This is a genomic window from Rhodovulum sp. BSW8, assembly GCF_003314725.1.
GTDB lineage: Bacteria > Pseudomonadota > Alphaproteobacteria > Rhodobacterales > Rhodobacteraceae > Rhodovulum > Rhodovulum visakhapatnamense.
The window spans coordinates 1-52911 of sequence record NZ_QNVX01000008.1; the positions used below are offsets into that span (position 1 = coordinate 1).

Consider the following 52911-nt stretch of genomic DNA (forward strand, 5'->3'; position numbering starts at 1 on the left):
CGTCTTCCCGTGGTCAACGTGGCCGATCGTGCCGATGTTAACGTGCGGTTTCGTCCGTTCGAACTTTGCCTTACCCATCTTGGGCGCCTCATGGATTAGGGGGCCGCCTCCGGGCCCGATTCAACATCGCGGGCTCTCTAGTCTCTGGCCCGCCGGAAATCAAGCGTCAGTTCGCCGGGGACGGGGCCGCCGCCGGGCCGGACGAGAGCGGTTCCGCGGCCGTATCCAGCGGACGCGTCACGATTTCGCCTGCCGATGCGGGCGCCGCGGCGGCCAGCGGGTCGGCTGCCGATCCGGCCGCGACTCCGGCCAGCGCAACGTCGGTCACGGCAGCATCGGGATCGTAGTTCAGCCAGTCCTCGCGGTGCTCGACCAGCCAGCGCTCGATCCGCTTTGCCGCGTTCCGGGCCAGCGCGCGCATCTGCTCGTCCTTGGTCCGCGTCAGCCCGGTGCCGATCAGGGTAGCCCCGTTCAGGCCTTCGCCAACCGACAGCTGCTCGGATTCGGCGTTCAGCTTCTTGCCCGCCGCGTCGTCCCAGAGATTGGCCGACAGCACCAGCATCGATTTCGGTGCCAGCACCACCGGAACGCCCGGCACCGCCAGAGCATAGCCGTCGACCGCGATGCCCAGATGGTAGATCTTGTCGCCGTCATAACGGCCGAAGCGGCGTTCAAGCTCTTCCTTCAGCACCGTCTCCCATTCCTCCGCCGTCGCCTGGCGCGAGGGCGGAATGTCCTTGGCGTTCTTGGCCACGACGATGGCATAGCCCAGCCTGAAATCGCCCAGCGGCACCGGCGGCTCGTCGAGATCGTCCTTGGCGCCGCAGGCCGCTAACAGCGCCAGCGCCGCGACAAGCAGAACGGACCTCAGGGTCGTGAACGGACGGCTCATGGGATCCCCGCAAGATGTTGTATCGCCGACCCGGAATAGCCCAAGGGTCACGGTCACGCAACGCTCGCGCTCAGGTGAAGCGGTTGTCCCTTGGGAAGCCGCGCGGTGCCATCCGCCCGCTGCCCGCGCGCTTGCCCAGCCATTCGGACAGGTCGGCCTCGGTGCGCGTGCGCCCGGCCGGATCGCGCCAGCTGAGCCCGTCGGCCAGGGTGAAGGTGGTGGCATCGACCAGACCGCCATCCTTGTACTTCTGCAACCGGACGCCCTTGCCGCGCGTCATCTCGGGCAGTTCCTCCAGCGGGAAGACCAGCACCTTGCGGTTCTGCCCGACGCAGGCGACGTGATCGCCCGAGACCGCCACGCAGACCCTGGCCACGACCGGCGCCTTGACGTTCAGCGCCTGCTTGCCCGCGCGGGTCTGGGCCAGCACCTCGTCGGCGCCGACAACAAAGCCGTCGCCTGCACTGGAGGCCACCAAGAGCTTTTCGCCGGGGCGATGGATGAACAGCGCGACGATCTCGCTTTCATTGGGCAGATCGACCATCAGCCGCACCGGCTCGCCCATGCCGCGCCCGCCCGGAAGCTGGGCCACCGGCAGGGTGTAGAACCGCCCGTTCGCGCCGAACAGGATCAGCTTGTCGGTGGTCTCGGCCGGGATCACGAAACGGCCCTCGTCGCCATCCTTGAACTTCAGCGCGGACCCGTCGGCCAGATGGCCCTTCATCGCCCGGATCCAGCCCATCTTCGAACAGACCACGGTCACCGGCTCGCGCTCGATCATCGCCTCGATCGGCACCTCGGCCACCTCGGCGGCTTCGGCAAACCGGGTCCGGCGCGCGCCCCCCGGCGCCTTGGCGCCGAAATTCTTGCGGACCTCGCGCAGTTCGTCGGCGATCCGCTTCCATTGCAGATCTTCGTGGTCCAGAAGATCGCGCAGGCCCGCGCGTTCCTCGGTCAGCCGGTCGCGCTCGGCGGTCAGTTCCATCTCTTCGAGCCGCCGCAGCGAGCGCAGCCGCATGTTGAGGATCGCCTCGGCCTGAACCTCGGTCAGCGTGCCCGGACCGTCGGCGGGCAGCGGCGAGACATAGTCGCGGTCGGACATCGCCTTGGCGCGCGGCCGCGCCCAGTCCTCGGCCATCAGCGCGGCCTTGGGCTCGTCGTCATAGCGGATGATGTCGATCACCCGGTCGAGATTGAGGAAGGCGATCAGCAGCCCCTCCAGCACCTCGAGCCGGTGGTCGATCTTGTCCAGACGGTGCTCGGACCGGCGGATCAGCACCGCGCGGCGGTGATCGAGGAAGGCGCGCAGCACCTCCTTCAGCGAACAGACCTTCGGCGTGCGCCCGTCGATCAGCACGTTCATGTTGAGGCTGAACCGGATCTCGAGATCCGAGTTGCGGAACAGCGTGCCCATCAGCACTTCGGGGTCGATATTGCGCGAGCGGGGCTCGAGCACCAGCCGCACATCCTCGGCGCTTTCGTCCCGGACATCCGCCAGGATCGGGATCTTCTTGGTCTGGATCAGGTCGGCGATGCGTTCGATCAGCTTCGATTTCTGCACCTGATAGGGGATCTCGGTGACCACGATCTGCCACTGGCCGCGCCCCAGATCCTCGACCGCCCATTGGGCGCGCAGCCGGAAACTGCCCCGCCCGGTGCGATAAGCCTGGGCGATGCTGTCGCGCGGCTCGACGATGACGCCGCCGGTCGGGAAATCGGGGCCCGGCACGAATTGCAGCAGCGTGTCGTCATGGGCTTCGGGCGACTTGATCAGATGCAGGCAGGCGCCGACCAGATCGTCGATGTTATGCGGCGGGATGTTTGTCGCCATCCCCACGGCGATGCCGCTCGACCCGTTGGCCAGCAGGTTCGGAAAGGCCGCGGGCAGCACGACGGGTTCTTCCAGCGTGCCGTCGTAATTGGGGCGGAAATCGACCGCGTTTTCCGACAGCCCCTCCATCAGGGCCTCGGCCGCGGCGGTCAGGCGGGCTTCGGTATAGCGGCTGGCGGCGGGGTTGTCGCCGTCGATATTGCCGAAGTTCCCCTGCCCGTCCACCAGCGGGTAGCGGACGTTGAAATCCTGGGCCAGGCGCGCCATCGCATCATAGATCGCGGCATCGCCATGGGGGTGATAGTTGCCCATCACATCGCCCGAGATCTTGGCCGACTTGCGGAACCCCCCGGTCGCGGACAGCTTGAGTTCGCGCATCGCGAACAGGATCCGCCTGTGCACGGGCTTCATCCCGTCCCGCGCGTCGGGCAGCGCCCGGTCCATGATCGTGGACAGCGCATAGGTCAGATAGCGGTCGCCGATCGCACGGCGAAGCGGTTCGGACACGGCGTCCATCTTGGGGGGGTCGGTGGCGTCTGACATGCGTGTCGTCTAGATAAGGCAGGCAGACAAGTCCAGAGGCGGAACCCGCATGCCGACCCCGACCCGGCCGCCGCCCCGCGCGTAGCAATTTTGGCGCGAAAAGGGTATACTGCCCTTCTTTTTAGGGAGAACCCCAATGAAACTTTTCGCACCAATCGCCTTGGGCACCGCTCTTGTCCTTGCCGCCCTTCCCGATCCCGCCCTCGCACAGAACCAGTCCATGTCGGCAGGCACGCAGGCCGGCAGCCATGGCACGCTCAGGGCCACTCCCGGCAGCGGGCCCCGCGTTTCGGTCGGGACCGGTTTCGCCATTATCGACATGGGGACCGAGTCGCGGTCCTTCTGCTGCGACGGCTGCAGCAGCGACCCGGGCGGACCGGGGGGCGTGTCCTGTTCGGGCTGCACCGAGGTCGGACCGGTCAGCTGTTCCGGCACGCTGGTGACCTGCGCCGACGATCTTTCGGGCTGCCCGGTGGAATAGCAGGACAGCTCGGGGCTGGACAGGGCGCGCGCCGGATGCCAACAGCGCGTCATGGCACGCAGCGTCCTGATCACCGGCTGTTCTTCTGGCATCGGCCATGATGCCGCCCACGCGCTCGCCGCGCGGGGCTGGCGGGTGTTCGCCACCTGCCGCAAGGACGCCGATTGCGCGCGCCTGCGCGGCGAGGGGCTGGAAAGCTTCCCGCTCGACTATGCCAGCGAAGAAAGCCTCGCCGCCGCGGTCGACGAGGCCTTGTCGCGCACCGGCGGCACACTCGATGCACTTTACAACAATGGCGCCTTCGGCTGTCCCGGCGCGGTCGAGGACCTGCCGCGGGACGCGCTGCGCGAGATTTTCGAGACCAACCTCTTCGGGGTGCACGACCTCACCCGGCGGGTGATCCCCGCGATGCGCGCGCAGGGCCATGGCCGGATCGTCAACTGTTCCTCGGTACTGGGGCTCGTGCCGCTGAAATGGCGCGGCGCCTATTCGGCCACGAAATACGCGCTGGAGGGGCTGACCGACACGCTGCGGCTTGAGATGCGCGACACGCCGATCCGGGTGATCCTGATCGAGCCCGGCCCGGTGACCTCGAAGATCCGGGTGAACTCGATCCCGCATTTCGAACGCTGGATCGACTGGACGGCCAGCGCCCGGGCGGACCAGTACCGCACCTCGCTTCTGCAACGGCTTTACGAGGATCGCGGCCGCGACAGGTTCGAACTGCCGCCCTCCGCGGTCAGCCGCAAACTGGTCCATGCGCTGGAAGCGCGACACCCGCGCCCGCGCTATTTCGTGACGACGCCCACCTACCTGATGAACATCGCGCGGCGGGTCCTGCCGACACCCGCGCTCGACTGGCTGATCGACAAGGGATAGGCGGGACGCAGCGCCCGGGGCATGCGCCCGAAGACACGGCGCGCAACAAACGGCCGCAGAAACCTTCCCTGACGAAATATATTTTCCCGACGCTTTTGGTCTGTTCCCTCGGTTTGAGACTCGCTAACACTCTCCGGAACCATTGACTTGCCCCCGGAGGGGGGCGCGACTGCAAGGGAGACACACGCCGATGAAGGTCCTTGTGCCTGTTAAGCGGGTGATCGACTACAACGTGAAGGTCCGCGTGAAGGCGGACGGAACGGGGGTCGATCTCGCCAACGTCAAGATGTCGATGAACCCGTTCGACGAAATCGCCGTCGAAGAGGCGATCCGCCTGAAGGAAAAGGGTCAGGCCACCGAGATCGTTGCGGTCTCGATCGGGGTCAAGCAGGCCCAGGAAACCCTGCGCACCGCGCTGGCCATGGGCGCGGACCGGGCGATCCTGATCGTCGCCGCCGAGGACATCCATCACGACATCGAGCCGCTGGCCGTCGCCAAGATCCTCAAGGCCGTGGTCGACGAGGAACAGCCGGGTCTGGTGCTTTGCGGCAAGCAGGCCATCGACAACGACATGAACGCGACCGGCCAGATGCTGGCGGCGCTTCTGGGCTGGAGCCAGGGCACCTTCGCCTCGGGGCTCGAGATCGACGGCGACGCGGCCGAGGTCACCCGCGAGGTCGATGGCGGCCTGCAGACCATCAAGGTCAAGCTGCCGGCTATCGTTTCGGTCGACCTGCGCCTCAACGAGCCGCGCTATGCCTCGCTGCCGAATATCATGAAGGCCAAGAAAAAGCAGCTCGACGAGAAGACGCCCGCCGATTACGGCGTCGACACCGCGCCGCGCCTGACCGTGCTGAAGACCGCCGAACCGCGCGAGCGCAAGGCCGGCGTCAAGGTGGGCTCGGTCGACGAGCTGATCGCGAAACTGAAAGACGAAGCGGGGGTGCTCTGATGGCCGTTTTGCTGCTTGCCGAAGTCACCGGGGGCGAACTGCAACTCGACGCGACCGCCAAGGCGGTGACCGCCGCCAGGGCGCTGGGCGAGGTGACCGCGCTTTGCGTCGGCGCCCATGCCAAGGCCGCGGGCGAGGCCGCCGCAAAGATCGACGGCGTGGCCAAGGTGCTGGTCGCCGAGGACGCGATCTACGGCCACCGCCTGGCCGAGCCGACCGCCGATCTGATCGTGTCGCTGGCGGGCGACTATGACCATATCGCAGCGCCCGCGACGACCGATGCCAAGAACATCATGCCGCGCGTCGCCGCGCTCTTGGACGTCATGATCATCACCGATGTCGTGGGCGTGGTCGATGCCGACACGTTCGACCGGCCCATCTATGCCGGCAACGCGATCCAGACCGTCACGTCCTCGGACGCCAAAAAGGTCCTGACGATCCGCACCTCGACCTTCGAGGCGGCAGGCGAAGGCGCGGGCGCCCCGGTTTCGGACGTGGCGGCTGCGGGCAACCCGGCGCTGTCGGAATGGGTCTCGGATACCGCCGCGAAAAGCGACCGGCCCGAACTGACCTCGGCCGGGGTGATCGTCTCGGGCGGCCGCGGGGTCGGGTCGGAAGAGAACTTCAAGCTGATCGAGGACTTGGCCGACAAGCTGGGTGCGGCGGTCGGCGCGTCGCGCGCGGCGGTCGACAGCGGCTTTGCCCCGAACGACTGGCAGGTCGGCCAGACCGGCAAGGTCGTGGCGCCCGAGCTTTACATCGCGGTGGGCATTTCCGGCGCAATCCAGCACCTGGCCGGGATGAAGGATTCGAAGGTCATCGTCGCGATCAACAAGGACGAAGAGGCGCCGATCTTCCAGGTTGCCGATTACGGTCTTGTCGCAGATCTGTTCGACGCGGTGCCCGAGCTGGTCTCCAAGCTCTGAGGGCGCCGCCACGGAACGACAGGCCCGCCGGATCGCACCGGCGGGCCTTTCCATGTCGGCAAGCGGGGTGGGTCGGGGTCAAAGCGCGCGCAGTTCGTGCAGCGCCACGGTCAGCACCTCGGCCAGTTCTTCATGCACCGCAGGTCCGGGCAGCGACGCGGCCGCGGCCTGGTCCATCTCGCCATGCACCATGCCCTCGGTGCCCGGGGCAAGCGCTTCGGGGCTGGGCTCGAACTCGATCACCCGGGTGAAATAGGACCGCACCGTGTCCAGCATGTGCTGGGTTACGAATAACGGATCCAGTCCCAGCCCGTCGGATGGCTGATCGCCCTCCGGCGCGCGGCTTGGCAGCCAGAGCAGGATCTTGTCGCCCGGGATGCGCCCCGCAAGCTTGCGCATCCGCGCCTGCCAGGCCATCTGCAATTCGGCCACCACAATCTCGAAGGCCGAGGGCGATTTCTGCTTCAGTACGCTCAGCATGTGGCGGGTGAAGTGGAATTCGGTGAAATCGACGCCGGGATACAGCGCCTTCAGCATCGCCGAGGCACGCAGGAAGCGGTCGTTCCGGCGCGGATGCACCACGTAGAACCGGTTCGACATGTTATGCGCACCGAGCGCCTGAAAGATCGAGACCTTGGCCCCGGCCACCACGTCCATCAGCGAGACATCGTTCAGGAAGACGTCGATCCCGGCATTGACGCAGCCCAGATTGACCATCTGCAGCCCGGTCGCCTCTTCGATCAGCGCCGGAAACGGCTTCGGCACGAATTTTCCATAGGTCTCGGTGCCACCCACCACGGCACAATAGGGTTGGTCCAGCGATCTCTTTGGCCCCCTGAACAGCAATCTCGAATTGCCGTAACGGCAAGGGAAGTAGGCCAGCGATCCGCTGCCCATGTTATCGAAGCTCATCTTGCACCCACTCGCGTCTTGCGACTCACCGCTCTTCAGGTTGGGCATGCGGCGTTTCGAAGTCGCTAAAGTTCACATTCTATGGATAACGTCGCCCTTGTGCGGCAGCGCCGCATCGGCCAATGTGCCGCCAGCAAGGCGGGGGATGCAGATGGACGTCAAGACGGTCGGGGTAGTCGGTGCGGGCCAGATGGGCAACGGCATCGCCCATGTCTTTGCTCTGGCCGGGTACGAGGTCACGCTGAACGACATCTCTGCCGACGCACTGGACCGGGCCCTTGGCATCATCGGCAAGAACCTCGACCGCCAGGTCAGCCGCGAAAAGATCTCCGAGGCCGAAAAGCAGGCCGCGCTGGGCCGGATCTCGACCACCACGGTGCTGACCGATCTGGGATCTTCCGACCTGATCATCGAGGCCGCGACCGAACGCGAGACGGTCAAGACGGCGATCTTCGAGGATCTGCAGCCGCATCTGAAACCGACCACGATCCTGACCTCGAACACCTCGTCGATCTCGATCACGCGGCTGGCCAGCCGCACCGACCGGCCCGAGAAATTCATGGGGTTCCATTTCATGAACCCGGTGCCGGTGATGCAGCTGGTCGAGCTGATCCGCGGTATCGCCACCGACGAAGAGACCTATCACTCGCTGCTGAAAGTGGTCGAGTCGTTGGGCAAGACCGCCGCCTCGGCCGAAGACTTCCCGGCCTTCATCGTCAACCGCATCCTGATGCCGATGATCAACGAGGCAGTCTATACGCTGTACGAAGGCGTCGGATCGGTCCGGTCGATCGACGAGTCGATGAAGCTTGGGGCGAACCATCCGATGGGGCCGCTGGAGCTTGCGGATTTCATCGGGCTCGATACCTGCCTCGCGATCATGAACGTTCTGCACGAAGGGCTGGCCGATACCAAGTACCGCCCCTGCCCGCTGCTGACCAAATATGTCGAGGCGGGATGGCTGGGCCGCAAGACCAATCGCGGGTTCTACGACTACCGGGGCGAGACGCCGGTTCCCACGCGCTGACCACCCGCCGCGGGCGGAGGACGCCCGTCAGGAAGTGGGTATTGTGCCAAGAAGAACAGGGGCCTGGGTCAGGCCAGGGCCAGCGTGCGTTCGCGCAGCCAGGCGACGAAGCCACGCGGATCGCCCACCCAGCGCTCGATCACGTCGCGGTCTATGGGTTCGCCCACGGCGGGGCACTGGGGCCGGTTCAGGGCGTGAACGACCTCGTGCAGCAAAAGCCCCTGGCGCAGCGTCGGCGATAACCGGTTGGCGATCTGATACCAGCGCGAATTGGCGCCGGGAAACCGGACCGGCAGGACCCGGGCGCCCGAGCGCTGGATCAGCTTGGCGGTGAAGGGGTTCCAGCCAGCCTCGATTGCGGGGCCGAAGAAGGTCGGCGACGCGGCGACGACCCCGGCCGGGAACAGCACCACCGCGCCCCCCTCGCCAAGATGCGCCATCGCGGCGCGCCGCATCTCGAGATTCTGTTCGCGAGCATCTTCGGCATGGGGAAAGGGCACCGGGATCATGAATTCGGCGACCTCGGCCACGCCGGTCAGCAGCGAGCGCGTCAGGATCTTGTAATCGGTCCGCACCCGGCCGACGAGATCGGCCAGCACCATGCCGTCGACCAGCCCATGTGGATGGTTCGCGACGATCACCAGCGGGCCCTCGCGCGGGATCCGCGCCACCTGGTCGGGCGGGGTCGCGACGGCAATGCCCATCACATCCAGCGCCTGACGCCAGAAGGCCTGGCCCCGGGGAACGCCCCGCGCCTCGAATTCGCGCACGAGGCGCAAGAGGGTCAGCTTGCCGGTCAGGATCTCGATGGCGCGGATCGCCTGGGCGCGAAGCGGGTCGGGGAAGGTCCGGGCGTAGGAAAGCTCGCGCGCGTCGTAAGGCGGCTCGGCCGACGGGTCCGCGCGCGGTGCGTTCCGGGCGGGCGCGGTCATCGGCGCGCGGTGGTCAGCCATGTCCTGCATCGGGGGCTCGCGTCACATGTCCTCGCCGAACCGGTTCGCCACCAGGCGTTCCAGCGCATCCGCGAGCTTGGCGGCCTCGGGACCGCGAGTCGCAACCTCGATGCTGGTGCCTTTCGAGGCGGCCAGCATCAGGAGCCCCATGATGGAATCGCCCGACGCACTCATCCCGTCGCGGAACACCTCGGCGCTGGCATCGTGCTCTTCGACGCATTCCACGAACTTGGCCGAGGCCCGGGCATGCAGCCCCTTTTCGTTCACGATCTCGAACACTCGGATCACGCTGTTGCTGGTCAATGGGTCCTCACAGGCCGCCTGCGTCGAAACTGTCGATATACTTGCGCCCGGCCGCCAGCGCCGAGGCTGTGGCATCGCTGACGCTCATCCGGCGCGACTTGGCCAGCTTGATCAGCATGGGCAGGTTGGCGCCATAAAGGATACGCCGGTCGCCGGGTGCGCAGGCGCGGATCGAGAGGTTCGAGGGCGAGCCGCCGAACATGTCGGTCACCACCACCACCCCCCCGCCCTCGTCGACCTCGTCGGCGGCGCGGCAGATCTCGTCCTGCTTGGCGGCGCGATCGTCGTCGGGCGCGATCGAGATGGCGCGTACACCGGGCTGCGGACCCACGACGTGTTCGACCGCGGCCAGGTATTCTCGCGCCAGCCCCCCATGCGCGACGATGACGATTCCGATCACGCGCCCGTTCCCGCTCGTCTTGCGGGCGCGCCCTGCGCCCGCCTCTCCAGTTCCCTATGCCTTATAGACACTTGCCATTCCGTTGCCGCAAGCCGTTTCGCCACGGCCTCGGCCACGGCGACCGAGCGGTGTTGCCCTCCGGTACAGCCGAAGCCGATCGAGATATGACTGCGGCCCTCGTCGCGATGGGCCGGCAGCACCAGTGCCGCGAGATCCGAGATCCGGTCGAGAAAGGCCGTAAAGCGCGGATCGTCCGCGACATGGGCGACGACCGCCGGATCGCGCCCGTCGAGCGCGCGCAAGGTCGGGTTCCAGTAGGGATTGCGCAGAAAGCGGCAATCGAAGGCCATGTCGAGCCCCAGGGGCAACCCCCGCTTGTAAGAGAACGAATGCAGCGAAACCGCCAGCGGTGCGGCCCCGCCGGGGGCGAAACGCGCGGTCATCTCGGCGCGGAACTCGTGGATCGTGAGATCCGAGGTGTCGATCAGGCTGCTCGCCAGTTCGCGGATCGGGCCGAGGATATCGAGCTCGCGCGCGACCCCTTCCGCCGGGCTTTCGGCCGGGGCCATCGGATGGCGCCGCCGGGTTTCGGAAAAGCGGCGCAGCAACACATCGGGCCGGCAGTCGAGATACAGCACATCGGCCTCGAGCCCCGGGGCCGCCGCCAGCGCCCGGATCAGATCGGCCAGCGCCCGGGCCGAAAAGTCGCGGGTACGGATATCGACGCCCAGGGCCAGCGACGGCCCCGGCATCGGGCCGTCCAGAAGGCGCGGGATCAGCGAAATCGGCAGGTTGTCGATGGCCTCGAACCCCAGATCCTCAAGCACGTTCAGCGCCGTCGACCGCCCGGCCCCGGACGCACCCGTCACCAGCACGATGCGCTGTGGGCGGGGGCCCGGGTCGGTCTCGGCGGCGTTGGACATCAGAAGCGGGGTCCGGCGATGAGGCAATGCAGGATAGCTGCGGGAAAATATGGCCGATCCACGCGGCGAAGCAAGGGCAGCGACATGCCGAGGATCTCGATCTCGCGCGGCGGCGGCATCCTGTCGGTCTCGGCCATGTCAAGATCGACGGCCAGCACCACCGGTGCGGAGGCGACGGTTTCAGTGCGAAGGAGCCCCACGCCCCGCGCCTCGATCAGACCGCGGATCGCCTTGGGGCTGGAGGCGACAAGACCCTCGGGGCTGCGGGTCAGCACCGTGCGGTCATCCGCGACAAGGGTCGCGCCCAGCGCCATCAGTTGCAGCGCCAGAGCCGACTTGCCCGAGCCCGAGGCCCCCCGGATCAGGACCGCGCGGCCGCGATGGACGACTGTGCTGGCATGGAGGATGCAGGTCTCGGGGGCGGGCATGACAGCTGCGGCAGTCTCCGGCGGGGGCGGGCATCAGATCGGCAGACCCACGACGAAACGGGCGCCCAGTTGTTCCGAAGTCAGGTCGGCCTCGGTCGGGCGGATATTCTCGGCCCATATCACACCGCCATGAGCTTCGACGATCTGTTTCGAGATGGCAAGTCCCAGGCCGGAATGGTTGCCGAACTGACCGGCCGGGCGTTCGGAATAGAACCGGTTGAAAATCTTGGTCAAGGCCTGCTCGGGAATGCCCGGGCCGGTATCCTCGACCACCACCAGAACCCGGTTGTCGCGCTTGCGCGCCCAGATCCGGACGGCATCGCCGGTTTCGCAGAACGAAATCGCGTTGGTGATCAGGTTGACGAAGACCTGCGCCAGCCGCGCCTCGAGCCCCTGGATCTGGATCGGATCGGGTGGCAGATCGGCGATGAAGTCGATCCCGCGTTCGCGCGCCTGCTGGCCCAGATGGTCCGCAAGCCCGCGCAGCAGCCGCACCAGATCGACTGTCGTCTCCTCTTCCTTGACCAGTTCGCTGTCGAGCCGGGAGGCGTTCGAGATGTCGCTGACCAGGCGGTCGAGGCGGCGCACGTCATGTTCGATCACGTCGAGCAGCTTGGCGCGCTGGTCCTCGCGCCGCGCCACGCGCAACGTGCCGGTGGCCGAGCGCAGGCTGGCCAGCGGGTTCTTGATTTCATGCGCGACATCGGCGGCGAATTGTTCGTTGGCGTCGATCCGGTCGTAAAGCGCGGCCACCATGCCGCGCAGCGCAGCCGACAGGCGGCCGATCTCGTCCGGGCGGGCGCTGAGATCGGGGATTCGCACGCGCCCGGGGCTCATCGAGCGGGCATTGCGGTCCTGTCCGATCTCGGCGGCCGCGGCCAGTTCGGACAAAGGGTTGGCAATGGTCGAGGCCAGCACGAGGCTGAGCCCGATCGACACCAGAATGGCGATCACGAAGACCTGAAGGACCTGCTCGCGCTCGATCCGGACCAGCCAGTCAATCTCGCCGCTGGCCGAGACCATGGCGACCACGCCGACCACGCGGCCCTCCTGCAGGATCGGGGTGGTGACGGTGAAGGTGGTGCGGTTCTCGGCGTCGACCCCGGTCTGAAGCTGCGGTCCCTCCGTCAGGGTGGCCGCGACCTGATCCTTGAGCTGGACGCGCGGATCCACCGTATCCGGGGCGAGACGATCGCTGCCCGAAAGGCTCAGGATCGTTTCCCAGACCCGGTAGAGCGCATCGGTGATCATGGTGATCCGGCCGTCATCCTCGTAGCCGTCCACCGGCCAGTCGGCCCGCTTGACCCCCGTCGCCCGGCCGACAAGGCCCCGCGTGGTGTCGAAGACATAGACCTCGGCCCCCGGGGCCAGTTCCAGCGCGTCGAGCGTGGCCCCGACGTCGAGCCCGTCCGAGGTGGCCAGGTCAACTGCGGCACCCTGGGGGATCTGCGCCTCGAACACATCGGCGATCAGCTTGGTCTCGGCCACCATCCCGCTTTCGCGCAGGCTCAGCAGACTGTCACGGGCGGGGTTGAGATAGAGCACCCCGGAGATCAGTACGATCTGGGCGATCAGGTTGGCGGCAATGATCCGGCGCGCCAGCGGCGAGCGGTTCAGCGAAATGAGGCTCCGGCTTGGCAGGGGCGACCGGCGGCGGTCGATCTCGCGCCCGCCCACCCAGCCATAGGGATCGTCGCCGAACCCGGCCTCGTCAACTGCCATCCGCTTGCTGTCGCGCACAGGCTCTGTCCCCGGACCGTCGGCCTATTCCTCGTTGTAGCGGTAGCCGATGCCGTACAGGGTCTCGATCGCCGAGAAGTCGGAATCGACCTGACGCATCTTCTTGCGCAGCCGTTTGATGTGGCTGTCGATGGTGCGGTCGTCGACATAGACCTGATCGTCATAGGCCACATCCATCAGCTGGTCGCGGCTTTTCACGAAGCCGGGGCGCTGGGCGAGCGCCTGCAACAGCAGGAATTCGGTCACGGTCAGCGACACATCCATGCCTTTCCAGGTCACCGAATGGCGCAGCGGGTCCATGGCGAGCTGGCCGCGCACCATCGACTTGCTTTCCTCGGGCGTGGGCCCGGCATCGGCGGCGATGACCTCCTGCCGACGCAGGAGCGCGCGGATGCGCTCGACCAGAAGCCGTTGCGAGAAGGGCTTCTTGACATAGTCGTCGGCGCCCATCCTGAGGCCCAGGACCTCGTCGATCTCGTCGTCCTTCGAGGTCAGGAAGATCACCGGCATCGAGCTTTTCTGGCGCACCCGCTGCAGCAGATCCATTCCGTCCATCCGGGGCATCTTGATGTCGAAAACGGCCATGTCGGGCATGCGCTTGCTGAATGCGTCCAGCGCCGCCTGGCCGTCATTGTAGGTTTCCACCTCGAACCCTTCGGCCTCGAGCGTCATGGAAACGGAGGTGAGGATGTTCCGATCATCGTCGACGAGCGCAATCCTAGACATGGGAGAGTTCCTTATCCTGTCCACAAGCGGAACCAATTGAATCTACGCAACATTTACTCACGCCACAGCTCGAATCGCAGGCCCGTTGCGAATCGCAGCATTACATTGCGGCACATTGAAGCCGGAAAACGTTTACCTAACCGCTAACACTCTCCGGGGCCGGGTCCGTGCAGGCCGCGAACGAATTTTATCAATCCGCGCAAAATGGTTGCGCTATCAGTAAAAAAATCGAACTATGATTGCGCTAACGCCTCTCCGGTCCCTGTTGTTTCATGGAAACGTCATGGTATAGCCGCGCCGACCGAAGTGCGGTGGCAAGGAGCACAGACCATGGAATTCGGACGTGTGAACCCCAATCAGCGCCTTGAGACCCAGGGCATCGAAGGGCTGAACAAGGTCTATTACAACCTCTTGGAACCGGCGCTGGTCGAAGAGGCCCTCAAGCGCAACGAAGGCACGCTGGGCCAGGGCGGCAGCTTCCTCGTGACCACCGGGGTTCATACCGGCCGGTCGCCCAAGGACAAGCACGTCGTGCGCACGCCGGACGTGGTCGAACATATCTGGTGGGAAAACAACCGCCCGATGGAGCCCGAGGCCTTCGACCGCCTGCATGCCGACATGCTGGCGCATCTGAAGGGTCGCGAGGTCTTCGTCGAGGACCTCTATGCCGGCGCCGATCCCGACAACCGTCTGGATGTGCGGATCGTCACCGAGATGGCCTGGCACGGCCTGTTCTCGCGCCACCTGCTGCGCCGTCCCGCGCTGGAACAGCTCGACAGCTTCGTGCCCGAATTCACCATCATCAACTGCCCGAGCTTCAAGGCCGATCCCGAACGCCATGGCTGCCGCTCCAAGACCGTGGTCGCGCTGAACTTCGCCAAGAAGCTGATCCTGATCGGCGACACCGAATATGCCGGCGAGATCAAGAAGTCGGTCTTCACCCTGATGAACTACATCCTGCCCGGCAAGGGCATCATGGCGATGCACTGCTCGGCCAACCATGCCAAGGACAATCCGGTCGATACCGCGATCTTCTTCGGCCTGTCGGGCACCGGCAAGACCACGCTGTCGGCAGACCCGGCCCGCACCCTGATCGGCGACGACGAGCATGGCTGGTCGGATAACGGCACCTTCAACTTCGAAGGCGGCTGCTATGCCAAGACCATCAGCCTGAGCCCCGAGGCCGAGCCCGAGATCTACGCCACCACGTCGAAATTCTCGACCGTGATCGAGAACATGGTGTTCGACCCGCATACCAAGGAACTGGATTTCGAGGATGACAGCCTGACCGCGAACATGCGGTGCGCCTATCCGCTGGACTACATCTCGAACGCCTCCGAGACCTCGCTGGGCGGGCATCCGAAGAACATCATCATGCTGACCTGCGACGCCTTCGGGGTTCTGCCCCCGATCGCCCGGCTGACGCCCGCGCAGGCGATGTACCACTTCCTGTCGGGCTTCACCTCGAAGGTTGCGGGCACCGAGAAAGGCGTGACCGAGCCCGAGCCCACCTTCTCGACCTGCTTCGGCGCGCCCTTCATGCCGCGTCGCCCCGAGGCCTACGGCAACCTCCTGCGCGACAAGATCGCCAAGCATGGCGCGACCTGCTGGCTGGTCAATACCGGCTGGACCGGCGGCGCCCATGGCACCGGCTCGCGGATGCCGATCAAGGCCACCCGCGCCCTGCTGACCGCGGCGCTCGACGGGTCGCTGAACGATGCCGAGTTCCGCAAGGACCCGAATTTCGGCTTCGAGGTCCCGCTGGCGGTGCATGACGTGCCCGAGGTCCTGCTGGACCCGCGCCGCACCTGGGCCGACCCGGAGGCCTATGACGCGCAGGCGCAGAAACTGGTCAGGATGTTCTCGGAGAACTTCGCCCAGTACCTGCCCTTCATCGACGAGGACGTGAAGGAAGCCGCCATCGGCTGAGCCTTCGGTCCTGAAGTCAAATGAAAAGGCCCGGTCTAGCGACCGGGCCTTTGCCGTTTCCCTTGGCCGCCTTGCGGCGCCGATCGGGTATTTGCACCAAGAAGAAGATCAGTCTTGCGCCCAGCGGTCGAGCGCGGTTTCGTCCGCGTCCTTCGCCGCGACCCAGGCCGCGCCGTCGGCGCCGAATTCCTTCTTCCAGAACGGCGCGCGGGACTTGAGGTAGTCCATCAGGAATTCGGCTGCCGCGAAGGCATCGGCGCGGTGGGGGGCGGCGGTCGCGACCATCATGATCGTTTCGCCGGGCGTCAGGCTGCCATGGCGGTGGATGACGAGGCAGTCGAGAAGCCCGAAACGCCTCGTCGCCTCGGCGGCGATGGTCTCGAGAGCGCGTTCGGTCATGCCGGGGTAATGTTCGAGCACCATCCGGGCGAGCCCGCCATCGTCGCGCACGATCCCGGCGAAGGTCACGATGGCGCCTGCGTCGCGGCGGCCCCTGGCGAAGGCGCCAGCCTCGGCGCCGAAATCGAAGGGGGCGGCCTGGACGCGGATGTCCATCTTACCCGCCGGTCATCGGCGGGAAGAAGGCCACTTCGCGCACGCCAACAAGGGGCGCATCGAAATCTGCGAGATCCTGATCGACCGCGACCCGCAGTGCCGAGAGATCGGCGAAGGCCGCGGCATAGCGGTCCTCACGGGCCGAGAGTTCCTCGACCAGCGCCGCGACGGTCGGGGCCGCGGTCTCGATCCGCTCTTTCGGCAGGCCGATGCGTTCGCGGACCCAGGCAAAATAGAGCACGTCGATCATCGCGCCTGTTCATCCCTCAGATAGGGCCAGGACTTGGCGAAATAGTCGGCCCCGGTGATCAGGGTCAGCGCGGCGGCGGCCAGCAGCAGCGCGGTGCCGAGCCCCTCGATGGCGGCATGGGGCAGGATGCCATGGGCGATCAGCACCGAGATCGCGATCATCTGCACCGTCGTCTTCCATTTGGCGAGCTTGGTGACCTTCAGCCGTCCGGCTTGGGCGCCGAGAAATTCGCGCAGGCCCGAGACGAACACCTCGCGGAAGACGATCACCGTCGCGGCGAGCGTCAGCCAGGTCGGCATGCCGAACTTGGCCACCACAACCAGAAGGGCCGCCAGGACCATCGCCTTGTCTGCGATGGGGTCGATCATGGCGCCGAAGCGGCTGGTCAACTGCCAGCGCCGGGCGACATAGCCATCAACCCAGTCGGTGACCGAGGCCCCGACGAAAAGCACCAGCGCCACCCAGTCGGCGACAGGGCTGTCCCAGAGGAAATAGACCAGAGGGAACAGCGGCGCGGCCGCAAGGCGCAGCACCGACAGGATATTGGGGAGAGTCCATCTCATGGCCGGGTCATAGCGCGTCAGCCGCGCTCATGGAAGAAGCCGTAGATGGTTTCGGCAAGGCTGTCGGAAATTCCCTCGACCGCCTTGAGGTCGGCGAGGCCCGCGCGGCCGACCGCCTTGGCGCTGCCGAAATGGGTCAGAAGCGCGCGTTTGCGGGTGGCGCCGACGCCCGGGATCTCGTCCAGGGGCGTCGCGCCCATTGCCTTGGCGCGTTTCGCCCGGTGGGTGCCGATGGCAAAGCGGTGGGCCTCGTCGCGCAGGCGCTGCACGAAGTAAAGCACCGGGTCGTTATGCCTCAGCGCGAAGGGGCGTTCGCCGGGGCGGTGGAACTCTTCCTTGCCGGCATCGCGGTCGATGCCCTTGGCGACACCCACGACGGGCAGGTCCTCGACGCCCAGATCGGCCATGATCTCGGCCACGGCCCCCACCTGCCCGGCGCCGCCGTCGATCAGCAAGAGATCGGGCCAGGTCTCGCTCGCGCGGTCGGGATCTTCCTTCAGAAGGCGCTGGAACCGGCGGGTCAGGACCTCCTTCATCATGCCGAAATCGTCGCCCGGCGTCAGGCTGTCGCCGCGGATGTTGAACTTGCGGTACTGACTTTTCAGAAAGCCCTCGGGGCCGGCCACGACCATCGCGCCCACCGCATGGCTGCCCTGGATATGCGAGTTGTCGTAGATCTCGACCCGCTTTGGCGGCGCGTCCAAAGCAAACGCCTCGGCCAGGCCCGCCAGCAGCTTGCCCTGCGCCGCAGATTCGGCCATCCGCCGCCCGAGGCTTTCGCGGGCGTTGCGGGTCGCGTTCTCGACCAGTTCGGCCTTCTCGCCCCTCTGGGGCACGGACAGCTCGACCCGGCGTCCGGCCTTCTGCGACAGCGCCTCGGCCATCAGGTCGCGGTCCTCGATGTCATGGGAAAGCAGGATCAGCCGGGGCGGCTCCTTGTTGTCGTAGAACTGGCCGAGGAAGCCTTGCAGCAGTTCCGGCGCCTCGGCGCCGCTGCCGGTCTTCGGGTAATAGTCGCGGTTGCCCCAGTTCTGGTGCGCCCGGATGAAGAAGACCTGCACGCAGGCCTGCCCGCCTTCCATATGCAACGCCACCACATCGGCCTCGGCCACGCCGCGCGGGTTGATGCCCTGTGCCGATTGCACCTGGGTCAGCGCGCGGATGCGGTCGCGCAGCCCGGCCGCGCGCTCGAACTCCATCGCGTCCGAGGCCTGCTGCATCTCGGCCGCCAATGCCTCCTGCAGGCCCGAAGACTTGCCCTTCAGGAAATCCTCGGCATCCCGCACCGCGGCCGCATAGTCCGCCTCGGAGATCCGTCCGACGCAGGGGCCGCTGCAGCGCTTGATCTGGAACAGCAGGCAGGGGCGGCTGCGGCTTTCAAAGACCGAATCGGTGCAATTCCGCAGCAGGAACACCTTTTGCAACTGGTTCAGCGTCCGGTTCACCGCGCCCGCGCTGGCGAAGGGACCGAAATAGGCGCCCTTCTCGGTCCGGGCGCCGCGATGTTTGCGGATCTGCGGAAAGGCATGGTCCTTGGCCACCAGGATATTCGGAAAGCTCTTGTCGTCGCGCAGAAGCACGTTGTAGCGCGGCTTGAGCTGCTTGATGAGGTTCTGCTCCAGAAGCAGCGCTTCGGTTTCGGTCCGCGTCGTCAGAAACATCATCGACGCGGTTTCCGAAATCATCCGCGAGATCCGGCCGCTATGGCCCGACGGCTTGGCGTAGTTCGACACCCGCTTCCTGAGGTTGCGCGCCTTGCCGACGTAAAGCACCCGGCTTTCGGAATCGAGCATCCGATAGACGCCCGGCGAATTGTCAAGCGTCGCCAGATAGGACTGGACGCAGGCATGGCCTCGGGGGCGCGGGGCGGTATCGGGGTCGGCGGTCGGGGTCATCGCTCAGAGATCGTGATTCCGGAGACTGCCTGCAATGGGCAACAGCCGGAGGCAAGGGGAAACAAATCCACGACTTCTGTGGATAAGGTTGCGGATAAGCTGCGGGCGTCTCGAAATTTTCATTGTTTTCCGCCCAACTCCTCGGTTTGCCCACTTTTTGGGCGGCTTTTCAAGATATTGATTTCAAATGAAATTTTTTGGGGCCATGGCAAAACGTTGATATTGTTTAAGAAATCATTACGAAACTGTGACGCTCACATGACGCGTGGAAAAGCTCACGCAGCGGCGTCCTGCAAGGGCTCTGCACACACGCGATCCCGGGCCCGGATCACCCTGAAAGATGGCCGTCGCCGACGCAGATCACTTGCCCCGTGACGGCCTTCGCCGCCAGCAGATAGCCGAGCGCGGCCGCGGCATCCCCGCAGCCCGCAAGCCCCTTCGGCTCGCTGCCCCGTCCCGTGACCGGGGTCGTGCTGGCCCGGAACGCCGCGTAGGGGGCGTCGGCGCACCGGGTCCCGCGCAGGGCTTCGCCCACGGCGATCGCATTCACCCGGATCGCGGGGGCAAGCGCCTGGGCAGCCGTGCGGGTCAGAGCCCAAAGTCCCGTCTCGGCGAGGGTGTAGGTCAGGAAATCAGGCGTGGGGCCGAGCACCTGCCGGTCGATGACGTTGACGACCAGACCTTCGGACAGCGCTTCGCCCGCAGCGTCGCGTCCGGCCTCGGGCGCCTGGGCGGCGAAGGTCTGCATCAGCACGAAGGGCGCCCGCAAATTGGCCCCGATATGGCGGTCCCAGCTCTGGCGGGTCGCGGTCGAAAACGTGTCATGTTCGAAGACCGAGGCCGCGGTGGTCAGCACTGTCATCGGCCCGCCCAACGCCTCGGCCGCGCGGGGCACCAGGGCAGAGGCCGCAGCCTCGTCGAGGAGATCGGCGTCGAGCGCCACCGCGACGCGCCCCAGGGCGCGGATCTCGGCGACCGTCCGGGCGGCGGCCTCCGGGTCGCCCGCACAGTGCAGCGCGACGTCATGGCCCTCTCTGGCCAGATGCACCGCCAGCGCCACGACCACCCCCGGTGCGCCGCCGGTGACGAGCGCCCGGCCGGTCACAGCAAGAGCACCCCGGCATAGGCCGCGTAAAGCAGGAAGAACAACGCCCCCCAGGCGCGGCCCAGGGCCAGCTTCCAGACCACGAAGGGCGTCAGCAGAAGCGCCGCCCCCAGCATGATCCACAAGTCGAAGCGCAACATCTCGGGCGGCACCGCGATGTCGCCGAAGAAGCTTGCCATGCCGATGATGGCCAGCAGGTTGAACATGTTCGACCCGATCACGTTGCCCATCGCCACGTCGGCCTGGCGGCGCAACGCTGCCATCACCGTCGTCGCCAGTTCGGGCAGCGAGGTCCCGACCGCGACCAGCGTCAGGCCGATCACCGTATCGGACACGCCAATCTCTTGCGCGATGCTGATCGAGGCATCGACCAGCAGATCTGCCCCCAGCGGCAGGCCCAGAAGCCCCAGCACCAGAAACATGCCGATCTTGAACCAGCCCAGCGACGGGTCGGCGCCTTCGACCTCTTCAGTCTCGTCCGACGCCGTGCATCGGGCGGCCTCGGCCGCGACCGCCGCCTCGCGGCGATGGTTGCGCGCCGACAGGAACGCATCGACCAGCACAAAGCCCAGCGCCAGCATCAGCCCGATGCCGTGGATCCAGGTGATCGGCCCGATCATGCAGACGAAGAGGAAGAAAAGCGTCGATCCGACCATCAGCGCATAGGTGCGCCGGGTGTCGCATTCATCGGTGCGAATGCCGGTCATCAGGGCCGGTATCCCCAGCACCAGCAGCACATTGGCAATGTTCGACCCGACCACGTTGCCCATGGCGATGCCGGGCGAATTGTCCAGAACGGCCTTGATCGAGATCAGCAATTCGGGCGCCGAGGTCCCGAAGGCGACGATCGTCAGGCTGACGATCAGCGCCGGAACCCCAAGGCGCAACGATAGGTTCACCGCGCCCTTGACCAGACTGTCCCCGGCCAGCAGCAACAGGGCCAGGCCCAATCCCGCATTCAGCAGATCGCTTGCCATCCGGCCCTACCCCTTGCCGCAGGGGCAGGGCCCGCTGCCGATCCTGAACCGCCCGCACTGCGGGCATCGAACGGGGCGGCGGCGCCCCAGGGCGCGCGCCCCGCCGCGCGGGCGCGGCAGACGCAGCTTTCCGAACATGCCGAGAACGGCCATTCCGACGAGAAACAGAAGCGCGACCTTCAGCAGCATGGACTAGAGACCGTACCGCGACCAGAGAAGCCGCGCCTCGACCTCGTCCACCACGGCGGCAACGCCCGGGGCGCCCAGCCGCGACAGGAGCCCCCGCCGCGGCGCATGCAGCGCAAAGCGCACCTTGTCGCCGAAGCGCTCCTTCATCTTGGGCACCAGATGCCCGATGCCGTCGGCCAGACCGACCTCGACGGCCTGTTGCCCGACCCAGACATCGCCGGTGAAGAGATCGCGGTCGGTCTTCAGCCGGTCGCCGCGCCGGGCCCGCACATGTGCCTTGAACGCGTCGTGAATGGGCTCCTGCAGCTTGATCAGCCGGGCCACATCCTCGGGCTTCTCGGGCTTGAACGGATCGAGAAAGCTCTTGCTTTCGCCCGCCGTATGGACCCGCCGCTCGACCCCGTAGCGCGCGATCAGATCCTGAAAGCCGAACCCGGCATAAATCACCCCGATGGACCCTGCGATCGACGAGGCATCGAGCCAGATCTCGTCGCCCGCGCAGGCCAGCCAATAGCCGCCCGACGCGGCCACGTCCTCGACAAAGCTGATGACGGGCGTGTCGCGTTCCTCGGCCAGCCGCCGGACGCGCGCGGCGATCAACGCGCTTTGCGCGGGCGACCCACCCGGCGAATTCACGATCAGGGCGACCGCATCGGGCTTGCCCTTCTTGAAGGCGCGCTCGATCACCGGAGCGAGCGCGGCATCGGACAGCGTGTTTCCGCGGGCCGACGCGGCAATCGTGCCGGAAAGACGGACAACCGAGACGAGCGGATCTGATTTGACGAAGGGAAGCCACCGTTTCATGTCTTCGCATGTAGAGCGGCGGAAAGCGACGAACAAGACATGGCCGCAATTGTGCTGCGATTGCAGCGGCACGCCTTGGCGTCAGTCGGGCACCTGTACCCGCGATCTGTGCCATTCCCGGCCGCACGCACGGCGCCAGACCGTCTTTGACCGCCCCGCCCGGCCCGGCGGCAAGCGTCAGGCCCTCTCGGGGCTTCGGACGGCCAACGGCCTCGGCGCCCCCCCCCCGGCGATGGGCGAGACCGGCCCGGCCGGACGCGGCGTCTGCAAGGGGTCCCCGGCGAACCGGGACCTGACAGGGGTCTTTGGAAGAACGATCTGGCCGCGGGGCGGCGTCGGATGGCACCGGGTCTGAACCGGTTCCACCGGGCCGTTGCGATCAGACCTTGCGCTCGGTCCGGTTCAGGTACCGGCACTGCCAGCGCGAGACCGTCCAGTTCGGATGGTCGCGCACCCATTTCGCAAGCTCGGGCTGGGCGCCCATCATGCAGGTCATCGGCGAGACATCGGTGAAGATCAGGCTGCGCTCTTCGCAATTGGTCTGCGACAGGCTCATGCACGCAACAAACAGCAATTCGACCATGGCGGGACCTCGATTGTCAATTCAGCCCTTGGTATTGCATCTTTCCATTTTGGAACGGTTAAACTTCCAGCCGGACCGTTCCAGGAGAAGCCGGTGTCTCCGACCGTGCAAATCACGGAGAATCCCGAAAACGTGCCTCTTTGCTCGGCGCATGCCTCATCTTCGGGCGCCTTTGCTGCAACGCAGCATGATCCTGCCGCGCCGCCGCGCCGGGCCGTTTCGCTGAAGACGAAACTCGCGGCCGGGGCCGGCATGATCGGACTGGTTGCGCTTCTGTCGAGCGCGCTGACCGTGGTCGGCATGGACCGGGTCGGCGACCGGATCGCGGCATCGCTGCAGGCCGAACGCCGCCTTGCGCGCTATGCGGTGCTTTCGACCGAAGCCTCGACCTTCCTCGTCGTGGCGGCCGAGGCGATCCAGTCCGGCCTGCCCCCCGAAGCCCGCGCGGCCCGGCTTTCACCGGCGGCCGCGGACCTTGACCAGACGTTCGATCTGATGCGTGCGGACCTTGCGGCGGCCGTGGACGAGGCTGCGGCTCTCGGGCTTGCCGAACAGTCGCGCCGCGCCAGCCAGGGCATTGCCATCGCGCGGATGGAGGCCCTCTTCCGGACAGCCCGCGCCGGGCTGGCCTCGGACACCCGGGACCGCGAGCGGCTGCAAGGCGTCCTGAACGGCTTTGCCCATGCGTTCGACCCGCTGCTGAACGAGGCAGTCGGCGACGAGATCCGCACCCGCGACGCGATCCTGACCCGGATCGCCGCCCTGCGCCGGTCCCTGACCGGGCTTGCGCTCGCGGTCGCGGCACTGGCGGCGTTGATGGTGGGCGGGTTCTATCTGGGCCTCCTGCGCCCGCAATTCGACCGGCTCGACCGCGTCCGCCAGGCGACGCGCCGGATCGGCGCGGGCGATTTCGCCCCCGATCTGCCGGAACGCACCGCCGACGAGATCGGCCAGCTCTTCGCCGAGACCAACCGCGCGGCAACGGCGCTGGCCCGCGACCGCGCCCGGCTGAACGACACGATCCGCGCCCGCACCGAGGATCTGCGCGCCGCCAATGCCGCGCTGGCCCGCATCGACGCGGATCGCCGCCGCTTCTTCGCCGATATCAGCCACGAGCTGCGCACGCCGCTGACCGTGATCCTTATGGAGGCCGAGCTGGGGCTGAAGGGGGCTGCCCCGCAGGACGCCTTCGCCACCATCCAGGCGCGGGCACAGCGGCTGAGCCGGCGGATCGACGACCTGCTGCGGGTCGCGCGGTCCGAAAGCGGACGGATCGAGCTGTGCCCCGAGCCGATGGATCTGCGGATCGCGCTGGCCGAGGCGCTGGCCGAGACGCGAGCCGAGCTTGAGGCGGCCGGGCTTGAGGTGACAGTGATGCCGGGGTCCGCCCTTCGGGCAACGGGCGATCCCAACTGGGTGCGCCAGGTAATCGCGGGTCTTGCGCGCAACGTCCTGCGCCACGCCCGCGAGGGCGGCCGGGTCGCGTTCTCGGTCGGACCAGAGGCGGGCTATGGCTGCGTCCGGGTCGTCGATAACGGCCCCGGCATCCCGCAGAAGGACAGGGCCCGCGTTCTGGAGCGGTTCGGCCGCGGCAGCGCCGCCCCGCCCGGCGAAGGCTTCGGCATCGGGCTGGCGCTGGCCCGCTGGGTGCTGGAACAACAGGGGGGCCACATCGCGATCGAAAGCCCAGTGCCGGACGGCTTTCGCCTCGGCACGGCCCCGGGTACGCTGGTCGGCGCCTATGTGCCCCTTGTCGACTGAGCCCCGCCGATGACCGTAAGCCCCCGGCCCTTTGTCCTGATCGTCGACGACGACCCCGAGATCACCTCGGCGCTGGCGCGCGGGCTGGCGCTGCACGGCTATGACGCGGTCTGCGCCCATCGCGCCGACGAGGCGCAGGCGCAACTTGGCGCCGCCCGCTTCGCCGCCGCTATCGTCGACGTCCGGATCGGTGCCGATAGCGGCATCGCTCTGGTTCGCGCGCTTCGGGCAGCGGGGAACCGGACCCCGGTGGTCATGCTGTCGGCGCTGAGCGAGGTCGAGGATCGCGCCGCCGGGCTCGATGCCGGGGCCGACGACTACATCGCCAAGCCGTTTTCCTTCGACGAGTTGGTGACACGGCTGAAGGTGCAGGAACGCCGTGCCGCCGGGGCTCGGCGCGACCCGGTGCCGCGGCTCGATCCGGCCACGCGAAGCCTGCACGGACCAGAGGGCAGCGTCGCGCTGACCGAACGGGAATTCGCGCTGCTTGAATGTCTCTGGACCCATCGCGGCCATGTCCTGCCCCGCGCTGCCCTGTTCGACCGGCTCTGGGCGCGCGAGGGCACCAGTTCGGAAAACGTGGTCGATGTCTATATCGGCTATCTGCGCCGCAAGCTCGCCCCGGCCGCCGCTTACGGGCTCGAGATCAAGACCCTGCGCAATCGCGGCTTCGTTCTGCAGCTGACCTCGGACTAGGGTCAGGGTATAACCAGCAGATGACGACCGCCGCGAGGGCGATGGCGGGGAGGGACACCTTGGGACAGCGATCGTAGCGTGTCGCCACGCGCCGCCAGTCCTTGAGCCTGCCGAACAAGATCTCGATGCGGTTGCGCCGCTCGTATCGACGCTTGTCGTATTCCACCTGCGTCTTCCGTTGTTTCCGGCCGGGGGTGACGGGCGACAGGATTTGATCCAGTGGATCAGATCTGCCCCGAACGGCGCGTATCCCCTTGTCTTGCAACGCTTCCCGGAACCAGTCGGCGTCATGGCCGCGATCCCCGAGCAACCAGCCGACCTTTGGCAGGGGGCCGAGCAGTGCCCGCGCGCCGATGTCGTCGCTCACCGGTCCTGCCGTTACGAACAGGTTGAGCGGCCGTCCCTTGCTGTCGCAGATAGCGTGCAACTTGGTGGTCATGCCGCCTTTGGTGCGACCGATCAGGCGCCCGCGCCCCCCTTTTTCACCCCAAGGCTTGATGCCGTGCGGTGCGCCTTGAGATAGGTCGCGTCGATCATGATCGTCTTGTGCTCGGCGCGCTCGGCGGACAGGCCGACCATGATCCGGGCGAAGATCCCGTGTTCGTGGCTTCTCTCGAACCAGTGGCGTTCAGCCACTCACCTCCAGCGCTTCCAACGGTTGTAGAGGGTCTTGGCCGGGCCGTATTCCTTCGGCGCGTCGCGCCAGCGCAAGCCATTGCGATTGATGAAGATTATGCCGCTGGGGACGCGACGATCATCGACACGGGGCTTGCCATGGCTCTTGGGAAAGAACGGCTTCAGGCGCTCCATTTGGACGTGGGTCAGCCCGTAAAGATTGCTCATCGATCAGGTGTCCTCGCGGAGGCTGAATCACGCCAAACACCTGAAATCAACAGGTCCTGACCCTAAGCCGCTGTCGGCGCCCGATCCTTAATTTTTCTTAGAACATAGTCTTTGACCGGCATGCGGTTCCGCCGGACACTCTGGATCTGTTCCAAGACCGACTCTGGGAGGAGATCACAATGAGCTGGAAAACCCCCGTCATCCGCGAAATCGAATGCGGCATGGAAATCAACATGTACGGCCCCGACAGCGGCGAAGACGACGGCGTTCTGTTCTGATCCGCCGGCGCGCGGAGCGCGACGATGGCGCTTCGCGCACGCATTCTCGGGGCGGCGGCCGGTGGCGGGCTGCCGCAATGGAATTGCGGCTGTCCGAATTGCCGGGCGGCCCGGGCGGGCCGGGTTGCGGCCCAGACCCAGTCCTCGCTGGCGGTGACCGGCAACGGGCGGGACTGGGCGGTGATGAACGCCTCGCCCGATATCCGTCAGCAACTGACCCACTGCCCGCCCTTGCATCCGACCGGGCTGCGCGACGTGCCGCTTCGGTCCGTTCTTGTGACGAATGGCGATATCGACCATGTGGCGGGGCTTTTGACCCTGCGAGAGATGCAGCCCTTCGCGCTGATCGCCACCGCCGCGATCCACAAGGTGCTGGACGCCAACCCGATCTTCGGCGCGCTGAAGCCCGGCCTCGTCCGGCGCCAGACGGTGGCGCTTGGCCGCCCCTTCACGCTGGCGCCCGGTCTCACGGCCGAGCTTTTCCCGGTGCCGGGCAAGGTCGCGCTTTATCTTGAGGGCGACACGGTCGAGACCGACCTCGTCGGCGAACAGACCGTCGGCGTCCGGCTGGAGGCAGGCGGAACCGAGGCCTTCTACATCCCCGGCTGCGCCGCGATCCCCCCCGATCTGGCGGCCCGGCTGACGGGCGCGGCGCTTGTCTTCTTCGACGGCACGCTCTGGCGCGATGACGAGATGATCCGGGCCGGGCTTGGCGAAAAGACCGGGCGGCGGATGGGCCATATCTCGATGAGCGGGCCCGAGGGGTCCATCCGGGCCTTCGCCGGGCTCGGCGTGGGACAGAAGGTCTTCGTGCACATGAACAACACCAATCCGGTGCTCGATCCTGCCAGCCCCGAACGGGCCGAGGCAGAGGCGGCGGGCTGGATCGTCGGACAGGATGGACTGGAGATCGTCCCATGAACACCCCCGCGACACGCGAGGCCTTCGAGGCACGGCTGCGCCGGATCGGCGCCGAGCGCTATCACGACCTGCACCCGTTTCACGGCCTGCTGCATGGCGGGCAATGCAGCCCCGATCAGGTGCGCGCCTGGGTCATCAACCGCTATTACTACCAGTCCCGCATCCCGATGAAGGACGCGGCCTTCCTCTCGCGGGTCGAGGACCCGGCCCTGCGCCGGGCCTGGCGCTCGCGGATCGAGGATCACGACGGCAGCGAGGACAACGAGGGCGGCATCGCGCGCTGGCTGAGGCTGGCCGTCGCGGTGGGGCTCGACCCCGACTACGTCGCCTCCTGCGCGGGTGTGCTGCCCGCCACCCGCTTTGCCGTCGATGCCTATGTGCGCTTCGTCCTCGAACGGTCGCTGCTCGAGGCGGTGGCCTCGTCGCTGACCGAGCTTTTCGCGCCGAAGATCCATGCCGAGCGGATCGAGGGCCTGCTGCGGAACTACGCGTTCGCCGATGACAGCAGCCTGTCCTATTTCCGCAAGCGCCTGACCGAGGCGCCGAAGGACGTGGCCTTCGGGCTGGCCTGGGTGCTGGATCATGCCGACACCGCAGACCGTCAGGACGCCGCCGCCAATGCGCTGATTTTCAAGACCGATGTTCTGTGGTCGCAGCTCGACGCGCTTCATTCCGCCTATGTCGCGCCCGCCCGCATCCCGCCCGGCGCCTGGCGGCCGGGCGAGGGGCTGGCGCTTGCGCGGGCATCATGATCGGGCCCGACGACATTCCCGTCCTGCCGCGCGGCGTGCGTCTGCATCGGGACCGGGTGCGTGGCGGCTGGGTGCTGCTGGCGCCCGAACGCACGCTGGCGCTTGACGAGACCGGCCGGGCGATCCTGGCCGAAATCGACGGCATCCGCAGTTTCGCCGCCATCGCAGCCGCGCTGGCCGCGGCCTATGACGCCCCCGAGGCCGAAATTGCCGCCGACAGCCAGGGCTTTCTGGGCGCGCTCCTCGACCGCCGCTTTCTGGAGATCCGCCAGTGAGTGTCCCGCCCCCCATCGCCATGCTGGCCGAGCTGACCCATCGCTGCCCGCTGGCCTGCCCCTATTGCTCGAACCCGCTGGAGCTGACCCGGAAAGACAGCGAACTCGACACCGCCGCCTGGGCCGACATCTTCCGGCAGGCGGCCGATCTGGGTGTGCTGCAACTCCACCTCTCGGGCGGCGAACCCGCCACCCGGCGCGATCTGACGGATCTGGTGGCCGAGGCCCGGGCGGCCGGGCTTTACACCAACCTCATCACCTCCGGCATCGGGCTGACCGAAAAGCGGCTGCGCGCGCTCGATGCCGCCGGGCTCGACCATATCCAGCTGTCGCTGCAGGGCACCGATGCCGCCATGGCCGACCGGATCGGCGGCTATCACGGCGGGTTCGAGCGAAAGCTCGAGGTCGCGCGGCTGATCGGGCAGATCGGCTTTCCGCTGACCCTGAACGCGGTCCTGCACCGCCAGAACCTGCATCAGCTGCCGCGTGCCATCGAGATGGGGGTCGAGATGGGCGCGCGGCGGATCGAGGTCGCGACCGTCCAGTTCCATGGCTGGGCGCTGAAGAACCGCGCGGCACTGATGCCGACCCGCGCCCAGGCCCGCGCCGCCGATGCCGCCGTGGCCGAGGCCCGTGCCCGGCTGAAGGGTGTGCTGGTCATCGACTATGTCCGGGCCGATTACCATTCCGACTATCCCAAGCGCTGCATGGGCGGCTGGGGCACGACCGGGCTGAACGTCACGCCCGAAGGCACGGTGCTACCCTGCCATGCCGCCCAGACCATCCCGGGCCTTGTCTTCGACAGCCTCTGCGACCGTCCGCTGGCAGAGATCTGGTATGAGGGCGCTGCCTTCGCCGCCTATCGCGGCACCGGCTGGATGCGCGAGCCCTGTTCCGGCTGCGCGCGCAAGACCGTCGATTTCGGCGGCTGCCGCTGTCAGGCGATGGCGCTGGCGGGCGATCCGGCGGCGGCCGACCCGGTCTGTATCAAGTCGCCGCATCACGCAGCGCTTCTGGCCCGGGCCGAGGCCTTCGCCGCGACGGAGGCGCCCGAAATCCTCTGGCGCGCAGCGGCGGGCTGACCGCCTCAGTCCCGCCCCGGTCGGCTGCGCGCCGGGTCGTAGCCCCAGAGCGCCAGCAGGAAGAAGACAAGAAAGCCCGAGGCCACCCAAAGCAGCGCCCAGCCATTCAGGCTTTGATAAAGCGCAAACCGGATCAGCTCGACCGCATGGGTGAAGGGGTTCAACGCGCAGATGTCGCGCAGAAGCCGCGAGCTTTCGGCCATCTTCCATAGCGGATAAAGCGCGGTCGACAGGAAGAACATCGGGAAGATCACGAAATTCATCACGCCCGCGAAGTTTTCCAGCTGCCGCACGGTCGACGAGATGAACAGCCCCAAGGCGCCCAGCATCAGCCCGCTGAGGATCAGCGCGGGAAAGGCCCAGAGATAGCCCAGGGGTGGCAGCACGATGCCGAACCCGGCGGCAATGGCCAGAAAAGCATAGACCTGCAGGATCGAGACCGCGACGCCTGCCTTCAGCTTGCAGAACAGCAGCCACCAGCGCGGCAGCGGCGAGGTCATCAAAAGCCGCATCGACCCCATCTCGCGGTCGTAGACAAGCGACAGCGACGATTGCATCCCGTTGAAAAGCTGGATCATTCCGCAAAGCCCGGGGACGATGTAGACTTCGTAGGTGATGTAGGTCTGATAGGGCGGGATGATCGAGAGGCCCAGCGCCGCGCGAAACCCGGCGGCAAAGACCACGAGCCAGACCAGTGGCCGCACCAGCGCCGAAAGAAACCTTCCGCGCTGATGCAGAAAGCGCAGCGCCTCGCGTCCGACGATGGCGCGCAGGGCGGACAGCCAGCCGTTCATGCCCCGCCGCCTTCGGCGGTCATCTCCAGAAACGCCTCGGCCAGACCCGCGGGCCCCGCGATGTCAGAGGCCAGAGCCTGCCGCAGCACCCGGCCGCGGTGCAGCACGACCACATCGTCCCCGGGCCCGATCTCGTCGACCAGATGGGTGGCCCACAGCACGCTCAGCCCGTCCTCGGCCAGATCGTGGACATGCGCGGTGATCGCCTTGCGGCTCATCGCATCGAGCCCCACCGTCGGCTCGTCCAGCAGCAAGAGGTCGGGCTCGTGAACCAGCGCGCGGGCAATCTCCATCCGCCGCCGGTGCCCGCCATTCAGCGCGCGCGCCTTCTCGCCCGCCCGCTCGCGCATCGCCAGCCGGTCGAGCGCCGCGTCGATCCGGATCGCGGCCGCGCGCCCCGACAGCCCGTGCAGCGCCGCGAAATAGCGCATGTTGCGCGCCACCGTCAGGTCGAGATCCAGCGTCGGCTGCTGGAACACCACGCCGATCCGGGCCAGCGCCTTGCGCGGCGCGCGGGCGATGTCATGGCCCGCGATCTCGATCCGGCCAGAGCGGGTGACGAGAAGCCGGGTCATCAGCCCGAACAGCGTCGACTTGCCCGCGCCGTTCGGCCCCAGCAGCGCACAGAACCGCCCCGGCGCGACCGAGAAGGACACATCGTCCAGCGCCTGCCGCGTCCCGTAGGACAGGCTGACATGCTCCAGCCGCAGCGCCTCGGCCATCACGCCCCCTCCCGCAGCACGGCCGGCTGGCCGACAAGGACATGGATGCGCGAGGCCAGCCGCTCGGCCTCGGCCCGGGCATGGGTGACCAGAAGCGTCGCGGGCCGCGCCTCGGCGATCAGCCGTTCGGTCAGGGCCAGCATCGCCTCGGCTGTCTCGGGATCGAGCGAGGCGAAGGGTTCGTCCAGCACCAGCGCCTGCGGCCGCCCCGCAAAGGCCCGCGCCAGCGCCAGCCGCCGCTGCTGGCCCAGCGACAGCTGCGCCGGATAGGCCCGGCCCTTGTCGGTCAGCCCGACGCGGGCCAGCATGTCCTGTGCGTCGGCCCGGCTGAGGCCCGGGTGCACCAGCCGCAGGTTCTGCAGCGCCGTCCGCCAGGGCAGCAGGGTCGGTTCCTGAAACACCATGGCGATGCGCTCGGGGCATTGGACCCGCCCCTCGAAATCGGGATCGAGCCCGGCCACGATCCGCAGAAGCGTCGACTTGCCGATCCCCGACGGCCCCAGCAGCGCGACGGTCTCGCCCGCCGCGATCTGCAGGTCTATCCGGCCCAGCACCTCGGCCGCGCCAAAGCGTTTCGACAGCAGTCGGACCTGGATCATGCCGCGCGCCAGCGCCGGATGCGGCGTTCCCAGGGTTGCAGGAACAGCCATTCGACCGCCAGCATCACCACGACGAAGGACAGCGCATAGACCAGCACCATCGTCACGTCGAACAGCTGGAAATACAGGTGGATCTGGAACCCGATCCCGTCCGACCGGCCGAGAAACTCGACCACCAGAACGATTTTCCAGATCACCGCGATGCCCGAGCGCGCCGCCGCCACGATGAAAGGCGCCAGCTGCGGCAACACCACATGGCGCAGCCGCGCCAGCCCCGGCATCCGGTAGACCCGGGCCATGGCGTCCAGATCGCGCGACAGCGCCCGCGCGCCCTCGCGGATCACGGTCGTCACCTGCGGGATCTTGTTCAGCGTCACCGCCACGATCGCCGCGGTTTCGGTCAGCCCGATCCAGAGATAGCAGAGCACGATCAAAACCAGCGCGGGCAGGTTCAGGAACACCACCAGCCAGGGGTCGAGCCAGCGGTCGAGCCGCGGCAGACGCCCCATCGCCAGCCCCAGCGCCAGCCCCAGGGCCATCGCCAGACAGAAGGCCCAGGCCACCCGGATCAGCGTCCGGCCCAGATGATAGGGCAACTCGCCCGACCGGATCGCTTCGGCAAGGGGCTCGGCCAGCGCCCAGGGAAAGGGCAGGATCTGCGGGTCGGCCGTCAGCGCGGCCGCCCCCGCCCAAAGCGCAAAAAGCCCCAGGATCGAGACAAGGGGCACGACGATCCGGTCCGGCATCGCGGCTCACTCGACCACGGCGAAGGTGCCCTCGGGCAGCGTCGTCGCCTCCCCCACCAGATCGGCGCCGCCAAGCTCGGCCATCAACCTGAGAAGACGGTCGGCGGCCTCGGGCGCGACATTGCCGGGCGCGGGAACGCCCGCCCGCCAGTCTGCCCGCAACGCCTCGAACTCGGCGTCGGTCCCGGCGTTCATCAGCGGCCGGATCTCGTCCCAGGCGGCATCGTCGGTTGCCAGCAGGTCCTTGGCATCCCGCGAGGCCGCGTAAAGCGCGCGGTCGATCCCGGGATGGGCCGCGATGAAATCCTCGTCCAGCACGTAGGCCAGAAGCGGCGTCCCCGGGTCGAGCCCGAGCGCGGTCGAGGCCTCCGAGACCGAAACCAGTTCGCGCATGCCGCCCGCGCGCATCTTGGCGAGGAAATGCCAGAAGTTGATCGCGCCCTGCAGATCGCCCGACCTCCCGGCCTTGAAGATCAGCGGCGGCGCGCCGAAGACCTGTTCGGTCGCGGCCTCCAGGTCCATCCCGTATTCGGCCTGCGCATAGGCGCGCAGGATCAGCCAGGACTTGTCCAGAGGCCCGCCCGCAATGCCGATCTTGCCACCCGCCAGATCGGCCAGCGTTTCGGCATCGCTGTTCGCGGGCACCACCAGACCGCCCACCGCGGTGGAATAGGGGATCGCCACATAGGGCCGGCCCGCGGCGCGCTGGCGCGCGACCCAGATCCAGTCGGCGACCATCGTCTCGGCCGCGCCGCCCTCGAAAGCGACCCGGGTCGCGCCATTGTCGGCATAGGGCGCCAGCACCAGCTCGAACCCATGCGCCCGGTCGAAGCCATGCGCCTTGATCGTTTCAAGCTCCCAGGTCACGGTGCCGATCTTCAGCACCGCCGCGCGCAGTTGCGGCAGATCCTCGGCCCGGGCCGGACCCAGAAAGGCCAGAACCGCCAGCGCCGCGCCCGTCAGTCGTTTCAGCATCTATGTCCTCCCTCTCGCTGCGCGTTTCCACATGCTCAGTCGGGGGTTCCGTCCGGGGTCACCGCCACGCCCCAGGGCTGCTGACCCACCTGGATCGAGCGCAGCGCCTTCTGGCGCGCCACGTCGATCACGGTGACATCGTTGGAATTGCCGTTGGTGGTGATCAGGAAGGCCTCGTCAGGGGTGAAAGCCATCTGCCAGACCCTCTGGCCCACCAGGATGTAGTCGACCACCTCGTCGGTGGCCGCGTCGATCACCGCGACCCGGTTGGCGGGGCCCAGCGCCACGAAGACCCATTTGCCGTCCGAGGTGACGCGGATGCCAACCGGCTGCAGCCATTCGGGCAGCACGCCCGGCACCTCGAAGCGGATGGTATCGACCAGAGTGGGCGTGCCGTCCCCGGCGATGTCGATCACGCTGACCGTACCGCCGATCTCGGCGCTGACATAAAGCTTGCGGCCATCGGCGGTGTATTCGGCATAGCGCGGGCGCTGGTCGACCAGGATATTGTGGTGGATCTGGTAATCCTCGGTCGAGATGAAATGCGCCATGTTGGTGGTTTCCGAGGTGTTGACCACGACCCGCCCGTCGGGGCTGATCGCCATGCCCTCGGGCTCGACACCCACGGGGATCTCGGCCAGCACGGCATGGGTCTCGGTATCGACCACGGTCACCAGGTTGTCGTCCTCGTTGGCGATGTAAAGCGGGTTGCCGCTGTGGTTCAGCACGAAAAGCTCGGGGTCGGGGCCCGAGGGCAGGGTGTAAAGCTCGTCATGGGTGGCGGTGTCGAAGACCCGCACCGTGTCATCGTCCGAGGCGCAGACGTACAACTTGGTGCCGTCCGGGCTGATGGTGATGCCGCGCGGGCGGTTGCCGGCGGCGAATTCGTCGATGACCGTCCAGCTGTCGCTGTCGATCACCGTGACGGTGTTGCCCTTCTCGTTCGAGACGAAGACCTTGTTGGCTTGGGCGCCGGTTGCCCCCAGCGCCAAGGCCAGCGCGATCAGCATCGCTTTCATGTCCATTCCCTTCCGCCCCTATCTGAATGCCGCGCAGGACGACTCTGGCGCGTCGAGCCCCAGCGTGTCGAGCGGCGAGCGCTGATGCAAAAAGCCGTCCTGCGGCGAGACGCTGACATTGATCCGCCCGTCATACAGCAGGACCGGCTGGCGCAGCTGACCGTTCCAGTCCCGAAACGTCACCTTCTGGCCCTTGAAGGCGGCCAGCTCGAACTCCGGGCCCAGCATGTAGGCGCGCAGTTCGGCCGGATCGGCGGTATCGGTCCGCGTCACCGCCTCGCCCAGCACCCGGAGCGCCAGCCAGACCTGGTAGTCCTCCTCGCGGACCTGACGGCCGGTCAGCGCCTCGAACCGGCGCTGGAACTGGGTCGCGCCCCAGGCCTCGGTGGCGGCGTGAAAACTGACTGGGCGCAGCCCCGCCGCGCCCATCACCGGGCGCGGGTCCCAGATGTGAAACGGCAGATAGGGCGCGAACACGTCCGAGGCATCGGCCGCGATCACCAGATCGTGGTCCTTCATCCCCTCGGAAAAGACCGGGATCTGGCGCTGCACCAGGACATGGCCGGTATCGGTGCGCCGGCTGCCGCCGGTATCCTCGAAAACCCGCTCGTCGACGATCTTCGCACCGAATTTCGCGGCCGCCCGGCGATAGGCCTCGGCCATCGCCCGGTCCCCGGGATGCGAGCCCGAAATCAGCGCCCAGCGCATCCATTTCTTCCAGATCGCGAATTCGGCCACCGCATCGGCCAGCATCGCCTCGCTGGGCGCCACATGCAGCAGATTGGCCCGGCAATCGGCATCGCGCAGCCGCGTCTCGCGCGCGCCCGCATTCAGCAGCAAGGCCCCGTCCCCGGCCCGGTCGGCCAGTGCCAGCACATCGTCCCCCTGCCCCAGCGCCACGAAAAGCCGCAGGCCCTCGCCCAGCATCCGGTCAAGCGCGGCCTCGGCCGCGTCCGGCGGAACCGCCGCGGTTTCAGTGACATAGGTATGGCCGAGAAAGCGCCCCGTCGTGGCATTGTCCTCGTCGGCAAGCCGCCCCCCGGCAAAGCCGAGATCGCGGGGCCATTCTTCAAGGCGCGAGATCGGCGCCAGCTGCGGCCGGTCGACCCGGATCACGCCCACCCGGACTTCAAGCGCGGCGGCACCGCCCGCGGACAGGACCGCAAGCGCCGCCGCAAGCAGCAGGCAGATCGGGCGCAGCATGGGTATCCTCCCGGTCGGGCCTCTTGGCGGGCCCCGCAGCCCGACTGTGGCAGACGATCCCGGCCGGGGGAAACCGATACTAAAGGCGCATTGAAGCGACCCCGGCCGTTCCTAAGCTGGCACGATGTTGCGCCGCTTCGCCCTGACCGTCCTGCTTGCCGCGCTGCCCTTCGGCGCCGCGCAAGCCGGGGCGCCCGAGAGTCCGCCGCTTGACCGCAAGGGGCCGGTTGCCTTTCTGGGCGTGGCCTTCCTCGACACCTCGACCGAGGGCGCCTATTTCGGCGCCCGCGACGATGAAACCGCGCGGCTTGCCCTGCTGCGGGACGAGGTCGCTCGCCGCTTTCGCGCCGAGGGCTTCACGCTGATGGACCTGAGCCCCGTCGCCGCCGAGCTGGAGGCCACGGTCAACCCGGCGAAATGCTATGGCTGCGATCTGCGGATGGGGCGGAAACTTGGCGCCGCCTATGTGCTGGAGGGCGAGGTCCAGAAGGTCTCGAACCTGATCCTGTCGATGAACCTGGTGCTGCTGGAAATGCCCGAGGGCCGGATGGTCCGGGGCCGGTCGGTCGATATCCGGTCGAACACCGACGAGTCCTGGCTGCGCGGCATCCGCTACATCCTGGACAACCATTATTTCGGGAAAGAGTGAGGGAGGAAACTCGTGACACCCATCGCAAGACGCGCGGCCCTGGCGGGCCTTGTCGCCCTGATGCCCGCCATGGCGCTGGCCCATGGACCGACGCGCCAGAAGATCACCCTGACCGCCGATCTGGCCGCCCCGCCCGAAGAGGTCTGGGGCGCCATCGGCAATTTCCAGGACATGAGCTGGCATCCGGCGGTCGCCGCCAGCGACGGCGAGGGCGGCAATGCCATCGACGCGACCCGCGTTCTGAATCTTGGCACGGCCGACGGGCCGACGATTTCAGAGGTGCTTTACAAATACGACGCCAGCAAGATGAGCTATTCCTACCGGATCACCGACGTGAAGGTCGAGATTCTGCCGGTCACCAACTATTCCTCGCATCTGACGGTCAAGCCGCGCGACGGCGGCGGGTCCGAGGTCGAATGGCGCGGCGCGTTCTACCGCGGCTATCCCAACAACGACCCGCCGCCCGAGTTGAACGACGAGGCCGCCATCGCCGCCGTCTCGGCGGTCTATCAGGCGGGGCTCGATGCGCTGGTCGCGCGATTTGGCGCGCCCTAGACCCCTTGCCGCCCTTGCGGCCCTGCTGGCCCTCGCCGCCGCCCCGGCCGCGGCGGGGGATCTGGCCTATGTGACGGTGCAGAACGGCGACGGGCTGTCGATCCTCGATCTCGCGGCCGGGACCGAGCGCGCCCGGATCGACGTGCCCGGCAAGCCAGCCGGGGTGGCCGTGGCGCCCGGCGCGGTCTTCGTCGTCTCGCCCGAGGGCAAGACGCTGCGCCGGTTCGATCCGGCGGGCGCCGAGACCGGGCGGCTTGCGCTCGAGGGCGGGCCGATGGGCGTGGCCGTGACGGGCGGCCGGGTCTTCGTGTCGGACTGGTACAATGCCCGGATCTGGGTCATCGACGCCGCCACGATGACGGTCACGGCCAGTCTTGCCACCGGCAGCGCGCCCGCAGGGCTTGCGGTGTCGCCCGACGGGCGCTGGCTCGCCTCGGCCGACCGCGATGCCGATCAGGTCTCGGTCTTCGATCTGGCGACGCTCGGGCTTCACGCGCGCATCGCGGTCGGCTCCCGCCCCTTCGGCTTGGGTTTTGCACCGGACGGGCGGCTTTTCGTCGGCAATGTCGGCTCGGACGATGTCAGCGTCCTCGATCCCGAGGCGGGCACGATCCTCGCGACCCTGCCGGTCGGCACCCGACCCTATGGCGTGGCTTTCGCCGCCGAGCGCGCCTTCGTCACCAACCAGTATGCCGATACCGTCAGCGTGCTGGACCTTGCCACGCTGGCGCCGCTGGCCGAAATCGCGGTCGGCGAATATCCCGAAGGCATCGACAGCGCGGGCGACGGCCGCACCGTCGTCGTGGCCAACTGGTTTTCGAACAGCGTCACCCTGATCGATGCCGAAACCCTGACCGCCACCGGCGAGATCGAAACCGGCGACGGTCCCCGCGCCTTCGGGCGATTCATCGCAAAGGCTCCGTGATGCGCCCGGTCCTGTTGTGCCTGCTGCTTGCCGCGACGCCGGTTTCGGCTCAGACCGCCGAGACCGCCTGGGACGCCATCGCGCCGATGCTGCTGGAGGGACGCACACCCCTGCCTGCGGGCGAGGCGATCCGGATCGCCAGCCCCTACCGGACCGAAAACGACGCCCGCACCGTGATCGGGGTCGAGGCCGAAGGCCCGGGCGGGCGGCTGATCCAGCGCGTCACCGTGGTGCTGGACGAGAACCCGATGCCGGTCTCGGCAGTGCTGGAGCTTGCCCGGCCACACCCCCGGCTGGCCTTCGACATCACCTTCCGGATCAACGGGCCGACGCCCCTGCATGTGCTGGCCGAGACCGCCGATGGCGAGGTCTATCTGGCCGAGGGGTTCGTCAAGACCTCGGGTCAGGGCGCCTGCGCCGCACCGCCCGGCACCGACCCCGACGCGACCCTGGCCCGGCTGGGCGAGATGCGCCTCGAGAGGACGCCCCTTGGCGCCGCCGGGCGGCTGGCCGCGCTTGCCCATGGCGGGCCGGAGGCGCGGCTGGGGATCGGCATCCGCCATCCAAGCCTCTCGGGGCTGCAACGCGATCAGGTGACGCTTCTGTTCATCCCGATGCGCTACGTCGAAAGGCTAAAGATCGACCTGGACGGCCAGCCCTTCGCCGCGCTCACCGGGTCGATCTCGCTGTCGGAAAACCCCGAGATCGGGTTGGACGTCCCCGCAGGCACCCGGCGCGCCGAGGCGACCATGACCGATACCGACGGCATAGTCGCCCATGCCGGGAAGGATTTCCCGGGCTATTGAGGGGGCCGGTTACTGCGTGACGGGCTCGCCCGGCGCGGCGGTCAGCTCCTCGACAGGGTAATCCATGAAGCTCCAGCCATCGGTGCCCTCGGGAAACCAGATCACCTTGCTATGGCCATAGGATTGCGCCCGTTTGGCGGCGTTCCAGCTCATCCAGCAGTCGTCGAGACAGAAGAAGACCAGCGGCCGGGTCCTGTCGCCGCCGGTGGCCGCGCGCAGCCCGTCGCGAAACCAGGTATCGGTCACCGGGGCGATGGCGCCATAGCCGGCATTGGGAAACCAGACCGCGCCGGGGATCGAGAGCCGCGGGCGGTCGCGCCAGAACGCGCCTTCGGGCAGGTTCGCGGGCCGGGGCGCGCGCGGCAGCACATCGACGAAGACCGCCCCGCCCGCCGCCCAAAGCGCATGCGCCTCTTCGGGGCCGACCACACGGGCGCCTTCCAGCGTCTCCGGCACCGGCGCGCGGTAGTCGCCCATCCGGTAGCCGGACGGCTCCGGCACACCCGCCATGACGGGCAGGGCCAGCGCTACCAGAGCCAGGGCGGCCGCGCCGCGCCTCACTGCCCCGCGTCCAGCACCGCCGTTCCCATGTCATTGAGACGCGGCACCCCGGCCTCGCGCAGGATCGCGTCGATTTCGCCCCGGTGGCGGCGGATCAGCGAATTCAGCTTGCGCTGCCAGACCTTGTCGCCGGGGCGGACCCCCATGGTGATGCGGTAGACCATCCGGGGCGGCAGCTCTTCATGGATGAGCGGCACCGCCTTCAGCCCGGGATAGCCGACCTTCACAAGCGGCCCGCCGATCGGCCCCCAGAGGATCGCCGCCGCCGTCTCGCCCGAGGCGAGATCGCTCAGCATGTCCTCGGCGGGCGAGTCGTGGCGTCGGTCGACCATCAGCGGATAGGACCGGGCAATGCCGATCAGCCCGGCCCGCGCCAGATGAGTGGCGGGCGGACTGCCCGCGACGATGCCGATCCGGCGGCCCTGCAGCGCGGGGTCGGACAGCGTCTCGACCCCGGCCAGCGGCCCTTCGCGCGGCACCACCAGCACATAGGACGAGGTCAGGTAATGGTTGGTGTTCAGCACCATCTCGTCGCCCTGGGCATAGCCCATCACGACATCGCAGCGATTGGCCCTCAGCGTGTTGCGGATGAAGCCGGTCGCCATCGGATACCAGGTATACTCCACAGGCAGCCCCAGCTCGCGGGCGAACAGCTCGGCCAGCCGGTTCTCGTAGCCCTCGCCCTGATCGTCCGACAGCGGCAGATTGGCCGGGTCGGTGCAAACCCGGAACGCGGTCTTCGAGACCAGATCCGAGGTTTGCGCCTGCCCGGCGCCCGCCAGGGAGCAAAGCAGGGCCGCGCAGGACGCTGCCGCGAAAATGTCAGCCCATGCAGGCATTCACGTCCTCGGCGATGGCATCGGATTTCGCCTCTTTCTTGGCCGGCCGGCCGCGCGGGATCGCGTCGTCGCCGCGCGCCTTGAGATAGACGTAGATGTCGTCGAGATAGCACATCACGTTCTTGTTGTGTCCGAAGGAGGGCATCACCTTCTGGTGCGAGACGTCGACATTCTCGCGCCCGTTCGAGACGGTGTAGACGAAATCGTAATAGTCCATCTGCTCGACCGCATCCTTGAGCGGCGGCGCATAGGTCGAGCCCATCCCGTCGGGGCCATGGCAGACATGGCATTCGGAATGATAGCGCCGGAAGCCCGAAAAGGTCAGCCAGTCGACCGTGCCATCGGCCGCCACCTTGTAGGTGGGAATCCCGTCGGCGGTGAAATAGCGGCCGTTCTCTTCGGTCACGGCGGCGCTGTCGCTACCGGCCTGCTGCGCCACGTTGTCGGCCGCAGCACCCGCACTGGCGATCCCGGTCACAAGGCCCGCGAGAAGCAGGCGTTTCATCTTCGTCATCTTCGCACCCTGTTCTGTTATCGTCGGGACCGGCGCCGCCGAAGCGCACGCATGGCGGCGCCGGTCCCTCTGGCAGGCGACTGCCGGATCAGTCCGGCAGGGTGAACACGGTCAACTGGCCGCCGAGCGCGGTGTAGTCGCTGAGCGCGGCATAGCCGCCCACCGCGCCAAGCCCGTCATTGGGGTTGGTCAGCCCCGCCGCGAGCCCGATCCCGGCCCAGCCGCCGACCCCCGACAGCACCGCGACATACTGCTTGCCGCCATGTTCGTAGCTCATCACGTTGCCGATGATGCCCGAGGGCGTCTTGAAGCGGTAAAGCTCCTCGCCGGTATCGGCCCGGACCGCCTTCAGATAGCCTTCGAGCGTGCCGTAGAAGACGATGTCGCCCGCCGTGGCCATCGCCCCCGACCAGACCGAGAACTGTTCCGGGATCGACCACTTGATCTCGCCCTTTATGTTGTCCCAGGCGATGAAGTTGCCCATGCCGCCATGGCTGTCGGGTGCGGGATACATCGACAGCGTGGCGCCGACATAGGGCTGGCCGGCGGTGTAGCTGACGCGGAACGGTTCGTAATCCATGCAGACATGGTTGGTCGGCACGTAGAAGAGCCCGGTCTTGGGCGAGTAGGACGAGGGTTGCTGGTCCTTGGTGCCCAGCGCCGCCGGGCAGATGCCGGTGGTGTTCTCGTCCTCGCCGTTCTGCGAGGTCGAATATTCCGCCACCACGGCGGGTCGGCCGTAGGTGTCGGAATCCGGGTCCATGTCGACGCCGGTGGTCCAGTTCACCGCCGGATCGTATTTCTCGGCCACCAGCAACTCGCCGCTCTCGCGGTCAAGCGTATAGGCCAGGCCGTTCCGGTCGAAATGGGTCAGCAGCTTGCGCATCTGCCCGTCGACTTCCTGATCGGTCAGGATCATCTCGTTGACGCCGTCGAAGTCCCATTCGTCATGGGGCGTCATCTGATAGACCCATTTCGCCATCCCGGTATCGGGATCGCGGGCCATGATGGTCATCGACCAGCGGTTGTCGCCCGGACGCTGGCTGGGGTTCCAGGTCGAGGGGTTGCCGGTGCCGTAATAGACGAGGTTCAGGTCGGGATCGTAGGAATACCAGCCCCAGGTGGTGCCGCCGCCGATCTTCCACTGGTCGCCTTCCCAGGTCGCGGTGCCGGAATCGACGCCGACCGGCTTGCCCAGCATGGTGGTCTTTTCCGGGTCCATCAGCGTGTCGCTGTCCGGACCCATCGAATAGGCACGCCATTCGCGCTCGCCGGTTTCCAGGTTGTAGGCCGTGACCGAGCCGCGAACCCCGAACTCGCCGCCCGAGATGCCGACCAGAACCTTGTCCTTGACCGGCAGCACCGTGGCGGTGTTGGTCTCGCCCTTCTCGGGATCGCCGTTCTTGACCGACCACAGCACCTCGCCGGTATTGGCGTCGAGCGCCACGACGGTGGTATCGGCCTGATGCAGGATGATCTTGCCGTCGGCATAGGCCACGCCGCGGTTGACGGTATCGCAGCACATCACCGGAATGACGCTGGTGTCCTGCTTGGGTTCGTAGCGCCACTTGATGCGGCCATTGTCGTTCAGATCAAGCGCATAGACGATGTTGGGAAATGGCGTATGCACGTACATCGTGTCGCCGATCACCAGCGGCGAGCCCTCATGGCCGCGCAGGACCCCGGTCGAGAAGGTCCAGGCCACCTTCAGATCGCCCACGTTGTCGGCATTGATCTGATCGAGCTTGGAATAGCGATGGTTGGCGTAGTCCCCCATCTGGATCGCCCATTGGGTCGGGTCGTCTATCATCTGCTGCAGCGCATCGTTGGCCAGCGCCGCAGTGCCCGTCGAGAGGGCGATCACAGACGTCAAGGCGTAGATCGTTCTCATGTTCAACTCCCTTGCGTTGGTCTTGTCCTTGTTCCGGCGTCAGTCGCGCGACGGACACACTGTCCGGGCGCTTCAAGACCGGAATGCGTGGCGATCGGATGTTCTGGTCCTCCCTCCGATGCCGCGTTCGGAAATGTCAGGCGTGGCCCTCCTCTGCTGAAATGGTCCGGGACCGGTGCCGCGGCCGGGTCAGGGCGGCCGCAGGTCCGTCATCGACGGGGCAGGAGGCGACAGACCCGGCCTGACCGGAGCCGGGGGCCGCGCGCCGTCCCGTGCTGCGATCCCCTCCGGTCATGGGCGGTTCCTCCCTGCGATCCGTCAGTTGCGCGGCCGGTGCAACCGGTCGGCATGCCAGGCGACATGCTCGCCCGCGAAACTGGCGACGAAATAGTAACTGTGGTCGTAGCCCGGCTGCATCCGGACGAGCCCCGCCTGCCGGCGGCGGGCCAGAACGCCCGCCAGCGCCTCGGGGCGCAGCAGATCGAGAAACTGGTCGCCCGCGCCCTGGTCGATCAGGATCGCGTCCTTCCAGCCGTATTCCTCAAGAAGAATGCTGGAATCGTAGCATGCCCAGGCGGCTTCGTCATCGCCGAGATAGGCGCTTAGCTGCTTGCGGCCCCAGTCGGACTGGGTCGGATTGGCAATCGGCGCGAAGGCCGACACCGAGTCGAACCGGTCCTGGTTGCGCAACGCCAGCGTCAGCGCCCCGTGCCCGCCCATCGAATGCCCGGTGATCCCGTGGCGGTCGGCCAGCGGAAAACGCCCCAGCACCAGATCGCGCAGTTCGGTCAGCACATAATCGTACATCCGGTAATGCGCGGCCCAGGGCGCGCGGGTGGCGTTCACGTAGAACCCCGCGCCCTGACCCAGATCGTAGGCCTCGTCATCGGCGACCCCTTCGCCGCGGGGCGAGGTGTCGGGAAAGACCACGCCCAGACCATGGGCGGCGGCATGTTCCTGAAAGCCGCCCTTGGTCATCGCGTTCTCATGGGTGCAGGTCAGCCCGGACAGATACCACAGCACCGGCACCGGTCCGGTTTCGCTTTGGGGCGGCAGGTAGACCGCGAAGGTCATGTCGGTGCCGCAGACCTCGGACGGGTGGGTGCAGACCATCTGCACCCCGTCGAAGCATCTGTTCTGGGTGACCACATCCATCCCGCGCGGCCTCAGTACAGGACCACGCTGCGGATGCTTTCGCCCGAATGCATCAGATCGAAGCCCTTGTTGATCTCGTCCAGCGTCAGGGTGTGGGTAATCAGCGGGTCGATCTCGATCTTGCCCTGCATGTACCACTCGACGATCTTCGGCACATCGGTCCGGCCGCGTGCGCCCCCGAAGGCGGTGCCCTTCCAGGTGCGCCCGGTGACCAACTGGAACGGCCGGGTCGAAATCTCGGCCCCTGCCGGCGCCACGCCGATGATGATCGACTCGCCCCAGCCCTTGTGAGCGCATTCCAGAGCGGCACGCATCACCTTGACGTTGCCGGTGCAGTCAAAGCTGTAATCCGCGCCACCCTTGGTGAGGTTGACCAGATAGGGCACCAGATCGCCCTCGACCTCGGACGGGTTGACGAAATCGGTCATCCCGAAGCGTTCGGCCATCTGCTTCTTCGAGGGGTTCAGGTCCACCCCCACGATCTGGTCGGCGCCGATCATCCGCAGGCCCTGGATCACGTTCAGCCCGATCCCGCCCAGCCCGAAGACGACCGCCCGGCAACCGGGTTCGGCCTTGGCGGTGTTGACGACCGCACCGACGCCGGTGGTCACGCCGCAGCCGATATAGCAGACCTTGTCGAAGGGCGCGTCCTCGCGGATCTTCGCGACCGCGATCTCGGGCAGCACGGTGTAGTTCGAGAAGGTCGAACAGCCCATGTAATGCAGGATCGGGTCGCCATCGAGCGTGCGAAAGCGCGAGCTTCCGTCGGGCATCAGCCCCTGGCCCTGGGTGGTCCGGATCGCCTGACAGAGGTTGGTCTTGGGGTTCAGGCAATAGTCGCATTCGCGGCATTCGGGCGTGTAAAGCGGGATCACGTGATCGCCCGGCTTGACGCTTTTCACGCCGGGGCCGACCTCGACCACCACGCCCGCGCCCTCATGGCCCAGGATCGCCGGGAAAAGCCCCTCCGGGTCGGCGCCCGAAAGGGTGAATTCGTCGGTATGGCAGATGCCGGTCGCCTTGATCTCGACCAGGACCTCGCCCTCGCGGGGGCCGTCCAGTTCGACCTCGGTCACTTCAAGCGGCTTGCCCGCCTGAAAGGCCACGGCGGCACGGGTTCTCATGGGATAGTTCCTCCGGAGACGGTTCTTAGATTTCTCTTAAGTTACGAGTATGGAAGCCCCCCTTTCCACCGGCAATTGCGACCTTGGTTGGTATGCGATCCGGTGGACAGGCAGCGCCGGTCCGGTAGAGTCCCCGATGGGAGGATCAGACATGCGGACTATTGCGACGATGGCGGCCGTGCTGGGGGCGCTTTGCGGGGCGTTGCCCGCGGCGGCGGCCGATTTCTCGGACCCGACCTGGCCCTGCATCCAGCGCAAGATCGACCGGCTTTCGCCGGGCCTGATGTGGCCCGAACCGATCGACCCCGAGGGGCTCGCCGCCCTCGCCCCCGAGACCCGCGCGACCGTGACCGATCTTGCCGCCCGGCTCGCGCTCCGGCGGCTCTCGCTTGAAGACCTCGGCCCGCAGGTGGCGCAGTTCGCAGCCGCGCAGGCGGCCGGTCCCGACCTGATGGGGCTTCTGTTCCAGGCCAGCTTCGACCGGCTCGCCGCCCAGCGCCGCACCATCATGAAAGGGATCCAATCCTACGCGCTGAAACAGACCGCGCTTGCCGAACGGATCGACGCGGCGCGCACCGAGATGGACGCGGCAATGGCGGCAGAGCCACCCGATTACGACCGCGCCGACAGTCTGGAGGAGCAGATCGCCTGGGACGAGCGCATCTATACCGACCGGCAGAAATCGCTGACCTATGTCTGCGAAACGCCGGTGCTGCTGGAAAAGCGGCTTTACGCCATCGCGCAGATGCTGCAGGCGGCTGCGGTCACTCCCACTCCATCTCGGTGAAGGCCACGGTCGCGTTCCGCGCATTGAAGGCATCGAACAGACGCCAGCGCCCGCGTTCTTCCGCGGCGATATGGCCGACCGCGTCGCCGAGCCGTTCGCCTTTCGCGACGGCCGCCCGCGCATCCCGCGCCAGAACCTCCAGATAGCGCGCGGTCGCGGCCCCGCCTGCGGGCCAGGGCAGCACCGGCCCGCCATGGCCGGGCACGACCAGGGAGGCACCGTCTTGCCTCATCTCTTCCAGCACCGCGGCCCAGCCCCGCACCGTGCCGTCAAGCGCGGGCAGATGACCGTCGAAGACCAGATCGCCCGCGAAAAGCACGCCGCTTGCGCTGTCGAGAACGGTCAGGTCGGTGCCGCTATGGGCAGGCGGCCAGGCTCGAAGCCGCAACACCCGCCCGCCAAGATCGATCTCGGCCTCGCCCGAGACCGCGCGGCCGACCGGCGGCGGGACGGTACCGATCAGGGCCGCAGGCCCGATCAGCCGGCCGAGACTGTCGAGATAGCCCGCCTGCCGGTCGGCCAGCGCGCGCGCCAGCCCCGCATGGGCCACCACCATGGCCCCGGCCTCGGTCAGGGCCGTGGCCCCGAAGACATGATCGGGATGCACATGGGTCAGGATCACATGGCTGACCGGCAGCGCGGTCCGCGCCCGGATCGCCCGCCAGACCGCCTCGCCGATCCAGCGCGCCGAGCCGCTGTCGATCACCGCGACCGAGCGTGTGCCGATCACAACGGCGATATTGGCAATGTCGCCAAGGTTGCCCCGATCGGCCTCGGCCACCTCGCCCCGATGCACCAGAACCCCCGGCGCGATCTCGTCGAAGGCCAACGCGGGCCCCGCCTCCCGGCACCGCGGCGGCCCGTCCGCCACAAGCTCCGGCCCCCCGGTGACCCCGGACACCGCCGCCAGCGCCGCGCGGCAGTCCTCAACCTTGGCCGCCCAGATCCCGGGCAGCGTCACCTCGCGGCACATCTCGCGCGACAGCGCCAGGCACAGCGTCACGACCGCCTCGAACATGCCCCCTCCCTGCCGATGCGTCCCGACACCGATCCTGCCCGATCCCGCAGGCGTGATCGACACCGACCATTGGCCGATGGGCAGAGCCCTGCCGCTATGGCATCCTCATCCGTATCTCATGCGGAAAGGGAGGTTCCCATGAAGACCGTCATCGCCGCGGCGCTGGCCGCGCTGGCCGCCATGCCCGCAACCGCCGAAGACAGCCCCCGCGACAACCCGCTGACCGCAAGCCCGGTCTGGGACGAGATCCGGCCGCAGATCCTGGGCCAAGGCGCGACGCTCGCCGAAGGCCCCGCGCCCTTCGAAATCGAGGCCCCCTACCGCGCCGAAGAGGCCGCGACCGTCCCGATCCGGATCCGCCAGACCGACCCCGAGGCGCATATCGCCCGCGCCCGCCTGGTGATCGACGAAAACCCGATGCCGCTGGCCGCCGACATCGTCTTCGGCCCGGCCATGGCGCCGCTCGACCTCGAGCTTCGGGTGCGCGTCAACCAGTATTCCAACGTCCGGGTGATCGCCAATACCGAAACCGGCCTCTTCATGGACGGCCGCTTCGTCAAGGCCTCGGGCGGCTGCTCGGCCCCGGCCAGCAAGAGCCCCGATCTGGCGCTGGCCGATATCGGCCGGATGCGGCTCAAGCCCTTCGCCGACACAGCCCCCGCGCTTTCGACACCCCGGCGCGAGGCCCAGATCATGATCCGCCACCCGAACTATTCCGGCCTGCAGCGCGATCAGGTGACCCAGCTCTTCATCCCGCCGCTCTATCTCGACCGGATCGAGGTGCGTCAGGGCGGCGAGCTTCTGTTCCGCGTCGAGGGCGGCATCTCGATCAGCGAAAACCCGGTCTTCCGCTTTTCCTATGCCGACAATGGCGCCCCCAGCCTGCATGTCCGGGCCGAGGACACCGACGGCCATGTCTTCGAACAGGATCTGCCGAAAGACGGCCAGATCTGATCCCCACTCTTCTTCTTGGTCCCAATACCCCCGCCGGAGGCGCCGCGCGCCCGGCGCGCGGCCCGGCCCAACGCCGGACAAGCGGGGCGAAGCCCCGTGCAGGCCGGGGGCGGGAGCCCCGCCCTCACTCGAAACAGACGATCTCGGCCTCGGCCTGGGCGCGGCGCAGCTCGGCCACGAAGGCCCGGGCCGTGGGCGCGGTCCGGAACATCGACATCCGCTCGCCCCCCACCTGCTGCAGCGACAGCACGGTCTCGGCCTCGACATAGGCCTCGTAAGGCAGAATCGACGCGATGGTGTCGATCGAACAGGCGCATTTCTGCAGCACGTCGTGCCCCTGCCCGTTTACGGCCATGCAGGCAAAGACGTAATCGGCCCGGACGGCGGTCGGATAGTCGTTCAGCGCGGCCACCACATCCTCGGCCGCCGCCGACCCGGCCGACCCGGTGCCCAGCGCCACCGCCAGAAGAAACACCGCCCGCCTCATTGCCCCGGCTCCGCTGCGGGCTCTGTCAGAGTCAGCCGCGCGGCATAGGCCGCGCCCCCGGACCCGGGGACCGTGGCCGAGAGGCTGCGATACCAGCCCGGCACCGCGTCCGAGACCGTCACCGCGATCTCCATATCCGCAAAGGCGCCCATCCGGGCGCGCGCCGGATCGGCCTCGAACGGATGCAGCACCACCACCTCGGCCGCCACTTCACCCGCGCCCCAGGACGCGCGCACCGGTCGCCGTTCGGCCGGGCGCATCAGGGCCTCCTTCAGGCGGTTGCGGATGTAGAACGGGCTGCCGCCCATCGTCCGGGCCATGTCGCGCACGACGCTCTCGACGAAGTACATCGCGACCGGGTTGCCGACCCCGGCCGGAAAGCTGCCGATGGCGCGAAACCGCTCGCCCTCGATCAGCCGGAGATCGGCCGTGTCGGGCGCGCCGGGCGGAAAGACCAGCCGCAGCTCTCCGGTCTCGGCCGCCGCCTCCCCCGGCAGGGCGTCGTTCTGAACCGACCGCCGATAGACCAGCCCCTCGTTGCGCGACACCCCGTCAAGCGTGCCGGTCCGGAAGATCAGGTCATAGGCCTCGCCGGGCGCCGTATCGGCCGCAAACAGGGCGCTTGCAGCCCCCGCCAGCAAAAGCCCGGCCAGAAGACCCACCATCCTGCTGCGCATCGCCCGTCCTCCCTCTGCCACCGAGCCTAGCCGCGCGGCCCTGCCTGTCACGCCAGACTTTCGTCGGCCATGACCGGCGCGCCCGCCCGCAAGGTCCGGCCGATCAGCGGCCGGAGCCGCACCAGATCGACGGGCTTTCGCAGCACCGCAAAGCCCCGGTCCGCCGCGATCCGCGGCAGGGCCTCGCTGACATCGGCGGTGATCATGATCGCCGGAACCCTCACGCCCGCGGCACGGCGTAGCGCGTCGATGGCGAGGACGCCATTGTCCTCGCCATCAAGCTGATAGTCGGCCAGAATCAGGTCGGGGGCCATGCCGATCTCGGCCACGAGGCCCAGCGCCCCGGCGGTCGAGCGCGCGGCCAGCACCCCGGCCCCCCAGGATTCAAGCGCGCGCGTCATGGCAAAAAGCACGTCGCTGTCGTTTTCGACCGCCAGAACGAGCACCCCGTCGATCCCGTCGCCCGCACCGCCTGCCCGCTCGTCGCAGCCCGTCCGGCAGACCGCCTCTGGCGGCTCCACCCGATCAAGCGCGATCGAGAAGACCGACCCCACCCCCGGGGCCGAGCGGACGCTTAGATCGTGGCCCAGATGCCGGCAAGTGCGTTCGACGATGGACAGGCCCAACCCCATGCCCGAGCCCGGTGGCACGTTGCCTGCCCGGGTGAACTCCTCGAAGATCCGCGTCTGATCCTCGCTGGAAATGCCGATCCCGGTATCCCAGACCTGCAAAAGCGCCCGGCCGCCGCGGCGGCGGCAGCCGACCAGAACCCGGCCGGTTTCGGTATACTGGATCGCGTTCACCAGAAGGTTCTGCAGCGACCGCATCAGGAATTGCGGATCGCTCTCGACCCAGAGTGCGGCCGGGATCACATCGAGCCGGATGCCCTTTTCGGCCGCGACCATCGCGTAATCCTCGCCCAGCGCCCGCATGATCGGCCCCAGACAGACCGGCCCCGGCGTCAGCGCCGCCCCGGTGCTTTCCAGCCGCGACAGATCTAGCAGCGCCCGCAAAAGCGATTCCATCGAGGCAAACGAGCCCTGCAGACGCTCGACCATCGGCTCGAGCCCGCTGCCACGCGCGCTGTCGCGCAGCGTCGAGATCATCAGCTTGGCGGCATTGACCGGCTGCAGCAGATCGTGGCTCGCGGCGGCAAGAAACCGCGTCTTCGAACTCATCGCAGCCTCAAGCTCGGCCTTGGCCTGGCGCAGCTCTTCCTCGACCCGGGTCTGAACCGCATGCTGGTCGCGCAGCCGCCGGTTGGCTTCGGTCAGCTCGAAGGTGCGTTCCTCGACCCGCTTTTCCAGCACCTCGGTCGCCCGCGATTCCAGCGTCACATCCGAGATGTCGGCCAGAAAGCCCCGATCGGGCAAGAGATGCACATGCAGATCCAACACCCGGCCGCTTGCATGCCGCAGACGCCGGCGCAGCTGGCCCTCTGCCCGCAGCCGCGTCAGCCAGAGGTCGATATCGGCAATGTCGGCTTCGGCGACCAGACGGTTCTCTTTTACATGGCGCAGGATCTGCCCGAAAGTCGTGCCGTCCTGCACCAGCGTATAGGGCAGCGCCAGCAGCTCGCGGAACCGGCCGTTCCGGATCGTGACCTCGCCCGTCCGGGAAAAGGTGCAAATCCCCAGCGTCATGTGATCGAAGGCGGCCTGCAGGTAATGCGCCTGCATGTCGATCAGCAGATCCTTTTCCATCCGGTTCTTGCGGACGATGTCGGTGATCTCGGTCTGGGTCAGGATCAGGTTGTCCGACCGGGTGCGCTGCCGCGCGATCTGGAACCAGCGGTCGCCCTGCAATTCCAGCACGAAGGTCAGACTCGCCCCATCGGCCGTGCGTCGGGTGATCGCCTCGGCCAGATCGCGGCAGGCGCGGTCGGGATCGGCCAGGGCCCGGCTTGACTGCACCGCGCGGAAATAGTCCTCGACCGTCAGGCCGGGCAGGATGCGGGCGGAAATATCGGGCAGGATAGACTTGAAAAGGTCGTTGCAGACCTGCAGCCGCCCTTCGTGGAACAGCGCGAACCCGCCTTCCATCGCATCGAGCGCCTCGCTCAGCCGCAGGCGGGTCTCTTCGCGGTCGACCCGGGCGCGCTCAAGCTCGGTCGATGTCCGTTCCAGATCGCGGGTCTTGGCCCAGACCTGCCCCTGCAGCGCGACCGCCGACTGAAAAAGCCCGTATGCGCTACCGCCCATGTCGTGCTGGCGGTTGCTGCGCCGGATCAGCGCGTCGATGATACGCGCCTGCCGCGCGATGATGACCTCCGGCGGCTCGTCCGGGTCGATCATGCCAGCCCCCGGGTGCGGGGCTCGAAGAAAGCGACGCCGACAAAGGTCTGGTTCACATGCACCCCGCAATGCTGTTCGCCATAGGTGTTGAAGCCCAGCACCCGGTGGCCGCGCAGGATCTCGGAAGCCGGGGCGGTCAGCTGCTTCTGCCCGATCTCGAGCTTTCGCAGGAAGCAGTCGAAGCCCAGGATGAAGTCCGGCGCCCGCCCGGCCGCGTCGGTCACAGCAAGCTCCTCCTCGAGCGTCCGCAGGATCTCGCGCCCGCGCCCGAGCGTCAGCAAGAGCCCGTCATCGATTGCCGACAGGAACGAAAGCGCCCCGGTCTCGGCCACCTTCTGGATCGCCCGCACATGGTAGATCGAATTGTTGCGCACCAGCACCGGATGTTCGGCAAAGACCTGCGGGCTGAGCGCCTCGACCGGACAGCCGACGAGCCGGGCATATTCCTTGGCCGCGGGCGCCCCGTTCAGTTCCAGCACCAGCCGCTCCTCGGGCACGGCGTCGGTCACCACCATCAGGTGTTCGGTCGGCAGGAAATGGTCGAAGCCGAGCCCGCGAAAGTCCAGATCGGTCTCGATCAGCACCAGAAGGGCGGCATCACGGTGCAGCGCTCCGTCCTGCAGGATCGCGGTTTCCCGGAACCGCAGCGCATCGGCGGCCGACCCGCCGAAGACCGGCACATCCTCGAGCCCCGCCGCAAGCGCCGTGACCAGCAGGTCTTCCTGCTTGGAGAGGCCATCCGCGAAGATCAGCGCCAGCCGGTTCCATTGCGCGCTATGGGCGAATTGCGCAGCCAGGCGGCGGGCCTCGGCCGAAACCTGTTCGATCGAAAACGGCGAGAGCGGGCTGATCAGCCGAGTCGCACAGCGGAAATGGGCGCGCGGAAAGGCCAACAGCAGCAACGCGTCGTCCTCGTAGCCCTCGGGCGTGATCTGCCCGGCCGAGCTGCATCCGAAGACGGGCAGGCCCGGCAGTTGCCGCGCCAGCGCTTCGGCCAGCGGCGCGCGCGCCAGCCGATCGGGAATGAAGGCCAGCACGAACCGCGCCTGGCTCCGGTTGATCTGTGCCGCCGCCTCGGCCGCGGCACGCGCCGGGTCGGCGGTGCGCGACAGCCCGACACCAAGGGTTCCGGACCCGGATCCGGCTGCGGCGCCATCCCGGACGCTACTGGCTGAGGAAGGCCCGGGCATCGGCCTCCGAGAACCCCGCTCCGACATCGACGGCGGCGCTTTCGATCAGCACCGCTGCCTGGGTCCGGTTCTGCACCCCAAGCCGACGCAACAGCGCTGTGATATGCGCCTTGACGGTCGCCTCGGCCAGCGAAAGTTCATAGGCGATCTGCTTGTTGGGCTTGCCCGCGCAAATCAGCCGCATGATGCGGGCCTGCTGCGGTGTCAGTTCGGCAATGCGGCGACCGATTTCCTGAGCGCTGGCAGCGCGCGGCGCCCGCATCGCCGACCGGCAGGCCCGGCGATAGGCCAGCGGCAGATACCGGTTGCCGACGCGGATCTCGGCCAGGGCCAGTCTGAGATCGTCGATCGAGGCATCTTTGGGGACGAACCCAGCCGCACCGCCGTCCATCAGAGCGGTCACCACCTCGACCGAGGTCAGCGCCGAAATCACCAGGATCGGCACCTGCGGCAGACGCTCGCGCAGCCGGGCAAAGCCGCTGATCCCGGCCACATCGGGCAGCTTGAGGTCCAGCATCACCAGATCCGGCAAGAACCCAGATCCAAGCGCCCCAAGACCCTCGGCGAGCGTCGTGGCGGTCCGGATCTCTGCATCGGGAAAAGCATGCCGAAGGGCGACGGCAAGCGCATCGGAATAGAGTGGGTGATCATCGACGACCAGAACGCACTCTATGGCCGTCAATGCCGGCGCAACCGGTTCATGGCTCATTGGTCTTTCCTCCCACGTCCGACGCTACCAAATCGCGCTGAGAAAAGGCAACGGTTTAGACCATGTCACGGGCGAACGGTCCTGGAAAGCCCGCCGGACCTGTCGACACCCGGAGGTTCGCGCCCACGCAGCCCGATCCCAGGACGACGTTGACCAGGTCGAGAAAACCTGGAAGCCCTCGGCGCTGGCTGTCGGGATGCCGGTTCCGAAGCGTCAGAAGTCTTGCCATCCTGCGTCGTTGACCGCGCGCTTGCGAGGCTCGCCCACGGCGGGCGCAGCTTCGGGGCGGGCGGAAGGGGCCGGCCGCGCCGCCGGCCGGCCGGGCGCCGCGTTCCGAAGACGGA

General features: G+C 67.5%; 56 protein-coding genes and 1 pseudogene. 19 read left to right on the forward strand and 38 right to left on the reverse strand.

Annotated features, from left to right (window positions below):
• Positions 1-166: 166 nt before the first annotated feature.
• A complete protein-coding gene (locus DSD19_RS06475) occupies positions 167-892 on the reverse strand; it encodes a hypothetical protein (RefSeq protein ID WP_113668995.1) in 726 nt (241 codons plus the stop codon).
• Positions 893-962: 70 nt separating this feature from the next.
• The gene (locus tag DSD19_RS06480) at positions 963-3266 is read right to left on the reverse strand and encodes a DNA topoisomerase IV subunit A (RefSeq protein WP_113668996.1); all 2304 of its coding nucleotides are present in this window, start codon (positions 3264-3266) and stop codon (positions 963-965) included.
• 136 nt (positions 3267-3402) lie between these two features.
• Between DSD19_RS06480 and DSD19_RS06485 the strand changes: the two genes are divergently transcribed.
• From DSD19_RS06485 to DSD19_RS06500, 4 genes are all read left to right on the forward strand, one after another.
• Positions 3403-3747: a hypothetical protein gene (locus DSD19_RS06485; protein WP_113668997.1), complete on the forward strand. Its 345-nt coding sequence runs from the start codon at positions 3403-3405 to the stop codon at positions 3745-3747.
• A 51-nt stretch (positions 3748-3798) separates the two neighbouring features.
• Positions 3799-4626 carry an SDR family NAD(P)-dependent oxidoreductase gene (locus tag DSD19_RS06490; protein WP_075784637.1) on the forward strand — a complete coding sequence of 276 codons (828 nt, stop codon included), beginning with the start codon at positions 3799-3801 and terminating at the stop codon, positions 4624-4626.
• A 190-nt stretch (positions 4627-4816) separates the two neighbouring features.
• On the forward strand, positions 4817-5578 hold the full coding sequence (locus tag DSD19_RS06495) for an electron transfer flavoprotein subunit beta/FixA family protein (protein WP_075784636.1): 762 nt from the start codon (positions 4817-4819) through the stop codon (positions 5576-5578).
• Positions 5578-6504, forward strand: coding sequence for an electron transfer flavoprotein subunit alpha/FixB family protein (locus tag DSD19_RS06500; RefSeq protein WP_075784635.1), 927 nt, complete (start codon positions 5578-5580; stop codon positions 6502-6504). The genes DSD19_RS06495 and DSD19_RS06500 overlap by 1 nt, the downstream gene beginning before the upstream one ends.
• A gap of 78 nt (positions 6505-6582) precedes the next feature.
• On the opposite strand, the gene DSD19_RS06505 is transcribed toward DSD19_RS06500, so the two are convergent.
• The gene (locus tag DSD19_RS06505; RefSeq protein ID WP_113668998.1) at positions 6583-7416 is read right to left on the reverse strand and encodes a DUF6473 family protein; all 834 of its coding nucleotides are present in this window, start codon (positions 7414-7416) and stop codon (positions 6583-6585) included.
• A 151-nt stretch (positions 7417-7567) separates the two neighbouring features.
• Here DSD19_RS06505 and DSD19_RS06510 point away from each other — a divergent pair, with 151 nt between their 5' ends.
• Positions 7568-8443 carry a 3-hydroxybutyryl-CoA dehydrogenase gene (locus DSD19_RS06510; protein ID WP_113669027.1) on the forward strand — a complete coding sequence of 292 codons (876 nt, stop codon included), beginning with the start codon at positions 7568-7570 and terminating at the stop codon, positions 8441-8443.
• 68 nt (positions 8444-8511) lie between these two features.
• Here the strand turns inward: DSD19_RS06510 and DSD19_RS06515 are convergent, their stop codons facing one another.
• The 7 genes from DSD19_RS06515 to DSD19_RS06545 are packed head-to-tail and all read right to left on the reverse strand — an operon-like array spanning position 8512 to position 13916.
• Entirely contained in the window at positions 8512-9396 is an 885-nt protein-coding gene (locus tag DSD19_RS06515; RefSeq protein WP_371412540.1) for a lysophospholipid acyltransferase family protein, read from the reverse strand.
• A 21-nt stretch (positions 9397-9417) separates the two neighbouring features.
• A complete protein-coding gene (locus DSD19_RS06520) occupies positions 9418-9684 on the reverse strand; it encodes an HPr family phosphocarrier protein (protein ID WP_243627761.1) in 267 nt (88 codons plus the stop codon).
• Positions 9685-9706: 22 nt separating this feature from the next.
• Positions 9707-10099, reverse strand: coding sequence for a PTS sugar transporter subunit IIA (locus DSD19_RS06525; RefSeq protein ID WP_075784632.1), 393 nt, complete (start codon positions 10097-10099; stop codon positions 9707-9709).
• Positions 10096-11022: an RNase adapter RapZ gene (gene rapZ, locus DSD19_RS06530; protein ID WP_075784631.1), complete on the reverse strand. Its 927-nt coding sequence runs from the start codon at positions 11020-11022 to the stop codon at positions 10096-10098. The genes DSD19_RS06525 and rapZ overlap by 4 nt, the downstream gene beginning before the upstream one ends.
• Complete coding sequence (locus tag DSD19_RS06535) at positions 11022-11450, reverse strand: HPr kinase/phosphorylase (protein WP_113668999.1); 429 nt, start codon at positions 11448-11450, stop codon at positions 11022-11024. Before DSD19_RS06535 ends, rapZ begins: the two co-directional genes overlap by 1 nt.
• 33 nt (positions 11451-11483) lie before the next feature.
• Positions 11484-13172 (reverse strand): sensor histidine kinase, encoded by a 1689-nt coding sequence (locus tag DSD19_RS06540; RefSeq protein WP_113669028.1) that lies wholly within the window; start codon positions 13170-13172, stop codon positions 11484-11486.
• Positions 13173-13214: 42 nt separating this feature from the next.
• Positions 13215-13916, reverse strand: a complete 702-nt coding sequence (locus DSD19_RS06545; RefSeq protein WP_075784628.1) for a response regulator transcription factor — start codon at positions 13914-13916, stop codon at positions 13215-13217.
• 330 nt (positions 13917-14246) lie between these two features.
• Between DSD19_RS06545 and DSD19_RS06550 the strand changes: the two genes are divergently transcribed.
• Positions 14247-15845: a phosphoenolpyruvate carboxykinase gene (locus tag DSD19_RS06550; protein ID WP_113669000.1), complete on the forward strand. Its 1599-nt coding sequence runs from the start codon at positions 14247-14249 to the stop codon at positions 15843-15845.
• A gap of 108 nt (positions 15846-15953) precedes the next feature.
• Here the strand turns inward: DSD19_RS06550 and DSD19_RS06555 are convergent, their stop codons facing one another.
• From DSD19_RS06555 to DSD19_RS06595, 8 genes are all read right to left on the reverse strand, one after another.
• Complete coding sequence (locus tag DSD19_RS06555) at positions 15954-16400, reverse strand: molybdenum cofactor biosynthesis protein MoaE (protein WP_075784626.1); 447 nt, start codon at positions 16398-16400, stop codon at positions 15954-15956.
• A gap of 1 nt (position 16401) precedes the next feature.
• A complete protein-coding gene (gene moaD / locus DSD19_RS06560) occupies positions 16402-16650 on the reverse strand; it encodes a molybdopterin converting factor subunit 1 (RefSeq protein WP_108028742.1) in 249 nt (82 codons plus the stop codon).
• Positions 16647-17213 (reverse strand): CDP-diacylglycerol--glycerol-3-phosphate 3-phosphatidyltransferase, encoded by a 567-nt coding sequence (gene pgsA / locus DSD19_RS06565; protein WP_075784625.1) that lies wholly within the window; start codon positions 17211-17213, stop codon positions 16647-16649. Before pgsA ends, moaD begins: the two co-directional genes overlap by 4 nt.
• A 17-nt stretch (positions 17214-17230) precedes the next feature.
• On the reverse strand, positions 17231-19108 hold the full coding sequence (gene uvrC / locus DSD19_RS06570) for an excinuclease ABC subunit UvrC (RefSeq protein WP_075784624.1): 1878 nt from the start codon (positions 19106-19108) through the stop codon (positions 17231-17233).
• 328 nt (positions 19109-19436) lie between these two features.
• The gene (locus tag DSD19_RS06575; RefSeq protein ID WP_113669001.1) at positions 19437-20213 is read right to left on the reverse strand and encodes an SDR family NAD(P)-dependent oxidoreductase; all 777 of its coding nucleotides are present in this window, start codon (positions 20211-20213) and stop codon (positions 19437-19439) included.
• Positions 20210-21190 carry a calcium/sodium antiporter gene (locus tag DSD19_RS06580; protein ID WP_075784622.1) on the reverse strand — a complete coding sequence of 327 codons (981 nt, stop codon included), beginning with the start codon at positions 21188-21190 and terminating at the stop codon, positions 20210-20212. Before DSD19_RS06580 ends, DSD19_RS06575 begins: the two co-directional genes overlap by 4 nt.
• 192 nt (positions 21191-21382) lie before the next feature.
• Positions 21383-22183, reverse strand: a complete 801-nt coding sequence (locus tag DSD19_RS06590; RefSeq protein WP_113669002.1) for a S49 family peptidase — start codon at positions 22181-22183, stop codon at positions 21383-21385.
• A gap of 379 nt (positions 22184-22562) precedes the next feature.
• Entirely contained in the window at positions 22563-22739 is a 177-nt protein-coding gene (locus DSD19_RS06595; protein WP_371412541.1) for a hypothetical protein, read from the reverse strand.
• A 279-nt stretch (positions 22740-23018) separates the two neighbouring features.
• On the opposite strand from DSD19_RS06595, the gene DSD19_RS06600 reads away from it, so the two are divergent.
• Positions 23019-24527: a HAMP domain-containing sensor histidine kinase gene (locus DSD19_RS06600; protein WP_113669029.1), complete on the forward strand. Its 1509-nt coding sequence runs from the start codon at positions 23019-23021 to the stop codon at positions 24525-24527.
• Between the two features lie 9 nt (positions 24528-24536).
• Positions 24537-25223 carry a response regulator transcription factor gene (locus DSD19_RS06605; RefSeq protein WP_075784617.1) on the forward strand — a complete coding sequence of 229 codons (687 nt, stop codon included), beginning with the start codon at positions 24537-24539 and terminating at the stop codon, positions 25221-25223.
• Here the strand turns inward: DSD19_RS06605 and DSD19_RS06610 are convergent.
• Positions 25174-26066 (reverse strand): annotated as a pseudogene (locus tag DSD19_RS06610) (IS5 family transposase). The gene DSD19_RS06605 and the pseudogene DSD19_RS06610 overlap by 50 nt on opposite strands.
• Positions 26067-26245: 179 nt before the next feature.
• On the opposite strand from DSD19_RS06610, the gene pqqA reads away from it, so the two are divergent.
• The 5 genes from pqqA to pqqE are packed head-to-tail and all read left to right on the forward strand — an operon-like array spanning position 26246 to position 29374.
• Complete coding sequence (gene pqqA, locus DSD19_RS06615) at positions 26246-26344, forward strand: pyrroloquinoline quinone precursor peptide PqqA (RefSeq protein ID WP_075784616.1); 99 nt, start codon at positions 26246-26248, stop codon at positions 26342-26344.
• 24 nt (positions 26345-26368) lie between these two features.
• Positions 26369-27265: a pyrroloquinoline quinone biosynthesis protein PqqB gene (pqqB, locus tag DSD19_RS06620; protein ID WP_113669004.1), complete on the forward strand. Its 897-nt coding sequence runs from the start codon at positions 26369-26371 to the stop codon at positions 27263-27265.
• Entirely contained in the window at positions 27262-28017 is a 756-nt protein-coding gene (gene pqqC, locus DSD19_RS06625; RefSeq protein WP_113669005.1) for a pyrroloquinoline-quinone synthase PqqC, read from the forward strand. The genes pqqB and pqqC overlap by 4 nt, the downstream gene beginning before the upstream one ends.
• On the forward strand, positions 28014-28292 hold the full coding sequence (pqqD, locus tag DSD19_RS06630) for a pyrroloquinoline quinone biosynthesis peptide chaperone PqqD (protein WP_113669006.1): 279 nt from the start codon (positions 28014-28016) through the stop codon (positions 28290-28292). Before pqqC ends, pqqD begins: the two co-directional genes overlap by 4 nt.
• Positions 28289-29374 carry a pyrroloquinoline quinone biosynthesis protein PqqE gene (gene pqqE, locus DSD19_RS06635; RefSeq protein ID WP_113669007.1) on the forward strand — a complete coding sequence of 362 codons (1086 nt, stop codon included), beginning with the start codon at positions 28289-28291 and terminating at the stop codon, positions 29372-29374. The genes pqqD and pqqE overlap by 4 nt, the downstream gene beginning before the upstream one ends.
• A gap of 5 nt (positions 29375-29379) precedes the next feature.
• Here pqqE and DSD19_RS06640 read toward each other — a convergent pair whose 3' ends face one another.
• The 7 genes from DSD19_RS06640 to DSD19_RS06670 are packed head-to-tail and all read right to left on the reverse strand — an operon-like array spanning position 29380 to position 35432.
• On the reverse strand, positions 29380-30168 hold the full coding sequence (locus DSD19_RS06640; protein ID WP_113669008.1) for an ABC transporter permease: 789 nt from the start codon (positions 30166-30168) through the stop codon (positions 29380-29382).
• The gene (locus DSD19_RS06645) at positions 30165-30890 is read right to left on the reverse strand and encodes an ABC transporter ATP-binding protein (RefSeq protein WP_113669009.1); all 726 of its coding nucleotides are present in this window, start codon (positions 30888-30890) and stop codon (positions 30165-30167) included. The genes DSD19_RS06640 and DSD19_RS06645 overlap by 4 nt, the downstream gene beginning before the upstream one ends.
• On the reverse strand, positions 30890-31489 hold the full coding sequence (locus DSD19_RS06650) for an ABC transporter ATP-binding protein (RefSeq protein ID WP_113669010.1): 600 nt from the start codon (positions 31487-31489) through the stop codon (positions 30890-30892). Before DSD19_RS06650 ends, DSD19_RS06645 begins: the two co-directional genes overlap by 1 nt.
• Complete coding sequence (locus tag DSD19_RS06655; RefSeq protein WP_113669011.1) at positions 31486-32235, reverse strand: ABC transporter permease; 750 nt, start codon at positions 32233-32235, stop codon at positions 31486-31488. Before DSD19_RS06655 ends, DSD19_RS06650 begins: the two co-directional genes overlap by 4 nt.
• A 6-nt stretch (positions 32236-32241) precedes the next feature.
• A complete protein-coding gene (locus DSD19_RS06660; protein WP_075784607.1) occupies positions 32242-33210 on the reverse strand; it encodes an ABC transporter substrate-binding protein in 969 nt (322 codons plus the stop codon).
• A 35-nt stretch (positions 33211-33245) separates the two neighbouring features.
• On the reverse strand, positions 33246-34235 hold the full coding sequence (locus DSD19_RS06665; protein ID WP_113669012.1) for a YVTN family beta-propeller repeat protein: 990 nt from the start codon (positions 34233-34235) through the stop codon (positions 33246-33248).
• Between the two features lie 12 nt (positions 34236-34247).
• A complete protein-coding gene (locus DSD19_RS06670) occupies positions 34248-35432 on the reverse strand; it encodes an ABC transporter substrate-binding protein (protein WP_113669013.1) in 1185 nt (394 codons plus the stop codon).
• Between the two features lie 124 nt (positions 35433-35556).
• Between DSD19_RS06670 and DSD19_RS06675 the strand changes: the two genes are divergently transcribed.
• From DSD19_RS06675 to DSD19_RS06690, 4 genes are read left to right on the forward strand one after another with little or no spacing between them, the layout of a single operon-like run.
• Positions 35557-36081, forward strand: coding sequence for a DUF3280 domain-containing protein (locus DSD19_RS06675; RefSeq protein ID WP_113669014.1), 525 nt, complete (start codon positions 35557-35559; stop codon positions 36079-36081).
• Between the two features lie 60 nt (positions 36082-36141).
• On the forward strand, positions 36142-36636 hold the full coding sequence (locus DSD19_RS06680) for an SRPBCC family protein (RefSeq protein ID WP_207802426.1): 495 nt from the start codon (positions 36142-36144) through the stop codon (positions 36634-36636).
• Positions 36605-37561 carry a YncE family protein gene (locus DSD19_RS06685; protein WP_113669015.1) on the forward strand — a complete coding sequence of 319 codons (957 nt, stop codon included), beginning with the start codon at positions 36605-36607 and terminating at the stop codon, positions 37559-37561. The genes DSD19_RS06680 and DSD19_RS06685 overlap by 32 nt, the downstream gene beginning before the upstream one ends.
• Positions 37561-38367: a quinoprotein dehydrogenase-associated SoxYZ-like carrier gene (locus DSD19_RS06690; RefSeq protein WP_113669016.1), complete on the forward strand. Its 807-nt coding sequence runs from the start codon at positions 37561-37563 to the stop codon at positions 38365-38367. The genes DSD19_RS06685 and DSD19_RS06690 overlap by 1 nt, the downstream gene beginning before the upstream one ends.
• A 9-nt stretch (positions 38368-38376) precedes the next feature.
• Here the strand turns inward: DSD19_RS06690 and DSD19_RS06695 are convergent, their stop codons facing one another.
• From DSD19_RS06695 to DSD19_RS06720, 6 genes are all read right to left on the reverse strand, one after another.
• Positions 38377-38928 (reverse strand): PQQ-dependent catabolism-associated CXXCW motif protein, encoded by a 552-nt coding sequence (locus DSD19_RS06695; RefSeq protein WP_113669017.1) that lies wholly within the window; start codon positions 38926-38928, stop codon positions 38377-38379.
• Positions 38925-39767, reverse strand: a complete 843-nt coding sequence (locus DSD19_RS06700; RefSeq protein ID WP_113669018.1) for a substrate-binding domain-containing protein — start codon at positions 39765-39767, stop codon at positions 38925-38927. The genes DSD19_RS06695 and DSD19_RS06700 overlap by 4 nt, the downstream gene beginning before the upstream one ends.
• On the reverse strand, positions 39751-40281 hold the full coding sequence (locus tag DSD19_RS06705) for a c-type cytochrome, methanol metabolism-related (protein WP_113669019.1): 531 nt from the start codon (positions 40279-40281) through the stop codon (positions 39751-39753). Before DSD19_RS06705 ends, DSD19_RS06700 begins: the two co-directional genes overlap by 17 nt.
• Before the next feature lie 88 nt (positions 40282-40369).
• Entirely contained in the window at positions 40370-42172 is a 1803-nt protein-coding gene (gene xoxF5 / locus DSD19_RS06710; protein WP_075784598.1) for a lanthanide-dependent methanol dehydrogenase XoxF5, read from the reverse strand.
• A 318-nt stretch (positions 42173-42490) separates the two neighbouring features.
• Positions 42491-43327: an S-formylglutathione hydrolase gene (fghA, locus tag DSD19_RS06715; RefSeq protein ID WP_113669020.1), complete on the reverse strand. Its 837-nt coding sequence runs from the start codon at positions 43325-43327 to the stop codon at positions 42491-42493.
• Between the two features lie 11 nt (positions 43328-43338).
• A complete protein-coding gene (locus DSD19_RS06720; protein ID WP_113669021.1) occupies positions 43339-44451 on the reverse strand; it encodes an S-(hydroxymethyl)glutathione dehydrogenase/class III alcohol dehydrogenase in 1113 nt (370 codons plus the stop codon).
• A 151-nt stretch (positions 44452-44602) separates the two neighbouring features.
• Between DSD19_RS06720 and DSD19_RS06725 the strand changes: the two genes are divergently transcribed.
• A complete protein-coding gene (locus tag DSD19_RS06725; protein ID WP_113669022.1) occupies positions 44603-45238 on the forward strand; it encodes a hypothetical protein in 636 nt (211 codons plus the stop codon).
• Here DSD19_RS06725 and DSD19_RS06730 read toward each other — a convergent pair.
• Positions 45216-46256: a quinoprotein relay system zinc metallohydrolase 2 gene (locus DSD19_RS06730; RefSeq protein WP_113669023.1), complete on the reverse strand. Its 1041-nt coding sequence runs from the start codon at positions 46254-46256 to the stop codon at positions 45216-45218. The genes DSD19_RS06725 and DSD19_RS06730 overlap by 23 nt on opposite strands.
• A 138-nt stretch (positions 46257-46394) precedes the next feature.
• Between DSD19_RS06730 and DSD19_RS06735 the strand changes: the two genes are divergently transcribed.
• Entirely contained in the window at positions 46395-47210 is an 816-nt protein-coding gene (locus DSD19_RS06735; RefSeq protein WP_113669024.1) for a quinoprotein dehydrogenase-associated SoxYZ-like carrier, read from the forward strand.
• 124 nt (positions 47211-47334) lie between these two features.
• Here DSD19_RS06735 and DSD19_RS06740 read toward each other — a convergent pair whose 3' ends face one another.
• From DSD19_RS06740 to DSD19_RS06760, 5 genes are read right to left on the reverse strand one after another with little or no spacing between them, the layout of a single operon-like run.
• Positions 47335-47697 (reverse strand): hypothetical protein, encoded by a 363-nt coding sequence (locus DSD19_RS06740; RefSeq protein ID WP_075784592.1) that lies wholly within the window; start codon positions 47695-47697, stop codon positions 47335-47337.
• A complete protein-coding gene (locus DSD19_RS06745; RefSeq protein ID WP_243627765.1) occupies positions 47694-48374 on the reverse strand; it encodes a hypothetical protein in 681 nt (226 codons plus the stop codon). The genes DSD19_RS06740 and DSD19_RS06745 overlap by 4 nt, the downstream gene beginning before the upstream one ends.
• Positions 48375-48421: 47 nt before the next feature.
• Complete coding sequence (locus tag DSD19_RS06750; protein WP_113669025.1) at positions 48422-50668, reverse strand: PAS-domain containing protein; 2247 nt, start codon at positions 50666-50668, stop codon at positions 48422-48424.
• The gene (locus DSD19_RS06755) at positions 50665-51858 is read right to left on the reverse strand and encodes an FIST N-terminal domain-containing protein (RefSeq protein WP_081382048.1); all 1194 of its coding nucleotides are present in this window, start codon (positions 51856-51858) and stop codon (positions 50665-50667) included. Before DSD19_RS06755 ends, DSD19_RS06750 begins: the two co-directional genes overlap by 4 nt.
• Positions 51833-52567 (reverse strand): response regulator transcription factor, encoded by a 735-nt coding sequence (locus tag DSD19_RS06760; protein WP_113669026.1) that lies wholly within the window; start codon positions 52565-52567, stop codon positions 51833-51835. Before DSD19_RS06760 ends, DSD19_RS06755 begins: the two co-directional genes overlap by 26 nt.
• Positions 52568-52911 lie beyond the last annotated feature (344 nt).

Excerpts from the sequence above, each read along its gene's own strand:
- DSD19_RS06475 (WP_113668995.1), bottom strand. The coding sequence starts at position 892 with ATGAGCCGTCCGTTCACGACCCTGAGGTCCGTTCTGCTTGTCGCGGCG.
- DSD19_RS06480 (WP_113668996.1), bottom strand. The coding sequence starts at position 3,266 with ATGTCAGACGCCACCGACCCCCCCAAGATGGACGCCGTGTCCGAACCG.
- DSD19_RS06485 (WP_113668997.1), top strand. The coding sequence starts at position 3,403 with ATGAAACTTTTCGCACCAATCGCCTTGGGCACCGCTCTTGTCCTTGCC.
- DSD19_RS06490 (WP_075784637.1), top strand. The coding sequence starts at position 3,799 with ATGGCACGCAGCGTCCTGATCACCGGCTGTTCTTCTGGCATCGGCCAT.
- DSD19_RS06495 (WP_075784636.1), top strand. The coding sequence starts at position 4,817 with ATGAAGGTCCTTGTGCCTGTTAAGCGGGTGATCGACTACAACGTGAAG.
- DSD19_RS06500 (WP_075784635.1), top strand. The coding sequence starts at position 5,578 with ATGGCCGTTTTGCTGCTTGCCGAAGTCACCGGGGGCGAACTGCAACTC.
- DSD19_RS06505 (WP_113668998.1), bottom strand. The coding sequence starts at position 7,416 with ATGAGCTTCGATAACATGGGCAGCGGATCGCTGGCCTACTTCCCTTGC.
- DSD19_RS06510 (WP_113669027.1), top strand. The coding sequence starts at position 7,568 with ATGGACGTCAAGACGGTCGGGGTAGTCGGTGCGGGCCAGATGGGCAAC.
- DSD19_RS06515 (WP_371412540.1), bottom strand. The coding sequence starts at position 9,396 with ATGGCTGACCACCGCGCGCCGATGACCGCGCCCGCCCGGAACGCACCG.
- rapZ (WP_075784631.1), bottom strand. The coding sequence starts at position 11,022 with ATGTCCAACGCCGCCGAGACCGACCCGGGCCCCCGCCCACAGCGCATC.
- DSD19_RS06535 (WP_113668999.1), bottom strand. The coding sequence starts at position 11,450 with ATGCCCGCCCCCGAGACCTGCATCCTCCATGCCAGCACAGTCGTCCAT.
- DSD19_RS06540 (WP_113669028.1), bottom strand. The coding sequence starts at position 13,172 with ATGGCAGTTGACGAGGCCGGGTTCGGCGACGATCCCTATGGCTGGGTG.
- DSD19_RS06545 (WP_075784628.1), bottom strand. The coding sequence starts at position 13,916 with ATGTCTAGGATTGCGCTCGTCGACGATGATCGGAACATCCTCACCTCC.
- DSD19_RS06550 (WP_113669000.1), top strand. The coding sequence starts at position 14,247 with ATGGAATTCGGACGTGTGAACCCCAATCAGCGCCTTGAGACCCAGGGC.
- DSD19_RS06555 (WP_075784626.1), bottom strand. The coding sequence starts at position 16,400 with ATGGACATCCGCGTCCAGGCCGCCCCCTTCGATTTCGGCGCCGAGGCT.
- moaD (WP_108028742.1), bottom strand. The coding sequence starts at position 16,650 with ATGATCGACGTGCTCTATTTTGCCTGGGTCCGCGAACGCATCGGCCTG.
- pgsA (WP_075784625.1), bottom strand. The coding sequence starts at position 17,213 with ATGAGATGGACTCTCCCCAATATCCTGTCGGTGCTGCGCCTTGCGGCC.
- uvrC (WP_075784624.1), bottom strand. The coding sequence starts at position 19,108 with ATGACCCCGACCGCCGACCCCGATACCGCCCCGCGCCCCCGAGGCCAT.
- DSD19_RS06580 (WP_075784622.1), bottom strand. The coding sequence starts at position 21,190 with ATGGCAAGCGATCTGCTGAATGCGGGATTGGGCCTGGCCCTGTTGCTG.
- DSD19_RS06590 (WP_113669002.1), bottom strand. The coding sequence starts at position 22,183 with ATGAAACGGTGGCTTCCCTTCGTCAAATCAGATCCGCTCGTCTCGGTT.
- DSD19_RS06595 (WP_371412541.1), bottom strand. The coding sequence starts at position 22,739 with ATGAGCCTGTCGCAGACCAATTGCGAAGAGCGCAGCCTGATCTTCACC.
- DSD19_RS06600 (WP_113669029.1), top strand. The coding sequence starts at position 23,019 with ATGATCGGACTGGTTGCGCTTCTGTCGAGCGCGCTGACCGTGGTCGGC.
- DSD19_RS06605 (WP_075784617.1), top strand. The coding sequence starts at position 24,537 with ATGACCGTAAGCCCCCGGCCCTTTGTCCTGATCGTCGACGACGACCCC.
- pqqA (WP_075784616.1), top strand. The coding sequence starts at position 26,246 with ATGAGCTGGAAAACCCCCGTCATCCGCGAAATCGAATGCGGCATGGAA.
- pqqB (WP_113669004.1), top strand. The coding sequence starts at position 26,369 with ATGGCGCTTCGCGCACGCATTCTCGGGGCGGCGGCCGGTGGCGGGCTG.
- pqqC (WP_113669005.1), top strand. The coding sequence starts at position 27,262 with ATGAACACCCCCGCGACACGCGAGGCCTTCGAGGCACGGCTGCGCCGG.
- pqqD (WP_113669006.1), top strand. The coding sequence starts at position 28,014 with ATGATCGGGCCCGACGACATTCCCGTCCTGCCGCGCGGCGTGCGTCTG.
- DSD19_RS06640 (WP_113669008.1), bottom strand. The coding sequence starts at position 30,168 with ATGAACGGCTGGCTGTCCGCCCTGCGCGCCATCGTCGGACGCGAGGCG.
- DSD19_RS06645 (WP_113669009.1), bottom strand. The coding sequence starts at position 30,890 with ATGGCCGAGGCGCTGCGGCTGGAGCATGTCAGCCTGTCCTACGGGACG.
- DSD19_RS06650 (WP_113669010.1), bottom strand. The coding sequence starts at position 31,489 with ATGATCCAGGTCCGACTGCTGTCGAAACGCTTTGGCGCGGCCGAGGTG.
- DSD19_RS06655 (WP_113669011.1), bottom strand. The coding sequence starts at position 32,235 with ATGCCGGACCGGATCGTCGTGCCCCTTGTCTCGATCCTGGGGCTTTTT.
- DSD19_RS06660 (WP_075784607.1), bottom strand. The coding sequence starts at position 33,210 with ATGCTGAAACGACTGACGGGCGCGGCGCTGGCGGTTCTGGCCTTTCTG.
- DSD19_RS06665 (WP_113669012.1), bottom strand. The coding sequence starts at position 34,235 with ATGGACATGAAAGCGATGCTGATCGCGCTGGCCTTGGCGCTGGGGGCA.
- DSD19_RS06670 (WP_113669013.1), bottom strand. The coding sequence starts at position 35,432 with ATGCTGCGCCCGATCTGCCTGCTGCTTGCGGCGGCGCTTGCGGTCCTG.
- DSD19_RS06675 (WP_113669014.1), top strand. The coding sequence starts at position 35,557 with ATGTTGCGCCGCTTCGCCCTGACCGTCCTGCTTGCCGCGCTGCCCTTC.
- DSD19_RS06680 (WP_207802426.1), top strand. The coding sequence starts at position 36,142 with ATGCCCGCCATGGCGCTGGCCCATGGACCGACGCGCCAGAAGATCACC.
- DSD19_RS06685 (WP_113669015.1), top strand. The coding sequence starts at position 36,605 with ATGCGCTGGTCGCGCGATTTGGCGCGCCCTAGACCCCTTGCCGCCCTT.
- DSD19_RS06690 (WP_113669016.1), top strand. The coding sequence starts at position 37,561 with ATGCGCCCGGTCCTGTTGTGCCTGCTGCTTGCCGCGACGCCGGTTTCG.
- DSD19_RS06700 (WP_113669018.1), bottom strand. The coding sequence starts at position 39,767 with ATGCCTGCATGGGCTGACATTTTCGCGGCAGCGTCCTGCGCGGCCCTG.
- DSD19_RS06705 (WP_113669019.1), bottom strand. The coding sequence starts at position 40,281 with ATGACGAAGATGAAACGCCTGCTTCTCGCGGGCCTTGTGACCGGGATC.
- xoxF5 (WP_075784598.1), bottom strand. The coding sequence starts at position 42,172 with ATGAGAACGATCTACGCCTTGACGTCTGTGATCGCCCTCTCGACGGGC.
- fghA (WP_113669020.1), bottom strand. The coding sequence starts at position 43,327 with ATGGATGTGGTCACCCAGAACAGATGCTTCGACGGGGTGCAGATGGTC.
- DSD19_RS06720 (WP_113669021.1), bottom strand. The coding sequence starts at position 44,451 with ATGAGAACCCGTGCCGCCGTGGCCTTTCAGGCGGGCAAGCCGCTTGAA.
- DSD19_RS06725 (WP_113669022.1), top strand. The coding sequence starts at position 44,603 with ATGCGGACTATTGCGACGATGGCGGCCGTGCTGGGGGCGCTTTGCGGG.
- DSD19_RS06730 (WP_113669023.1), bottom strand. The coding sequence starts at position 46,256 with ATGTTCGAGGCGGTCGTGACGCTGTGCCTGGCGCTGTCGCGCGAGATG.
- DSD19_RS06735 (WP_113669024.1), top strand. The coding sequence starts at position 46,395 with ATGAAGACCGTCATCGCCGCGGCGCTGGCCGCGCTGGCCGCCATGCCC.
- DSD19_RS06740 (WP_075784592.1), bottom strand. The coding sequence starts at position 47,697 with ATGAGGCGGGCGGTGTTTCTTCTGGCGGTGGCGCTGGGCACCGGGTCG.
- DSD19_RS06745 (WP_243627765.1), bottom strand. The coding sequence starts at position 48,374 with ATGCGCAGCAGGATGGTGGGTCTTCTGGCCGGGCTTTTGCTGGCGGGG.
- DSD19_RS06750 (WP_113669025.1), bottom strand. The coding sequence starts at position 50,668 with ATGATCGACCCGGACGAGCCGCCGGAGGTCATCATCGCGCGGCAGGCG.
- DSD19_RS06755 (WP_081382048.1), bottom strand. The coding sequence starts at position 51,858 with ATGCCCGGGCCTTCCTCAGCCAGTAGCGTCCGGGATGGCGCCGCAGCC.
- DSD19_RS06760 (WP_113669026.1), bottom strand. The coding sequence starts at position 52,567 with ATGAGCCATGAACCGGTTGCGCCGGCATTGACGGCCATAGAGTGCGTT.